General features: G+C 71.9%; 43 protein-coding genes and 1 pseudogene (1 of these 44 only partly in view). 24 read left to right on the forward strand and 20 right to left on the reverse strand.

All coding sequences use genetic code 11. From position 1 onward, the window contains the following. Positions 1-1,893: the 5' portion of a nitrate reductase subunit alpha gene (locus tag ACZ4FV_RS13295; RefSeq protein ID WP_465322650.1), read on the reverse strand. Its footprint begins 2,016 nt before the window's first position; the window shows 1,893 of its 3,909 coding nt (coding positions 1-1,893); the start codon lies at positions 1,891-1,893; the stop codon falls past the left edge of the window. A gap of 136 nt (positions 1,894-2,029) precedes the next feature. Here ACZ4FV_RS13295 and ACZ4FV_RS13300 point away from each other — a divergent pair, with 136 nt between their 5' ends. Continuing rightward, positions 2,030-3,289 carry an MFS transporter gene (locus tag ACZ4FV_RS13300; protein ID WP_395860633.1) on the forward strand — a complete coding sequence of 420 codons (1,260 nt, stop codon included), beginning with the start codon at positions 2,030-2,032 and terminating at the stop codon, positions 3,287-3,289. A 63-nt stretch (positions 3,290-3,352) separates the two neighbouring features. Here ACZ4FV_RS13300 and ACZ4FV_RS13305 read toward each other — a convergent pair whose 3' ends face one another. Then, entirely contained in the window at positions 3,353-4,300 is a 948-nt protein-coding gene (locus ACZ4FV_RS13305) for an EamA family transporter (RefSeq protein WP_395860631.1), read from the reverse strand. Between the two features lie 69 nt (positions 4,301-4,369). Here ACZ4FV_RS13305 and ACZ4FV_RS13310 point away from each other — a divergent pair, with 69 nt between their 5' ends. The 3 genes from ACZ4FV_RS13310 (at position 4,370) to ACZ4FV_RS13320 (ending at position 8,254) form a co-directional block, all read left to right on the forward strand. Next, complete coding sequence (locus ACZ4FV_RS13310; RefSeq protein ID WP_395860629.1) at positions 4,370-5,317, forward strand: LysR family transcriptional regulator; 948 nt, start codon at positions 4,370-4,372, stop codon at positions 5,315-5,317. Positions 5,318-5,528: 211 nt separating this feature from the next. Continuing rightward, positions 5,529-6,743 (forward strand): serine hydrolase domain-containing protein, encoded by a 1,215-nt coding sequence (locus ACZ4FV_RS13315; RefSeq protein WP_395860627.1) that lies wholly within the window; start codon positions 5,529-5,531, stop codon positions 6,741-6,743. A 245-nt stretch (positions 6,744-6,988) separates the two neighbouring features. Beyond that, positions 6,989-8,254, forward strand: coding sequence for an APC family permease (locus tag ACZ4FV_RS13320; protein ID WP_465322651.1), 1,266 nt, complete (start codon positions 6,989-6,991; stop codon positions 8,252-8,254). A gap of 37 nt (positions 8,255-8,291) precedes the next feature. Here the strand turns inward: ACZ4FV_RS13320 and ACZ4FV_RS13325 are convergent, their stop codons facing one another. Then, positions 8,292-8,636: an Rv3488 family transcriptional regulator gene (locus ACZ4FV_RS13325; protein WP_465322652.1), complete on the reverse strand. Its 345-nt coding sequence runs from the start codon at positions 8,634-8,636 to the stop codon at positions 8,292-8,294. Positions 8,637-9,016: 380 nt separating this feature from the next. Between ACZ4FV_RS13325 and ACZ4FV_RS13330 the strand changes: the two genes are divergently transcribed. The 4 genes from ACZ4FV_RS13330 to ACZ4FV_RS13345 all read left to right on the forward strand — a co-directional run bounded on the left by ACZ4FV_RS13330 (position 9,017) and on the right by ACZ4FV_RS13345 (position 12,799). Next, on the forward strand, positions 9,017-9,418 hold the full coding sequence (locus ACZ4FV_RS13330) for an SSI family serine proteinase inhibitor (RefSeq protein ID WP_395860621.1): 402 nt from the start codon (positions 9,017-9,019) through the stop codon (positions 9,416-9,418). 294 nt (positions 9,419-9,712) lie between these two features. Beyond that, entirely contained in the window at positions 9,713-10,141 is a 429-nt protein-coding gene (locus ACZ4FV_RS13335) for a hypothetical protein (protein ID WP_395860619.1), read from the forward strand. A gap of 313 nt (positions 10,142-10,454) precedes the next feature. After that, complete coding sequence (locus ACZ4FV_RS13340; RefSeq protein WP_465322653.1) at positions 10,455-11,462, forward strand: NAD(P)/FAD-dependent oxidoreductase; 1,008 nt, start codon at positions 10,455-10,457, stop codon at positions 11,460-11,462. 287 nt (positions 11,463-11,749) lie between these two features. Then, a complete protein-coding gene (locus ACZ4FV_RS13345; protein WP_395860615.1) occupies positions 11,750-12,799 on the forward strand; it encodes a phosphotransferase enzyme family protein in 1,050 nt (349 codons plus the stop codon). 99 nt (positions 12,800-12,898) lie between these two features. Here ACZ4FV_RS13345 and ACZ4FV_RS13350 read toward each other — a convergent pair whose 3' ends face one another. Continuing rightward, complete coding sequence (locus ACZ4FV_RS13350) at positions 12,899-14,095, reverse strand: FAD-dependent oxidoreductase (protein ID WP_465322654.1); 1,197 nt, start codon at positions 14,093-14,095, stop codon at positions 12,899-12,901. A gap of 59 nt (positions 14,096-14,154) precedes the next feature. Here ACZ4FV_RS13350 and ACZ4FV_RS13355 point away from each other — a divergent pair, with 59 nt between their 5' ends. Next, positions 14,155-14,853: a TetR/AcrR family transcriptional regulator gene (locus ACZ4FV_RS13355; protein ID WP_395860611.1), complete on the forward strand. Its 699-nt coding sequence runs from the start codon at positions 14,155-14,157 to the stop codon at positions 14,851-14,853. Positions 14,854-14,886: 33 nt separating this feature from the next. Here ACZ4FV_RS13355 and ACZ4FV_RS13360 read toward each other — a convergent pair whose 3' ends face one another. Further along, positions 14,887-15,528 (reverse strand): TetR/AcrR family transcriptional regulator, encoded by a 642-nt coding sequence (locus ACZ4FV_RS13360; protein ID WP_465322655.1) that lies wholly within the window; start codon positions 15,526-15,528, stop codon positions 14,887-14,889. Positions 15,529-15,598: 70 nt separating this feature from the next. Between ACZ4FV_RS13360 and ACZ4FV_RS13365 the strand changes: the two genes are divergently transcribed. Further along, a complete protein-coding gene (locus ACZ4FV_RS13365; RefSeq protein ID WP_395860607.1) occupies positions 15,599-16,399 on the forward strand; it encodes a TauD/TfdA dioxygenase family protein in 801 nt (266 codons plus the stop codon). Between the two features lie 236 nt (positions 16,400-16,635). Here the strand turns inward: ACZ4FV_RS13365 and ACZ4FV_RS13370 are convergent, their stop codons facing one another. From ACZ4FV_RS13370 to ACZ4FV_RS13380, 3 genes are all read right to left on the reverse strand, one after another. Further along, positions 16,636-16,884: a hypothetical protein gene (locus ACZ4FV_RS13370; protein WP_395860605.1), complete on the reverse strand. Its 249-nt coding sequence runs from the start codon at positions 16,882-16,884 to the stop codon at positions 16,636-16,638. 368 nt (positions 16,885-17,252) lie between these two features. Then, positions 17,253-18,275: a hypothetical protein gene (locus tag ACZ4FV_RS13375; protein ID WP_465322656.1), complete on the reverse strand. Its 1,023-nt coding sequence runs from the start codon at positions 18,273-18,275 to the stop codon at positions 17,253-17,255. A 123-nt stretch (positions 18,276-18,398) separates the two neighbouring features. Then, positions 18,399-18,836: a Fur family transcriptional regulator gene (locus tag ACZ4FV_RS13380; RefSeq protein ID WP_395860601.1), complete on the reverse strand. Its 438-nt coding sequence runs from the start codon at positions 18,834-18,836 to the stop codon at positions 18,399-18,401. Positions 18,837-19,415: 579 nt separating this feature from the next. Between ACZ4FV_RS13380 and katG the strand changes: the two genes are divergently transcribed. Continuing rightward, positions 19,416-21,647, forward strand: a complete 2,232-nt coding sequence (gene katG / locus ACZ4FV_RS13385) for a catalase/peroxidase HPI (RefSeq protein WP_395860599.1) — start codon at positions 19,416-19,418, stop codon at positions 21,645-21,647. A gap of 98 nt (positions 21,648-21,745) precedes the next feature. Here the strand turns inward: katG and ACZ4FV_RS13390 are convergent, their stop codons facing one another. Further along, positions 21,746-23,509, reverse strand: a complete 1,764-nt coding sequence (locus tag ACZ4FV_RS13390) for an arabinofuranosyltransferase AftB family protein (protein ID WP_402233711.1) — start codon at positions 23,507-23,509, stop codon at positions 21,746-21,748. A 1,008-nt stretch (positions 23,510-24,517) separates the two neighbouring features. Here ACZ4FV_RS13390 and ACZ4FV_RS13395 point away from each other — a divergent pair. From ACZ4FV_RS13395 to ACZ4FV_RS13410, 4 genes are all read left to right on the forward strand, one after another. Continuing rightward, positions 24,518-27,220: an immune inhibitor A domain-containing protein gene (locus tag ACZ4FV_RS13395; RefSeq protein ID WP_395860595.1), complete on the forward strand. Its 2,703-nt coding sequence runs from the start codon at positions 24,518-24,520 to the stop codon at positions 27,218-27,220. Between the two features lie 147 nt (positions 27,221-27,367). Beyond that, positions 27,368-28,318, forward strand: coding sequence for a LysR family transcriptional regulator (locus tag ACZ4FV_RS13400; protein ID WP_402233707.1), 951 nt, complete (start codon positions 27,368-27,370; stop codon positions 28,316-28,318). A 51-nt stretch (positions 28,319-28,369) separates the two neighbouring features. Continuing rightward, positions 28,370-28,666: a DUF6506 family protein gene (locus ACZ4FV_RS13405; protein ID WP_395860591.1), complete on the forward strand. Its 297-nt coding sequence runs from the start codon at positions 28,370-28,372 to the stop codon at positions 28,664-28,666. Between the two features lie 105 nt (positions 28,667-28,771). Further along, on the forward strand, positions 28,772-31,558 hold the full coding sequence (locus tag ACZ4FV_RS13410) for a SpoIIE family protein phosphatase (RefSeq protein WP_465322657.1): 2,787 nt from the start codon (positions 28,772-28,774) through the stop codon (positions 31,556-31,558). Positions 31,559-31,639: 81 nt separating this feature from the next. Here the strand turns inward: ACZ4FV_RS13410 and ACZ4FV_RS13415 are convergent, their stop codons facing one another. Both ACZ4FV_RS13415 and ACZ4FV_RS13420 read right to left on the reverse strand, forming a co-directional pair. Continuing rightward, positions 31,640-33,229 (reverse strand): amidase, encoded by a 1,590-nt coding sequence (locus ACZ4FV_RS13415; RefSeq protein WP_402233704.1) that lies wholly within the window; start codon positions 33,227-33,229, stop codon positions 31,640-31,642. 147 nt (positions 33,230-33,376) lie between these two features. Continuing rightward, positions 33,377-34,810: a PucR family transcriptional regulator gene (locus ACZ4FV_RS13420; protein WP_402233702.1), complete on the reverse strand. Its 1,434-nt coding sequence runs from the start codon at positions 34,808-34,810 to the stop codon at positions 33,377-33,379. Positions 34,811-34,898: 88 nt separating this feature from the next. Here ACZ4FV_RS13420 and ACZ4FV_RS13425 point away from each other — a divergent pair, with 88 nt between their 5' ends. The 6 genes from ACZ4FV_RS13425 (at position 34,899) to ACZ4FV_RS13450 (ending at position 43,534) form a co-directional block, all read left to right on the forward strand. Further along, entirely contained in the window at positions 34,899-35,936 is a 1,038-nt protein-coding gene (locus tag ACZ4FV_RS13425; protein WP_395860583.1) for a DUF917 domain-containing protein, read from the forward strand. Beyond that, positions 35,933-37,285 (forward strand): hydantoinase/oxoprolinase N-terminal domain-containing protein, encoded by a 1,353-nt coding sequence (locus ACZ4FV_RS13430; protein WP_395860581.1) that lies wholly within the window; start codon positions 35,933-35,935, stop codon positions 37,283-37,285. Before ACZ4FV_RS13425 ends, ACZ4FV_RS13430 begins: the two co-directional genes overlap by 4 nt. 201 nt (positions 37,286-37,486) lie before the next feature. Then, a complete protein-coding gene (locus tag ACZ4FV_RS13435) occupies positions 37,487-38,932 on the forward strand; it encodes a purine-cytosine permease family protein (RefSeq protein WP_402233698.1) in 1,446 nt (481 codons plus the stop codon). A gap of 40 nt (positions 38,933-38,972) precedes the next feature. Beyond that, complete coding sequence (locus ACZ4FV_RS13440) at positions 38,973-40,901, forward strand: hydantoinase/oxoprolinase N-terminal domain-containing protein (protein ID WP_465322658.1); 1,929 nt, start codon at positions 38,973-38,975, stop codon at positions 40,899-40,901. Then, positions 40,894-41,952 (forward strand): DUF917 domain-containing protein, encoded by a 1,059-nt coding sequence (locus ACZ4FV_RS13445; RefSeq protein ID WP_395860575.1) that lies wholly within the window; start codon positions 40,894-40,896, stop codon positions 41,950-41,952. Before ACZ4FV_RS13440 ends, ACZ4FV_RS13445 begins: the two co-directional genes overlap by 8 nt. 229 nt (positions 41,953-42,181) lie before the next feature. Then, positions 42,182-43,534 carry a hypothetical protein gene (locus tag ACZ4FV_RS13450; protein WP_465322659.1) on the forward strand — a complete coding sequence of 451 codons (1,353 nt, stop codon included), beginning with the start codon at positions 42,182-42,184 and terminating at the stop codon, positions 43,532-43,534. 135 nt (positions 43,535-43,669) lie between these two features. Here ACZ4FV_RS13450 and ACZ4FV_RS13455 read toward each other — a convergent pair whose 3' ends face one another. Continuing rightward, complete coding sequence (locus ACZ4FV_RS13455; protein ID WP_465322660.1) at positions 43,670-44,308, reverse strand: isochorismatase family protein; 639 nt, start codon at positions 44,306-44,308, stop codon at positions 43,670-43,672. A gap of 161 nt (positions 44,309-44,469) precedes the next feature. Further along, entirely contained in the window at positions 44,470-45,462 is a 993-nt protein-coding gene (locus ACZ4FV_RS13460; protein ID WP_465322661.1) for a GlxA family transcriptional regulator, read from the reverse strand. Between the two features lie 438 nt (positions 45,463-45,900). On the opposite strand from ACZ4FV_RS13460, the gene ACZ4FV_RS13465 reads away from it, so the two are divergent. After that, positions 45,901-46,746, forward strand: coding sequence for an SAM-dependent methyltransferase (locus tag ACZ4FV_RS13465; RefSeq protein ID WP_395860567.1), 846 nt, complete (start codon positions 45,901-45,903; stop codon positions 46,744-46,746). A gap of 720 nt (positions 46,747-47,466) precedes the next feature. Here ACZ4FV_RS13465 and ACZ4FV_RS13470 read toward each other — a convergent pair. After that, positions 47,467-49,572, reverse strand: coding sequence for an NACHT domain-containing protein (locus ACZ4FV_RS13470; RefSeq protein ID WP_402233689.1), 2,106 nt, complete (start codon positions 49,570-49,572; stop codon positions 47,467-47,469). 312 nt (positions 49,573-49,884) lie between these two features. Further along, positions 49,885-51,408 carry a chitinase gene (locus tag ACZ4FV_RS13475; RefSeq protein ID WP_402233687.1) on the reverse strand — a complete coding sequence of 508 codons (1,524 nt, stop codon included), beginning with the start codon at positions 51,406-51,408 and terminating at the stop codon, positions 49,885-49,887. Between the two features lie 320 nt (positions 51,409-51,728). On the opposite strand from ACZ4FV_RS13475, the gene ACZ4FV_RS13480 reads away from it, so the two are divergent. Next, positions 51,729-52,043: a VOC family protein gene (locus ACZ4FV_RS13480; RefSeq protein WP_395860561.1), complete on the forward strand. Its 315-nt coding sequence runs from the start codon at positions 51,729-51,731 to the stop codon at positions 52,041-52,043. A gap of 331 nt (positions 52,044-52,374) precedes the next feature. Here the strand turns inward: ACZ4FV_RS13480 and ACZ4FV_RS13485 are convergent, their stop codons facing one another. The 5 genes and pseudogenes from ACZ4FV_RS13485 to ACZ4FV_RS13505 all read right to left on the reverse strand — a co-directional run. Next, complete coding sequence (locus ACZ4FV_RS13485; protein ID WP_395860559.1) at positions 52,375-53,250, reverse strand: MHYT domain-containing protein; 876 nt, start codon at positions 53,248-53,250, stop codon at positions 52,375-52,377. 561 nt (positions 53,251-53,811) lie between these two features. After that, positions 53,812-54,597 carry a hypothetical protein gene (locus ACZ4FV_RS13490; RefSeq protein ID WP_402233685.1) on the reverse strand — a complete coding sequence of 262 codons (786 nt, stop codon included), beginning with the start codon at positions 54,595-54,597 and terminating at the stop codon, positions 53,812-53,814. A gap of 22 nt (positions 54,598-54,619) precedes the next feature. Beyond that, positions 54,620-55,093, reverse strand: a complete 474-nt coding sequence (locus ACZ4FV_RS13495) for a hypothetical protein (protein ID WP_402233684.1) — start codon at positions 55,091-55,093, stop codon at positions 54,620-54,622. Between the two features lie 133 nt (positions 55,094-55,226). Then, positions 55,227-55,409: a hypothetical protein gene (locus tag ACZ4FV_RS13500; RefSeq protein WP_465322684.1), complete on the reverse strand. Its 183-nt coding sequence runs from the start codon at positions 55,407-55,409 to the stop codon at positions 55,227-55,229. Positions 55,410-55,506: 97 nt separating this feature from the next. Beyond that, positions 55,507-55,860: pseudogene (locus ACZ4FV_RS13505) on the reverse strand (hypothetical protein); the annotation flags it as partial. Between the two features lie 122 nt (positions 55,861-55,982). Between ACZ4FV_RS13505 and ACZ4FV_RS13510 the strand changes: the two are divergent. Then, positions 55,983-57,257: a polysaccharide lyase domain-containing protein gene (locus ACZ4FV_RS13510; RefSeq protein ID WP_402233682.1), complete on the forward strand. Its 1,275-nt coding sequence runs from the start codon at positions 55,983-55,985 to the stop codon at positions 57,255-57,257. Positions 57,258-57,671 lie beyond the last annotated feature (414 nt).

Here is a 57,671-nt window from a genome sequence, read left to right on the forward strand (position 1 = left end):
CAGCAGGGCCAGGAAGGTGCGGTAGATCGTCTCGGAGTGGAACCAGTGGTTGGTGCCGGCGCCCATCAGGATCATGCAGCGGCCCTTGGACCGCTCGGCGGTGTCGGCGAATTCGCGGGCGATCTTGACCGTGCGCGCCGCCGGCACCGAGGTGAGCGTCTCCTGCCACGCGGGTGTGCCCGGTTGGGTCGCGTCGCCGTAGCCGGTGGGCCAGGTGCCCGGCAGGCCCTCGCGAGGCACTCCGTACTGGGCGAGGAGCAGGTCGAACACCGTGGTGACCAGGGGGCCGTCGGGGGTGAGTCGACGGGCCGGTACACCCCGGCGCAGCACCTCGCCGCGCCCTTGGCCGTGGGCGCCGCCCTCGGTGTCGAAGCGGGGCAGCAGCACCTCGACGCCGTGTGCGCGCGGATCCCGGTGCAGGGTCAGTCGCGGGCGGACGCCGGCCAGGTCGAGGTTCCAGTGGCCCTTCCCGGATTCGGTCCAGCGGAAGCCGATCGAGCCGCCGGGGACGACGGGTTCGCCGGTGCGCTCGTCCAGGAGCACGGTCTTCCAGTCCGCGCCCTCGTCCGCCGGGCCGGTCGGCCCGTGCGGGTGTGCGCCCGCCGCGATCGGGTCGGCGAGATCGGCGGCGCGCAGGAACTTGGCGGGGGTGTACGCGCCGGGCTCGTCGGCGCGTTCGGTCAGGGTGACCAGGAACGGCAGGTCGGTGAACTGTTTGACGTAGCCGTCGAAGAAGTCGACCGTCCGGTCGACGAAACACTCCTTGAGGATCACGTGGCCCATCGCCATGGCCAGCGCGGCGTCGGTGCCCGGGTGCGGGTGCAGCCATTCGTCGGCGAACTTCGCGTTGTCCGCGTAGTCCGGCGCGACCACCACCACCTTCTGCCCGCGATAGCGCGCCTCCGCCATCCAGTGCGCGTCGGGCGTACGGGTGACGGGCACGTTGGAGCCCCACATGAACAGGTACGCCGCGTCCCACCAGTCGCCCGACTCGGGCACGTCGGTCTGGTCGCCGAACACCTGCGGCGAGGCCACCGGCAGGTCGGCGTACCAGTCGTAGAAGGACAACATCGGCGCGCCGATCAGGCTCATGAAGCGCGCGCCGGCCGCGTGCGAGACCATCGACATCGCCGGGATCGGCGAGAACCCGGCGACCCGGTCGGGGCCGTGGGTCTTGATGGTGTGCACGTGCGCGGCGGCGACCATCTCGACCGCCTCGTCCCACGTCGCCCGGACCAGACCGCCCCGGCCCCGGGCGCGTTGGTAGCGCCGGCGGCGTTCGGGGTCGCCGACCACGTCGGCCCAGGCCAGGACCGGGTCGCCGAGGCGCTGTAGGGCCTCGCGGTACATCCGGAGGAGCACCCCGCGCACGTAGGGGAAGCGCACCCGGGTGGGGGAGTAGGTGTACCAGGAGAACGCGGCACCGCGCGGGCAGCCGCGCGGTTCGTATTCGGGCCGGTCGGGACCGACCGAGGGATAGTCGGTGGCCTGGGTCTCCCAGGTGATCACGCCGTCCTTGACGTACACCTTCCAGCGACACGAGCCGGTGCAGTTGACGCCGTGGGTGGAGTCGACGACCTTGTCGTGGCTCCATCGCTCGCGGTAGAAGACGTCGCCCTGTCTGCCGCCCCGGCGGTATTGGGTGCGCAGGTCCGGCGAGACCACCGCGTTGCGCCGGAAGAACCGGCCGGTGCGCAGGAGCAGGTCGCTCGCGGGACCGTCCAGGCCGGGTGCCGGGGGCGGGTCGAAGGGCGGCGGGCCGATCGGGAGCGGGTCTGCGGGTGAGGCGTCCGAGGATGACGGGTCTGCGGACGATCGGTCTGCGGGCGGGGGCGAACCGTTGTCCATGACGACCCTTCGAGGCGACTGCTCCGCGTCCTGAATGCGAGTCAATGTCCTATATATAACGGTTCGGTCATCGGATTCGGGTGCATAGCTCACCGTGTCCGGCCACCTGGGCGCAGAACACGCGAAGGGACCATCACACGTGGAGCAGACTCGGCCTGCGGCTCGGGCGAGGGGTGCCCGGGTGCCGCGCGCCGCCTGGGTCAACCTCGCGGTCGCCACCTTCGGCATCCTGATCAACTTCTGGGCCTGGGGCCTGATCAGCCCGCTCGGCCCCACCTACAAGGAAGACCTCGGGCTCAGTTCGTTCCAGCAGTCGTTCCTGGTCGCCGTGCCGGTCCTGGTCGGCGCGCTCGGGCGGATCCCGGCCGGCGCGCTGACCGACCGCTACGGCGCGCGGATGATGGTGCCGGCGATCAGCTTCCTGACCGTGCTGCCGGTGCTTGCCCTGAGCGTGTTCGACTCGTTCGCGATGCTGCTCGTGGTCGGGTTCGTGCTCGGTGTCGGCGGCAGCTTCTTCGCGGTCGGCGTGCCCTACGTCAACGCGTGGTTCCCGCCGGACAAGCGCGGTACCGCGATCGGCGTCTTCGGCATCGGCACCGGCGGCACCGCGATCGCCGCGTTCTTCACGCCCCGGCTGCTGCGCTGGGTGGACGACCCGAACTTCCAGTTCTACCTGGTCGCGTGCGTCCTGATCGGGTACGGCCTGATCGCCGCCCTGGTGGTGCGGGACGCCCCCGGGCGCACCGTGCCCGACCGGTTGTTCGGTCCGCGCTTCACCGCCGCGCTCAAGCAGCCCTCGACGCTGCCGATGGCGCTGCTGTACGCGGTGTCCTTCGGCGGGTTCGTCGCGTTCGGCGTGTACCTGCCCACCTACCTGCGCGAGGTGTACGCGGTGAGCCAGGACTCGGCGTCCACCCGCGCGGCCGGCTTCACCGTGATCGCGGTGTTGTGTCGGCCGATCGGCGGCGCGCTGTCCGACCGGATCGGGCCGGCGAAGGTGCTGATCGGGTCGTACGCGGTGCTCGGCGTGGCGGCCGTGTGGCAGGCGTTCAGCCCGGACCTGATGCCGCAGGGCACGATCGCGTTCCTGGTAATGGCCGGCATGCTCGGCGCGGGCAGCGGCGCGGTGTTCGCGCTGGTCGCCAACCTGACGCCGAAGGACAAGGTCGGCACGGTCACCGGTCTGGTCGGTGCGGCGGGCGGTCTCGGCGGCTTCGTGCCACCGCTGATCATGGGCTCGGTCTACAGCGGGACCGGCTCGTACGCGATCGGCCTGATGCTGCTGTCCGACGCGGCCTTCGCGGCCATGGTGTACTGCGCGGCGCGGCTCCTGGGGCACGATCGTCGACCTGCCGAATCGGCGGAGTCGGCGGAGTCGGCGGAGCCGGGGAAGTCGGCGGAGTGGCGAGCGGGCACGGGGGCCGGGGCCGAGACCCGTTAGGTCCCGGATCCGGCTCGGCGCGCACGGATCGCCGACCGTGCGCCGGCCGGTGGTTCGGCCCGCTCAGCACGCTTCCCGGGCGACGGGGCGCGGACGCGGCGGGTCGGCGTGCGGGTCCCGGGGTTCGGGGCTTGTGCGGGCGCCCGTGCGGGTTGCGCCGATGCCGGCGATCACCACGAAGACGACGCCGGCCGCGGGTACCGGACCGGGTATCTGGTCGAGCACCAGCAGGCCCATCAGGAGCGCGATGGCCGGCTCCAGGCTCATCAGCGTGCCGAAGGCGGACGTGGTGAGCCGGCGCAACGCGAGGAATTCGAGGGTGAACGGCAGTACGGCGCTCATCGCGGCCAGCCCCAGCATGGCCGCGAGCAGGGGCCAGGTCAGGCCACCGAACCCGGTGGGAGCGGCGACGAGGACGGCGAGGAGGCCGGCCACGGACATCGAGACGGCCAGCCCGTTCAGGCCGGTGACCCGATCGCCGATGTGTTGGGTCAGCAGGATGTACGCCGCCCAACAGACCGCGGCGGCCAACGCGAAGCCCACACCGGCGAGATCGGTGCCCGCGTGCCAGGGTTCGGTCAGCAGGAGCACGCCCGCGCCGGCCATGGCCGTCCAGTGCCTGCGTCCACCGCCCGATCCGTACAGGGAGACGGCCAGCGGCCCGAGGAACTCCAGGGCACTCGCGGTGCCGAGTGGCAGGCGCGCCACGGCGAGCATGAAGAAGAGCATCATGCCGCCGCTCACCGCACCGAGCATGACGCACGCCCCCAGGTCCCGGCCGGCGAAGTCGCGGCGGCGCGGGCGCACGAGGACCAGCAGGAGCACGCCGGCCCACGCCAGGCGCAGCCCGGCGGTTCCCAGCGCGCCGAGCCGGTCGATCAGCGGTACCGAGAGCGCCAGCCCGAGCTGGACGGTGGACATGGAGACCACGGCCATCAGGGCTCCGGTCGCCGGGTCCGGCAGGCGCGGCCGGGCGATCGCGAGTCGGGTGCGTGATTGCGGCGTGCTCATGGGATCAAGTAGATGACCTCGGCATTGTTCGTGTCCACGTGCCGATTCGAAACATATCGTTCGTCAATCGTGGACAATGGGGAGGTGGAGACCCGACGGCTGCAGATATTGGTGGAATTGGCCCGGCTGGGATCCATGCGCGCGGTCGCGGACATGTTGGAAACCACCACCTCGACGGTCTCGCAGCAGATCGCCGCGCTGGCCCGAGACATGGGTGCCGCCCTGATCGAGCCGCAGGGGCGCCGGGTCCGGCTCACTCCGGCGGGGCGTCGGCTGGCGGAACACGCCGTGACCATCCTCGCCGCGGTGGAGGCGGCGCGGCACGACCTCTCGCCCGGCGCGGAGCCCAACGGCACCGTGCGCGTCGCCGGGTTCGCCACCGCCATCCGGACCCGTCTGCTGCCCGTGGTCATCGACCTCGCCGTCGCCCATCCGCGGGTCCGGGTCCTGATCCGCGAGCACGAACCCGCCGAGGCGCTGGAACTCCTGGCGGAGGACGGTACGGACCTTGCGCTCACCTACGACTACAACCTGGCGCCGGCCGCCGAGGACCCGAGCGTGCGGACCACCGCGCTGTGGACCGCCCGATGGGGGCTGGGCGTTCCCGCGCACGCCGACGCCGGCGAGGGGACGACAGCGGAGGTGTTCGCCCGCTTCGACGCCCACTCCTGGATCGTCAACTCCCGCAACACCGCGGACGAGACCGTCATCCGTACGCTCGCCTCGACTGCGGGGTTCACCCCGCACATCACGCACCAGGCCGACAGCCTCGACCTGGTGCAGGGCATGATCGTCGCCGGTCTCGGCGTGGGCCTGCTGCCCATGCACACCGAGCCGTTGCCCGGGGTGCGGCTGGTCCCGCTCGCCGTCCCGGAGGTGGAACAGCGCGTCTTCGCGGTAGCCCGCCACGGCCGGCTGAACTGGCCCCCGCTCGCCCTGGTGACCGATCTCCTCCTGCGGCGGACCGGCGAGGCCGCTGCCGGGGGACCGGGTGAGGTGTCCTCCGGGGGTGCGTGACGCGCCTTCCGGTGGGATGCGACGCCTCTTCCGGCGGCGTGTGACGCCCTCTTCCGGTGGACCGCGTGACGTCCGCGCGCCGGCGGCGGGGGCCGGTGCGGCCGTACGGGTGGAATCGCCGGGGCGTGTTCGGGGGCGCGGGGGCCGGGGCCGGGGCGGATGGTGATCTTGGCCGACAAAGTCCCCGCACTCCCGGAAGAGACGTCCCGCCATGCGTCGTGCCCCCGCCTGCCGACTCGCCACCGCCCTGTTCGCCCTCACCGCACTGGTCCCGCTCACCCTGACCGCGCCCGCGGCACAGGCCTCGCGGCCGACGGCCGTCGTGGTCGCCGCGGACCCGCACAACGACGACCGTCCCCCGCACCACGGACTCGACCCCGCGCTCGTGGCCCGCCTCGACGAGGCGATCGAGCGCACCCGCCAGGAGGCCGGCGTGCCCGGCGTGACCGTGGGGTTGTGGCTGCCCGGACGCGGCAACTACGTCCGGTCCACCGGCGTGGCCGACAAGGAGACCGGTGCGCCGATGACGCCCGACCTCAACATGCGGATCGGCAGCGAGACCAAGACCTTCACCATCACCGCCCTGCTGGAACTGGTCGACGACGGACTGATCGGGCTGGACGACCCGATCTCCGACTACATCGACGGCGTCCCCGACGGCGAACACATCACCATCCGGCAGATGGCGGAGATGCGCAGCGGCCTGTTCTCGTACACCTTCGACGAGGAGTTCGTGACCACCCTGCTGGGCGACCCGACCCGCCCGTGGACCCCGCAGGAACTGCTGGCGTACGCCTTCCGGCACCCGAACGTCTTCGCTCCGGGTACACAGTTCCAGTACTCCAACACCAACACCGTCCTGCTCGGTCTCGTTGTGGAGAAGCTCGGCGGGATGCCGCTCGCCGAGTTCATCCACCGACGCGTCACCGGCCCGGCCAAGCTGCGCCACACCCTGTTCCCGGAGGGCGCCGAGTTCCCGTCGCCGCACGCGCACGGGTACACCGACCAGACGCTGTCCGGCGAGGTCGTCGACGCGACCGACTGGAACCCGAGTTGGGGCTGGGCGGCGGGCGCGATGATCTCCGACCTGCACGATCTGCGCCGCTGGGCCAAGGTGGTCGCCACCGGCACGCTGCTCTCCCCGGCTACCCAGGCGGAGCGGGAGAAGTTCATCCCGGTACCGAACTTCGACGACGCCGGGTACGGCCTGGGCCTGTTCCGGACCCACGGCTGGGTCGGGCACAACGGCTCGCTGCCGGGCTACGAGAGCGTGACGATGTACCTGCCGGAGCAGGACGCCACCATGGTGATCCTGCTCAACACCGACATCCTGCACGACGGTTCCGAGCCGAGCACGCTCTTCGCCAAGGCGATCACGTCCATCATCACTCCGGACCACGTCTACGATCTGCCGCCTCAGGGCTGATCGCAGCACGGTGCGACGCACCGCACCGCGCCACAGCACACCGCACCGCACCGCACCGTTTTGTTCGCACGGCAGCGTGTGCCGCGAGTCGCCCGGGTCTCCGGGGGGCTCGTGGCCGCGCTGCCGGCCGCGTTTCGACGTCGCACCGCTGTTCGGGCTTTGTCGGCGGCGCGATGGGTCGGTCCTATATCGTGATCCGATATCGGGGTCCGTAATGGATGTGAAGCGCGGTCGGGGAGCGAGCGATGGGGATGTCGGCGGCGTCTGCCGAGGCGGGGGAGCTGAAGCGCCATCTGGGCGTTTTCGACGCCGTGGTGATCGGGCTCGGGTCGATGATCGGCGCCGGCATCTTCGCGGCGCTCGCGCCGGCCGCGGGCGCGGCGGGCTCGGGTCTGCTGCCGGCTCTGGCGCTGGCCGCGGTGGTGGCCTACTGCAACGCCACCTCCTCGGCCCGGCTGGCGGCCCGCTACCCGCAGTCCGGCGGCACGTACGTGTACGGACGCGAGCGCCTCGGCGACTTCTGGGGCTACCTGGCCGGGTGGGGCTTCGTGGTCGGCAAGACCGCCTCGTGCGCGGCCATGGCGCTGACCGTCGGCTCCTACGCGTGGCCGGGCCAGGCGCACGCGGTCGCCGTGGCCGCGGTGGTGGCGCTGACCGCGGTCAACTATGTCGGGGTACAGAAGGCCGCGTGGCTGACCCGGGGGATCGTCGCGGTCGTGCTCGCGGTGCTCGCCGCCGTGGTCGCCGCCTGCCTCACCGGCGGTACCGGCGACGGCGCGCACCTGCGGATCGGCGCGGACGCCACGTTCGGCGGAGTGCTCCAGGCGGCCGGTCTGCTGTTCTTCGCGTTCGCCGGGTACGCGCGCATCGCCACCCTCGGCGAGGAGGTCCGCGACCCGAAGCGGACCATCCCCCGGGCGATCCCGACCGCGCTGGGCATCACCCTGGTGGTGTACGCGGCCGTCGCCGCGGCAGTGCTCGCGGTGCTGGGACCCGAGCGCCTCGCGCACACCGCCGACCCGCTCGCCGAGGCCGTACGCGCCGCCGGCGTCCCCGAACTCGCGCCGCTGGTGCGCGTCGGGGCGGTCGTCGCGGCGCTCGGCTCGTTGCTGGCGCTGATCCTGGGCGTCTCCCGCACCACGCTGGCGATGGCCCGCGACCGGCATCTGCCGCACGTCCTGGCCGCCGTACATCCGCGATTCGAGGTTCCGCACCGCGCCGAGCTCGCGGTCGGCGCGGTGGTGGCCGTACTGGCCGGCACGACGGACGTGCGCGGCGCGATCGGGTTCTCCTCGTTCGGCGTGCTGGCCTACTACGCGATCGCCAACGCCAGTGCCTGGACGCTCACTCCGACCGAGGGCCGCCCGCCGCGGGCCGTGCCGATCCTCGGCACGGCCGGTTGCCTGGTGCTGGCCTTCTCGCTCCCCGTGGCCTCGGTGGTGTGGGGGGCCGCGGTGCTCGCGGCGGGCGCCGCCGGCTACGGCCTGCGCAGGAGGTTCGCCGGCGCCTGACGGATCGTCGGGTCGTCGTGGGGGAACCGGCCGCCGGCTACCGGCGGGGCCGGTCCGCTTCGGGCAACACCTCGCGGGCCAGTTCCGCCAGCGCCCGGCGGTCCTCGGCCAGCGCGGCCAAGCCCGCGTCGGTCGCCCGATACACGCGGCGGGTGCGGCCCTCGACCACCCGCTGCTCGGAGGTCAGCAGCCCGTCCGCCTCCATGCGGTGCAGCGTCGGGTAGAGCGTGCCCGGGCTGATCCGGTAGCCGTGACCGGCCAGTTCCTCGGCCATCCACGCACCGTGGATCTCGTCCTCGGCCGCGTGGTGGAGGATGTGCAGTCGCACCGCACCTCGTTGGAACTCCCGCACCCGTCGACCACCCCTCCCCGGGTCACCCACCAGGTGACGAATCCGATATCGAACTCCGATACTACGGGCGGTCGGTCACGGTGCGCGTCGGGTCGTTCGCGTCGCCGGCGGCCCGGTTTCGGGAGGGCCGGGTGGGAGTGGCGGCGACTTCGCGCGGGTCGGGGCGCGGTGACGGGCTTCCGGTTGCGCGGGAACGGTGAAACCCGATTACTCGACGTGTGCGATCGACTACGTTGAGGACATGGGTGGATCCGGAGCCACTCCGCAGCGAGTCCGGAGCGAGTCCGGAGCCGCGCGGCTCGGCCGCGACGGTCGAGGCGAGCCGGTCGAATCCGACCCTTCGGTGAGTCGTTCTTGTTCCTTTTCGACCCATGCGCGCGATGCCGCGCGCCCTATCCCGGGAGCAGCCCGTGTTGATCCGCCGTCTTGTCGTCGCCGTCGCCGTTGTCGTCGCGGTGCAATGCCCGATTCCCTCCGCCGTCGCGCGCACGGTGGACCACTTGACCGTGACGGTTGCCGACAACCCCGAGGGGGTGATCACGTACACCCTGGCATGTCACCCCGCGGGCGGCAGCCATCCCGAGTCGCGGGCGGCCTGCGATCGACTGGACGCCACGACCACCGGCGGACGCGACCCGTTCGCGCCGGTCCCCGCCGGCGCGCACTGCACGATGATCTATGGCGGACCCGCCACCGCGCGCATCACCGGCACCTGGGCGGGCCGTTCGATCGACGCCGGCTTCAAGCGTGTCGACGGTTGCGAGATCTCCCGCTGGGACAACCTCGTCCCGGTCCTGCCCCGGGCTCGCTGATCCCCCGCAGGCGCGCCCCCGGTTGATCCCCCGCGCCTGTCCCAGGCATGCGATGCCCGAACGAACTCCGTGACCGCGTACGAGTGGTGCGCGCAGGCGACGCCCGCGCGGCGGGCGTCAGGGCTTCGGGGAATGCGGCATTAGTGGCAATGTCACCGCCCGTTCGGCGCGCTCCGGGCGCGCCGGCGGCCGGGGCGTGGTGGAGTCGACGGCGAGCCGGGTCGTGGGCGCGAGGACGAACGCGCCCACGATTCGGACGAAGCGTCGGCGTGACAGGCCCGGACAGGAGCGGTGATGACTCCCGACATCCACATCGAGGACCAGGAGGACCGGGGCAGGCGGTGTCCGTTGGGCGCGTGCTCGTCGCACGCGTGCGGTGGACCCACCGACGAGAGCGGCGTGCCGATGCTCGGCCGGGTGCCCGGGATCGCCGAGGTCGACGACAGCCCGCCCGGGTGCGGCGTGCATCTGGGGGAGGCCTTGGTGACGCGGGACCCGGAGTTGTGGGTCGGCCTGGTGTTCGAGACGCCCACCGGTGACACCGATCCGGACCGTGAGGCGCGGGCGGCGGTGACGGAATTCGCCGAACACGTCGCCTTGGACGTCCTGGATCAGCGCGCCGAGGCGGTCGAGGACCCGGACGAGGTGGTGTTGCGGCCGGTGGACGCGGACGAACTCGCGCGGGCCGTGGAGTACGCCCTGGCCGCGGTCGGCGTCGCGTAGGACGCGTCGCCGGCATGGCGGGCGGGTCCGGGTCGGACCGGGCCTGCCGGCGCTCCACTCCGGAGCGTCGTGGGCCCGGTCCTCGCCCTGGTTCACCGGCCGCTTCCCCGCATCCGGTGGGCACGCCCGCCCAACGAGCCGGCGACCGCGCGGTGACGGGTGGAGGTGGCTCGCGGCCGTGCCCGTTCGTACCCGCGCGTGACCACGACCGGCCGGAAGCGCATGCCCGCGCCCGATGTGCCGTTGCCGAATCGGCAACGAAGTTTGCTGATACGTGGGTCGCGGGCGCACGCTCGGGGTGGAGGTGATCGCCTTGAGCGATACGACGAACGATGTGCGCGCCACCTGGACCGGCGACGACGATGTGTACGACGTGGTGATCGTGGGTGCGGGTGCGGCGGGGCTGAGTGCGGCCCTCGTGCTGGGTCGGTCCCGTCGCCGGGTCGCGGTGGTCGGCGCGGGCGAGCCGCGCAACGCTCCCGCGGCGCACATGCACGGATTCCTGTCCCGGGACGGCATGGCGCCGGGCGAGTTGTTGGCGGTGGGTCGGGCCGAGGTCGCCGGCTACGGGGTGGACCTGTTCGAGAACCGGGTGGATCGCATCGACCCCGGTTTCGTGGTCGGGCTGGACGGCGGCGTGGTGTTGAGGACCCGCCGGGTGGTGGTGGCCACCGGGCTGCGGGACGAGCTCCCCGATCTCCCCGGCGTACGGGAACGCTGGGGCAGGGACGTGCTGTTCTGCCCGTACTGCCACGGGTACGAGGTACGTGACGCGCCCATCGGTGTGCTGGGTACCCATCCCGGGGCGGTGCAGCACGCGCTGCTGATCCGGCAGTGGTCGCACGATGTCGTCCTCTTCACGCACACCCTGGACCTCGGCGCGCCGGAGCGCGAACGGCTGGCCGCGCGCGGCGTCACCGTCGCCGATGGTGTGATCAAGCGCCTGGTGGTGGCGGAGGACCGGGTGTGCGGCGTCGAGTCGGTCGACGGCCGGGTCTTCCCCCGCCGCGCGGTCTTCGTGGTCCCGCGGATGGTGCCGCACGACACGCTGCTCACCGAACTGGGCTGCGCACGGGACGAGAACGGCCGGGTGAGCACGGACGACGCGGGCCGGACCAGTGTGTTCGGAGTGTGGGCGGTCGGCAACGTCTCCGACCCGAAGGCGCTTGTGATCACCGCCGCGGGGCAGGGCGCCGCAGCCGCGTTCGCCCTCAATCTCGACCTGGTCGCCGAGGACGTCGAGCGCGCCATGGCGGACCACACCCCCGCCGAGCACGGAGACCACTCACATCCGGCTCCCCAGCCCGCCCTGTCCGACTGAACATCGGGCGACGGCGCCGGCGCCGGCGGAGTCCGCGACACCGGCGTCTCGGGGGAAGGGGCCTTCGCGGGGCGGTGGTGGCGGGGTCGAAAGACCGGCAAGGGCAATGTTCCTTCCGGAGCGGCGACCGGGTGCCGGGCAGGAGCCGACGCGCCGGAGGGGGCTCGGACGCCGCGGGCATGGGGGAGCAGGGCGAGCGCCGACCGTGAACCGCGTCGTCGGGTCGGTGGCGTCCGTCGCCGAGGGCGGCGCGGGCCGCGGTATGCCGGGCGTGATCCAATATGGCGGTGACGACGCACGATGGCACACCCGGACGTTTCGAGGATGTCGTGGCGGATCGGCTCGTGCGGGGGTACGGCCTCGATGTGGCCGTCGTGGAGCGTGTCCCGTTCGGAGCGGAGACCGACAACTTCTCGGTCCGACTGTCGGACGGCGTTCGGGTCTTCGCCAAGGTCTACCGGGACGGCGACGACCTCGATCGGCACGCGGTGCGCCTGGAATCCACGCACTTCGCCCGTACTCAGGGCGTACCCACTCCGGCCATCGTCCCCGACCGCGCCGGACGCACGCTCTCCCGAGAGCCCGGACCCGCCCTGTCCGTCTGGGAGTTCGTCGCCGCGACGACGTCCACGCGACCCTGGTCCCCGCGGCTCGCCGAGGACCTCGGTCTGACGCTGGGGCGCCTGCATCGCGCCTTCGCCCGGCACCCCGGGGCCTCCCGACTCGTCCCGGTCCGACCACTGTGGTGGGACCGGGACCCCGCACGCGCGCTCGACACCGCGGACGCGCTGCTGCGCCGTATCGGCGAGCCCCACACGGAGGCCGACGCCGCGCGACGCGACCAGGTCGCGGTACGCCGCGCGGACCTGGCGGCGCACGCCCCCGGGTTGACCGCGGGACTGCCCCCGGTGTCGATGCAGCCGGTGCACTACGACTTCACCCGTCCGAACGTGCTCGTCGGCCCCGACGACACGGTCGCCGCCGTCATCGACCTGCACGACTGCATCGCCCCACCGGCGTGGGAACTGGGCCGGATCGCGTTCGACCCGCTCACCGTGGCCACCACCGACGACTGGCCCGGCACGGCGCTGACCCTGGTCGCCGCCTACCGCTCGGAGAATCCCGACCTGCCCGCCGACCAGGTCCTCGCGTGCGCGCGGATGGCCCTGCTCCAGGCCATGCAGTCGTTCTACGGCGTCCGGGAGCACTACGAACGACCCGATCCCGTGCACCAGACGGACCTCGACGGCTACTGGCACCGCCGCTGGCAGATGACCCGCCGCCTCCTCGACACCCTGCCCGACATCGAGACCGCCCTCCGGACATCCGTGCGCTGAACGCGACCGTCGTGCACGGCGTGTTCGTCGTGTCCGGCGGCACCACACCGGCGTCGTCGGCGGCGGACACGCTCCATCGGGCGATTTGAACGGCGCGGGTCAGGCGGTGGGTTGGGGGAGGTTGCCGCAGTCGTGGGTGTAGAGCCAGGAGGTGGCTCGGCCGTGGAAGAGGGGGAACGCCACCGGCATCACCAGGTCGCGGATGCGTCGGGCGAGCGGGCCGGCGGTCTTGGCGTCGCGGTTGGCGGAGGCCGACTTGACCATCTTGGCGACGCGGTGCGAGCGGGCGGCGTCGTATGCCGAGAGCGCGGCGGCCGGCGAGGGGTGCGCGGCCAGGGACTGGGCCAGGACCAGAGCGTCCTCCAGGGCCATCGACGCGCCCTGGCCCGCCCCGACGGGGTGTGCGGCGTCGCCGAGCAGTGCGATGCGGTCGTTGTGGCGCAGCGGGATCGCGTCGAGCCGGTGCATCAGGGTGGGACGGTGCAGTTCGGCGGTCGCGGCGAGGATCGCGGTCGGGACGCGTTCGTGCCGGTAGAGCCCGGCCAGGCGGCCCAGCCACTCCTCGTCGGTGAGTGCGAGTTCGGGCGCGGTGGGGCAGGAGACCTGCGCCGCCCACCAGACGCGGCCGTCGGGGGCGGTGAGGTGGATGAAGGCGCCGTTGCGGGCGAATGTCATGTTGAAGGCGCCGGGTTCGAGGTCGATGCCGCGAGTGGTGCCCGGGGTGACGTCGCGGGGGATGCCATCGGCGATGCCCGAGATGCTGTAGAGGCCGGCGTACTCGGGGGTGGGCGCGCGCGGGTCGAGCAGCGAGCGGGTGGTCGACCGGAGGCCGTCCGCACCGACAAGCAGTGACGCCTGCGCCGTACGGCCGCCGGCGAAGACCGCCCGTACGCCGCGCTCGCCGGCGACCGCGTCCACCAGGCACTCGCCGGTGACGACGGTCGCCCCGGCGGCCACGGCCTCCGCGCGCAGCGCCTCGACCAGCGCGCCGCGCATCAGGGTCACGCTGTGCAGGTCGTCGTCGGCGAGCCGACCGCGCGGGACGTCGCCCAGCAGCTTGCCCGAACTCGACCACATGCGCTGGCGTGGCACGGCGAAGCCGGCTCGCTGCACCTGCTCCAGTACGCCGAGGGAGCGCAACACCCGCAGGCCGTTGCCCGCCAGGCTCAGGAACGAGCCCACCCGGCCCGCCGGTTCGGCGTACGCCTCGTACACGGTGACGTCCAGTCCCAGCCGGCGCAGGGCTATCGCGCTCGCGGCCCCGGCCACCCCGCCGCCGATCACGATCACGTTCATGCCAACTCCTTGAATTCGGATTCAGTGAATCTCAATTCATCGAACTGGGGTTCACTATGATGACGGGCAGGCCAGACGTCAAGCCCGGGAAGGAGCGCCAGTCGATGGGCGTGCGCAAGGAGAAGGCGGCCGAGACCGAGGCGGCGCTGAAGGACGCGGCACGGCGGCTGTTCGCCGAGCGCGGCTATCTCGACACGAAGATCACCGACATCACGCGTGAGGCCGGACGCGCCACCGGTTCCTTCTACGCCCACTTCGCGGACAAGAACGCCCTGCTCCAGGCCCTGATGCGGGACCTGAACACGCAGGCCGACACCGAGATCGGCGTGGCGGACCATCCGGCCGATCACGATCTGACCGACCCCGAGCAGTTGCGTGAGCATCTGGCCGTCACCTGGCGGGTGATCCGCGACCATCTGCCGGTGGTGGTGGCTCTGATGCAGACGAGCTTCGCCGGCCCGCCCGGCGAGGGTCGCGCGTGGGCGAGCCTGGCCCAGGAGACCGGCATCCTGCGCGAGCACCTGGAATGGCTCCGCGGGCGCGGTCATCGGCTCCCGGGCGACCCGGAGGTGGTGGCCGCGGCCATGGGCGCGATGGTCTCGATGCTCGGGTTCGCGGTGATCACCGCGGGCGAGGACGGACCGCGGGCCGGCGACGGGGAGATCGTCGACACCCTCACCGCACTGCTCCTGCACGGCCTGGCGGGACCCGCGTCCGACGCGAGTCGACCCGCCGCCGATCGTCCCGGACTCCGGTGACCGGGTGGGCGCGCGGGTCGCGGCGCGCGTGGTTCAGGAGCCGGGAGCGGCGGCGCGGGTCAGTACGCCGATCGCGGCGGACTCGAGATCCGCCAGCGATTCGTCGAGTGGGAGCGGGAGTTCGCCGGCTTCCGCGAGGCCGCGTTCGGCGTCGGCGAGCGCGGCGGTGACCAGGAGTTGCATCAGGCGCAGGCGGGCGGCGTGGTGTGCGGCCGGCACGCCGGGGGCGCTTGCCGCCAGGCCGGCCGTCAGGCGCGCGACGACCTCGCGGATGCCGCCGGTGACATCGGCGCCCAGGGGCGGGGTGAGCGGGGTGCCCTCCAGCGTGAAGCGGTGCACGAACCGCGCGTAGTGGCTGTCCCGGGAGTCGGCGCGCAAGCGCTCGGCGAGGGGTCGCAGATAGATGTCCACGAGGGCGTCGAGGTCGTCGCGCCGGTCCTCGGGCAGGTTCGCGAGCAGTTCGAGGCGGCGGTCGTTGAGCGGGGCCAGGCGATCCTCGTACAGCGCCCGCACCAGTGCGTCGCGGCTGCCGAAGTGATATTGGACCGCGGAGTTGTTGCGCTGGCCGGCCGCCGCGCCGATCTCGCGCAGCGAGACGGCGGCGACGCCGCGCTCGGCGAACAGGCGCTCGGCCGCGTCCAGGATGCGCGCTCGGGTCTCGGTCTTGACATCCACGCGAGCAGTGTAAGACATTGCGTCTCAACCGATTAAGTCAGAGTGTCTCACGATCATGGCAGGTGTGCCCGTGTTCGACATACGCCCCCTCACCCCCACCATCGGCGCCGAGGTCCATGGCCTGGACCTGCGCCGCGATCTCGACGAGTCGTGCCACGTCGCGCTGGCGGACGCGCTCCACGAGCACCAGGTGCTGTTCTTTCGCGATCAGCGGATCACCGCCCACCGGCAGCGCGATGTCGCGGCCGGATTCGGCACCCTGCAACACTTCCCGTTCGGCGAACCCGCCGCGCCCGACCTGCCCGAGGTGATGGTGCTCGCCACCGGCGGCGAGGGGCCCAAGATCTCCAACGCCGACATCTGGCACAGCGACGCCACCTTCCTGGCCCGGCCTCCGCTGGGCACGATGCTGCGCGCGGTGTCGCTGCCGCCGAGCGGGGGCGACACGCTGTGGGCGGACATGGAGAGCGCGTACCTGTCGCTGTCCGCGCCGATGCGCGCGATGCTCGACGGGCTGACCGCCGAACACGACTTCGCCAAGTCCCGGTCGCATCGCGGCGGCGACAAGGACGCGCTTCCGCCGGTCGTGCACCCGGTCGTGCGCACCCACCCGGTCACCGGCCGGCGCTGTCTCTACCTGAACCGCATCTTCACCACCCGGATCCTCGAACTCGAGGAAAGGGAGAACGAGTTGCTGCTGCCTTTCCTGTTCGACCAGGCGACCCGGCCGGAGCATCAGGTCCGGTTCACCTGGCGGTCGGGCGACATCGCGCTCTGGGACAACCGCAGTACGCAGCACTACGCCACCTACGACTATCAAGGGCCGCGGGTCATGCACCGCATCGTCATCGAGGGCGACGAACCCCGCTGAGCCGCGCACACCGCCGAGTCACGCCGAGTCGCGAGGTGCGCCGAGCCCCGAGCCCCGAGCCGCGAAGCCCGCCGGCCGTGAGCCGCGACCTGGTGCCGGACAGCCGACGGCGCCGCCCCGGATGGGAGGGCGGCGCCGTCGGCGGTGCGGTGAAGGCGGTCAGGACAGGACGAGTTGGGTCACCGACGGACCCGGCAGGGTGATCGACAGGCGGCCGTCGACGATCTGTCGGGGCGTCAGCGGAGTCGGCTTGGCGTAACTGGTGGGCGAACCGTGAGGTACGAGTGGTAGCCATATCCGGTCACGTCCGCGCTGAACGTGTCGGCCGGCACCGGTCGTTGGACGGCGGCCAGGTCGACGGACACGTTGTCGTCGGCGGCCTGCGCGGTCCCGGTGGACAGCGTGCCGGCGGTCAGGGCGAGTACCGCCCCCGCGGCGATGGCTATCGGAATCCTGCGGCGTCGCTTGTCGCGGTGGATCGACACGGAGCATCCTTCGGCGGTCGGAACCGGGCATCGATGTCGCCGGACGCGGGCCGGTGGTCCGCCTTTTGGGCCCGGCCGGAGCCTCGCGCCGACGTCGCCCAATCTATGGCGGATCCCGGTTCCGCAGATGTTCACGCGGGCCGCGCGCGAGCACTCGGGGCCGCCAATCGCTGGGCCTCGACGGCCGATTCGGCCGGCCCGGTCGTGCGCGGCGGCGCCGATCGTGAAGTACGAGCCATTTCGGCCCCGTTCGCGCAGACGGGCGCCGGGATCGACCTCGGCCCGCGAGCGTCGCCCCGCCCGAATCGGCCGGCACGGTTGCGCGCCGAGTCACGCTCCGGCACCGACCCCGACCGGCGAGGCCCGTTTCATTCGCCGCGGCCCGCACGGTTTCGTTCGAGGTCGCGAAGCCGGGCCCGGGCGGTGTTCGCGGCGGACTTCTCGGTGCGTGCCAGTTCGTCGGCGTCCTCGTGCGCGCGTCGTGCGTCCCGGGCCTGTCGATCGAGCCGGCCGACCGTGTCCCGCGCCTCGGCGAGGCGGCGTTCGAGGTCCTCGGCGTCGGCGAGTGCCTCCCGATGCCGGTCGCGGGCGGCGTCGGCCCGCTGTTCGAGCACCCGCGCGGCTTCGCGGGCTTCCCCGGCCGCGGTGTCGGCGGCCTCCAGATCGGCGCGGGCGCGGGTGAGTCGGGCCTCGTGACGCTCGCGTTCCGCGGCGCGGCGCGTGGCCTCGCGGGCGCCGGCGGTGTCGTCGTCCTTCTCGTGCCGGGCCCGTCCATTGCCGCTCGCGCGTGCGGGAGTGCTCGTGCTCTTTGTACTCGTGCTCTTCGTACTCGTGCTCTTCCGTGCGGGTGTGGCCCCGGGCGGCGTGGACGTGGCGAGCGGGCCGAAGTCCCCGGTGGGCTCCAGCGCGCCGGCGAGCGTGCCGGCCGCCAGTGCCCGGGCCGCGGCGGGGTCGGCGAGCGCGGCGGCGAGGGTGTCCTGGAGTGCACGGCGGGTCGAATCGGCGACGGCGGGATGTCCGCGCGTGGCGGCCAGGGCCTGCGCCTGCCGCTGGAGGGCGTCGATCACCTGATGGCGTCGACGGGAGAGTTCGCGCAACTCGGGGCCCTGGAGGTGCTCCTGGGCCTGCCGCATGGCCGCGCCGAGTTCGAGGAACGCCTCGATCTCCGCGCGCTGTTCGCGGACGAGCAGATTCGCCAACCAGGCGGCCTGCACGGGACGCCGCAGCTTGCCGATCCGGTCGGCGACGGCACGGTTCCCGGCCTTGCGGGCCCGGGCGGCGTACGCGTCACGCGCGGCGGTGAACTCGTCGGGCGAGAGCCCGTACAGCTCCCGGGCCACCGCGTCCTCGTCGACGGCTTCGGGCTCGGCGTCGGACCGCTTCGTACTCACGGCGTCCCTATTGCCGTTTCCGGTGCCCGTTCATCCCTGCCGGATCCCCGATGGCCGATCCGGGCAGCGGCTCGGGCGGTCGTGGTGGACCGCCCCGGGTCGAGAAGGAACGCCGGTCGGTACCTACGCGCCGGAGTCCGCGCCGGTCCTCCCGGCGCACGACGGGCACAGTCCGCGGTAGGTGACCTCGACCTGGGACACCGTGAAGCCGAATCGCTGGTCCGCCGGCAGATCGGCCAGCGGGCTGCCGGTGGGGTGGACGTCGCGGACGGTTCCGCAGGAGGAGCACACCAGGTGCTGGTGCGGGTGATGCGCGTTGGGGTCGTAGCGCTTGGCCCGGCCGTCGGTGGAGACCTCGATGACCTCACCGAGGGAGACCAACTCGCCCAGGGCGTTGTAGACGGTCGCCCGGGAGATCTCGGGCAGCCGCTGCGCCGCGCGGGCGTGCACTTCGTCGGCGGTGAGATGCACGTGGTCGCCGTCGAGGACCTCCGCAACGACACGCCGCTGGGAGGTCAACCGCCAGCCGCGCTCTCTCAGTCGCTCCAGCAGGTCGCTCATATGGGTTCACCTATTCGGTTCGGTGGGGTAGCCCGAAGTTTACCGGTGGACGTACGGACGTCCGGATTCCGGTTGGGTATGGGTCTGGCGTACATCTTGACTTGGACTCTGTCCATCGTAGGATCGGTTCCGGCGGTAGCCAAGGGGTAGGAAGACTCCAGGACAAGGGGTACGAAACCGTATGACGGCAGGAGACACGGACATGACGGGACCACTGCCGAGCAGCCGCGCGGTGCCGGCCTGCGGGTGAGGATCGATCATGTCGCGCTGCTCCGGACCGTCGGGGATGGTGACCGCCTCGATATCGGGGCGGGCGAGCGTCGTCACGATGCGTGACGGAAGTCCGTATCCGCCTTCATCGCGTCGTCCGCGCCGAGGCTTCCTGCCGGGCCTGCCAGATCCGGCGGCCCTGCCGGCCCCGCCCGACCCGTTCGACCGCGCCCCACGAGCACGGGTCCCGGTCGACGGAGTGGACGGGGCGAGATCGACCGTCGCGAGACTTGTACCCCGACCGCTCCACCGCCCACCCCCGCCCACAGCTCCTGAGCACCGCGATCAGCCTGGTCCGGAAGGGATCCCATGTCTGAGAACCATGATGCAATCGTCGTAGACGCGAAGACGGAGGGCGGAGGTGGTTGCCCGGTCGCGCACGAGCGGGCCCCGCACCCGACGCAGGGTGGCGGAAACCGCCAGTGGTGGCCGGAGCGGCTCAACCTGAAGATCCTCGCCAAGAACCCGGCCGTGGCCAACCCGTTCGGCGAGGAGTTCGACTACGCCGCGGCGTTCAACAGCCTCGACCTCGCCGCCGTGAAGCAGGACATCGCGCAGGTGCTCACGACCTCGCAGGACTGGTGGCCGGCCGACTTCGGCAACTACGGCCCGCTGATGATCCGGATGGCGTGGCACAGCGCCGGCACCTACCGGATCAGCGACGGCCGCGGCGGTGCCGGGGCCGGTCAGCAGCGCTTCGCGCCGCTCAACAGTTGGCCGGACAACGCGAGCCTGGACAAGGCCCGCCGACTGCTGTGGCCGGTCAAGCAGAAGTACGGCCGGAGCCTGTCGTGGGCCGACCTGATGGTCCTCACCGGCAACGTCGCCCTGGAGTCGATGGGCTTCGAGACCTTCGGCTTCGGCGGTGGTCGGGTCGACGTGTGGGAGCCCGACGAGGACGTCTACTGGGGCCCGGAGACCACCTGGCTCGGCGACGAGCGATACACCGGTGACCGGGACCTGGAGAACCCCCTCGGCGCGGTGCAGATGGGCCTGATCTACGTCAACCCCGAGGGTCCGAACGGCACCCCGGACCCGCTGGCCGCGGCCCGCGACATCCGTGAGACGTTCCGCCGGATGGCGATGAACGACGAGGAGACGGTCGCCCTGATCGCGGGCGGTCACACCTTCGGCAAGACCCACGGCGCGGGTCCGGCGGACAGCGTCGGCCCCGACCCCGAGGCGTCGCCGCTGGAGCAGCAGGGCCTCGGTTGGAAGAGCAGCTTCGGTACCGGCGCGGGTGGCGACGCGATCACCAGCGGCCTCGAGGGCATCTGGACCAACACCCCCACGACGTGGGACAACAGCTTCTTCGAGATCCTGTTCGGCCACGAGTGGGAGCTGTTCAAGAGCCCGGCCGGCGCGCACCAGTGGCGGCCGAAGGACGGCGGCGGCGCCGGCACCGTCCCCGACGCGCACGACCCGTCCAAGAGCCACGCGCCGACCATGCTGACGACCGACCTCTCGCTCCGGATCGACCCGGCGTACGAGCAGATCTCGCGGCGCTTCCTGGAGAACCCCGCCGAGTTCGCGGACGCCTTCGCGCGGGCGTGGTTCAAGCTGACGCACCGCGACATGGGTCCGGTCGTGCGCTACCTCGGTCCCGAGGTCCCCAGCGAGACGCTGCTGTGGCAGGACCCGCTTCCGGCGGTCACGCACGAGCTCGTCGACGCCCAGGACATCGCGTCGCTCAAGAGCCGGGTCCTCGAGTCGGGCCTGTCGGTGTCCCAGCTCGTGTCCGCGGCGTGGGCGTCCGCCTCGTCCTTCCGCGGCAGTGACAAGCGGGGCGGCGCCAATGGTGCGCGGGTGCGCCTCCAGCCGCAGATCGGGTGGGAGGCCAACGACCCGGACGAGCTGGCCACGGTGCTGCGCGCGCTGGAAGGCATCCAGGAGGCGTTCAACGCCGATCGCACCGACGGCAAGCGGATCTCGCTCGCCGACCTGATCGTGCTCGCCGGTGCCGCGGCCGTCGAGCGGGCCGCCAAGGACGCCGGGTTCGACGTCGAGGTGCCCTTCACGGCGGGCCGGGTGGACGCGGCGCAGGAGCAGACCGACGTGGAGTCGTTCAGCGCGCTGGAGCCCACCGCCGACGGCTTCCGCAACTACCTCGGCAAGGGCAACCGGCTGCCGGCCGAGTACCTGCTGATCGACCGGGCGAACCTGCTCACCCTGAGCGCCCCCGAGACGACGGTCCTCGTCGGTGGCCTGCGCGTGCTGGGCGCGAACCACCAGCAGTCGTCGGTGGGCGTGTTCACCGCGACTCCCGGTTCGTTGACCAACGACTTCTTCGTCAACCTGCTCGACCTGGGCACGACGTGGAAGGCGACATCCGAGGACGCGAGCACGTTCGAGGGTCGCGACGCGACCACGGGCGAGCTCAAGTGGACCGGCAGCCGGGTCGACCTCCTGTTCGGGTCGAACTCCGAGTTGCGCGCGCTGGCCGAGGTCTACGCGAGCGACGACGCGAAGGAGAAGTTCGTCCACGACTTCGTCGCGGCGTGGGTCAAGGTGTCGAACCTGGACCGGTTCGACATCGCGTGATCAGCACGTCCGGGTCGGCCCGTGTGGGCCGACCCGGACGTGTCGGCTTCGGCTTGGAGCAACGAGCGGGTTCCGCTCGGCGGATCGCCCGGACCGGGTCAGGGGGTGTTGCGCCCGCAGAACTTCCTCTCGGCCTCGAACGGATCGGCCGGGATGGTGAGGTGGGTGCGTCGCCAGGAGCCCTTCAGGTTGTCCAGGAAACGGCCCGCGGTCATCGGCGCGCGCGTGGACGCGGCGAGTTCGGCGAGTTCGCCGCAGCCCAGTGCGTGCCGCGCGGCCGTGACCTGTGCGGAGGTGACCGGCTCCGGCCGGGCGAAGTTGCCGGCGGGATTCACCGGCGCCGCCGGGTCCGCGTACGCCGCCAGGAGCCACGCGTTGCTCAGCGGTTTCGAATGCCCGGGCTTGGTCACCGGAAGCTCGAACCGCGCCCCGATCGGATTCACCAGGCCCCAGTAGTCCACCAGCCGCACGTCCGCGGGTGACAAGGCGCCGGCGGTGCCGAGGTAGACACCGATGACCGCGACCCGCGCCGGGATGTCCTCGCGCAGCGGCACCGTGATGATGTCGCCTTCCAGGCGCGGCCCGTAGTAGATCAACGACCGTCGGCCGGAAGCGAGTTCGGCCTCCACGGCGGCCTTGGTCAGCGGGTGGGTGCGCAGGAAGTCGCGGGCCGAGGCGGGGTGCGACGAGCCGGTGAAGCTCGCGTAGTAGGCGCGCTCGTCGCCGACCATCGACGTGGGCGAGGGGCTGTAGCGCAGGAGGATCCCGCTGATCGGCGACCATACGGCCAGAGCGAGGGCGGGCGCCGCCAGGGCCCTGGACAGCGGCAGTACGGCGACCGGCAGGAGCAGCAGGAACAGGATCGGTACGAGCATGCGCGCGTGCATGTAGTCGCCGCCCACCTTGACCACGTAGCCGAACAGGATCGCGGCGGCGGCCGGTGGCGCCAGGACGACGATCGTGTCGCCGCGTCGCTCGTGGAGGCCGCGCAGCGCGTACCCGGCGCCGATCACGATCGCCGACAGCGGGGCCCACAGCAGGTAGGGACCGGTGAAGTCGGTGACGTATGCCCAGCCGCGCTCCCACAACGACCCGTCGGCGCCCTTGGTGAGCGCCGGCATCGGGAAGACGATGCCGTAGTAGCCCATCCGGAAGATCTGGTAGGCCGTCGGTAGGGCGGCCGCGACGCCCGCGAGGGCGAACGTCCCGCGGATCGTGGGTCGTCGGATGAACCACAGCGCGAGCAGGAACACGACGGTGACGGCCGCCGCCTCCGGGCGGACCAGTGGGCCGAGGCCGATGATTGCCGCCGTGGCGAGCGCGCGGCGACGGGATCCGCCGGCGCGCAGCCGTACCAGCAGCCACCACGAGCCGGCCGTCCAGCACATGTTCAGACCGGTCTCCAGGCCGGACGTCGCGTACTCCCACATCGGCCGCAGACCGAGCGGGACCAGGATCCCGAACGGGACCAGCAGGCTCTCGGCGCGGCCGGCCCCGGTGTGCAGCCGCCGCGCGCCGTCCACGGCGAACAGCACGGCGGCGCAGGTCAGGAACAGCCCGAGCATCCACGACAGGGCCGTGGTATCGCCGCGGCGCAGGACGAAGCCGAACAGCGCGAGCAGCCACTGCCACAACGTGCTCGTCGAGGCCTCGGCGCGCTCGCCGGGGCTGGAGACGGGACCGTTGCCGGCCAGGATCTCGCGGACCACGCGGGTGAAGATCAGCGCGTCGTCGCACACCCAGCGTGCGTGATAGCCGAGGACGCCGATCGCCAGCGCCGTGACCGGGGCGAGGGCGCGGTTCCAGCGCGGCCGAATCCCGGGCGCCTCGGCGGCGGGCGTCTCGGGTTCGTGCCGCGCCACGCCTTCGGGTCCGCGCGCTCCTCTCGGGTTTCGGCTCCCTTCGGGTCTCGCGGTGGACGCGGGCTCGGTATCGGCGACTGGGGTCATTCGGGCTCACCTGTAAATCTCGGGTCGGGTCGCGGGAACGGCGTTGCCTGGTCCGGGGCATGGCGAAATGGCGGCTCGGCCGCCGACGCCGGATGAGGTGCATGGGGAGTGTGACGGCATGCCGGCAGAGCCCTTGGCTCGGCGGCGGGCGCGCGTTTGTGGGTGGGGCCGGGTTGTCCCGGGAGGCGCGACGCCTGCGCGACGCGGCCTCGCTTGGAAAACGCGATGAACCCGGCGGGCCGTTACACCCGCGCCGGCAACGCACCCCGACAACATCCGAACGACCGGATCGAGAACCGCCCGTACGCGGCGCACGGGACGGGTACGGATCTCACGGCCGCGATGTCGGACGACGCACCCAAGGTGCCCTCAAGCGACGAGCCGGGGGATGAGGAATGGGCTTCTTCGACGGGGCTCGAATCCCATGGGGCGCGGGTTTTCGGGTGTCGGCATCCCGAGCCACGATGCCCGCCGGGCCGCCCGCGCGGGACCTACGAAAGATGTGTGTTCGGGTGCGAAGGATGGGTGCGGGAGATACGAAAGTCGACTGCCCGTCGGGGTCAACCGGAACCGATCAAGCCAAGTCCCTATCCCTACTCGACCCGCCCCGCCGGGCGTTTAGTAAAGAGATCGTAAAGAAACCTTGGTGTCCCCTGTCTCTGCCGTCACTAGCGCCTCTAGTGTCCGGGACGCCCGGCCCCAACTCCCGCCGCCGCCGTGACCCGACGGTCGACGGGAGGCAGGCGTCGGGTTCTGCCGAATCAGCTCGACGTCGTGGGCGCGTACGGCACCACAGCACCCTGATCGGCGTCGCTTCGCGTCCGGGATCACCTTCCGGGCGGAAGGGGGACCATCTTGAGTCGAGCGATACCCGGACGCGGTGGCACACCACCGCGAGCCATCCGGCGTTTGCGTGGCCCGGTGACGTTATTGTCCGTCTCGCTCCTCGCGGTCACGGGACTGACCGCAGCGCCGGGCATCACGTCGTCCGCGGCGGCCGCACGTGTGGACAACACCAAGGCTGTGTGGAATCCCGGTCCCGAGGACCAGTACTTCAATCCCGTCGAGGCCGAGGACGGCCAGGGCGGCGGGATCGACGCCGAGCAGGGCGGTGCCGACAAGGCCCGCAAGGCCAAGGAAGGACCCGGCCGCAAGGAGCGCGAGGGCAACCCACGCGCGGCAGCGCAACTGCGCCTGCTGGAGGCCGAGTCCCAGCGCACGGGCAAGAGCCCGGAGCAACTCAGAGCCGAGAAGGCCGGCTTGGCACCGGGCTCGAAGCAGGATGCCAAGCTGCTGACGGTTCTCGTCGAGTTCAACGAGAACGCCAACGACGACTTCTCCGGGTTCAACCGCCGGGCGAGTGTCACCGACCCCTCCTGTGTGCTCGAACCTCCGGGCACGATCAAGAACGGGCCGCTGCACAACAAGATCCCCGACCCGGCGCTCACCGGGCGGGACAACAACTCGCAGTGGGTCAAGGACTTCAGCCCGGAGCACTTCAACAAGATGCTCTACACCAAGCAGGGCATCACCGATCGTATGCGGTTGGACCTGACCGGTCCCGACGGCAAGCCCGGCATCGACATCTCCGGCTACACGATGAAGAACATGTACGAGGAGATGTCGGGCGGCAAGTACACCGTGTCCGGTACCGCCACCCCGTGGATCAAGGTCGCGCACTCCGAGGCGTGGTACGGCGCCGGCCGCTGCGGGCAGCGTGAGCAGGACATGGGCGGGCACCCGGACAACCCCGCGGGCGCGAACCGGTTGGCGATCGACGCGGTGGACGAACTCGCGCGCAGCCAGCCGAACTTCCCGTGGGCCGACTACGACAAGGAGGACACCGGAGACGCGGACGGCGACGGGAACCTCCTCGAACCGGACGGCGTGGTCGACCACTTGGTCCTCGTGCACTCGGGCAAGGACAAGTCCACCGGCGGCGGCGCCGAGGGCACGTACGCCATCTGGGCGCACTCCAGCGCCGTGGCGGGCGGATACACGGTTCCGGGCACGCAACTGAAGGTCGCCAACTACATCGTGCAGCCGGAGGACTCCGGCGTGGGCGTGTTCGCCCACGAGTACGGCCACGACCTCGGTCTGCCGGACCTGTACGACAACTTCAGCGGTGGTCAGTCGGACGTCAACTTCTGGGACCTGATGGCCAACGGATCGCACTCCGGGCCGCTGTTCCAGTCGATGCCCGCGCACATGAGCGCGTGGTCCAAGTACTCGCTGGGCTGGCTGACACCCGAGGTCCTGAAGGTGGGCGACAAGCCCGCGCTGGTCACGCTCGGACAGGCGGCCCAGACACCCAAGGGCACCAAACAGGCGGTCCGGGTCAATCTCCCGGACAAGGTGATCAGGTTCAGCACGCCGCACAGTGGTCAGAAGGCGTGGTACTCGAACAACGACCAGGACTGGGCGGACGTCAAGCTGGTTCGCGACGTCGCGGTCCCGGCGGGCTCCGACGTGAAGTTCCGCTGGTGGACCGACTATGTCCTGGAGGAGGACTGGGACTTCGGCTTCGTCGAGGTGTCCACCGACGGCGGCACCACCTGGACGCAGCTCCAGGTGCGTGACGAGGCCGGCACGCTCGTGTCGACCCCGCCGGACTACCCGGACCCCAACGGCAACCTCCGAGCCTTCGGCAAGAGCACCGGGTTGACCGGCGACAGCCACGGCTGGCGCCACGACCAGGTGGACCTGACGCCGTACGCGGGGCGGAACATCAAGCTGCGCATCGGCGTCGACACGGACGCGGCGACGCAGGAGAAGGGTTGGGTCGCCGACGACTTCTCGCTCACCAACGGCACCACCACCGTGTGGTCCGACGATGTCGAGCAGGGTGCCAACGGCTGGACTCCGCAAGGTGGTTCGTCCGGCGGCGGCACCAGGGGCGCGGGCTGGATCGTCACCGACGGCACGTTCAGCCGCGAGCAGTACTACCTGCTCGAGTGGCGCAACATGTCCGGCTTCGACCAGGGCCTGAAGTACACCTACACGTTCGGTGAGAACGGCAAGCGCGAGAAGCTCGCGTACAACGCGCCGGGCCTGCTGGTGTGGCTGCGGGACAGCTCGTACGAGAACAACGGCGTGCTGTTCAACATCGACAAGGCCCCGTCGTGGGGCGCCAAGGGCGAGTTGCTCCTGGTCGACGCGCACCCGGAGCCCTACCGCTTCCCGGACGCGCCGTCGAACCAGGCGGCCAACCTGGAACCCCGAGTGCAGTCGGCCAACGCGGCGTTCAGTTTCAAGGACACGCCCGGATTCCGGGCCTGCCGCACGGCCGGCGACCACTGCGCGCAATTCGCCAAGACGGAACCGGTGCGGTTCTTCTCCGACACGCTCGGCTACGCGCCGGGCGCGGAGGCCAACGGCACCGGCTTCGCGCCCAAGGACCGCAACGGTTCGACCGTGGTTCCGGCGCGGGCTCCGTACTCGACCAAGGTCACCAAGACGGACGGCTCGCCGGACTTCGCCAACTACGGCAAGCCGTTCTTCTCCTCGGTGCTCGGCTCCGGCAACCCCGGGTGGGAGAAGGCATACGGCGTGACCGTGTTCCCGGTCCTCCCGTTGTCCGGTGACAAGGGCGCCGTCGTCTGGATCGCACCCGCCCGCAAGTAGCCACAAGTCCGCACGTGTGCGACATCGGCCCCCACGACGCGCTTCCGGTCGTGGGGGCCGACCCATCGGGGGCGATCCGCGCACGGCCCGGGGGCGCGGACGGGGCGGCCCGGGTGCGACCGGCTGCGCGGGGATAACATCCGCCGGATGGAGTTGCGTCAGTTGCGGTACTTTCTCGCGGTCCACGAGGAGCGGCACCTCACCCGGGCCGCGTACGCGCTGGGCATCCGGCCGACGTCGTTGAGCCAGCAGATCATCGCTCTCGAGCGCGTGCTCGGGGCGCCGCTGTTCGTGCGTACCCCGGGCGGCATGACGCCGACCGAGGCGGCCGACCGACTGGTGGCGGACGCGCGGGCCGCGGTGGAGGCGGCACGGCGGGCGAAGGAGTCGGTACACGGGCGGCGCGTGATGCGCGCCGCACTCACGCCGGGGGCGCCGCCCTGGGTCGCGCCCGCGTTGTGGCGGGCGGCCGGGGAGTCCGCGCCCGAGATCGCCGACCGACAGACGGGCGAACAACTGGTGCGGCTGCGCGCCGGCTCGTTGGACGTGGGGGTAGTGGTACTGCCGGAGGACCTGCACGACCTCGCGTGCGTGGAGGTCGGCGACGCGGAGTTGGGAGTCCTGGTCGCCGGCGGGCATCGCCTCGCGCGGCGGAGCACGGTGGACTGGGCCGACCTGTCCGGGAGCGCGCTGTTGTGGTTCGCGCGGTCGTCGGCGCCCGGCTACCACGACGCGACGCGTGCGGCCTGGACGCGTGCGGGGTGGCAGCCGAGAGTGATCCGCGAAGGTCCACCGCGGCGCGCGTTGTTCACCGCCGAGCTGGCCGGCGGCGACGACATGGTGGCACTGCGGCCCGCGTGGGACGCGCACGACGCAGACGGCCTGGTGTGGCTGCCGTTCGCGACGGACGCGCCGCGCATCCGGCACGCGCTGGTCTGGAACGCCGACGATTCGTACGCGGCGCGGTATGCCGCGACCGCCGCCGACCTGGTGCGTGAGGCGCGACCTCAGGCCCGTGCGGGTGCGCCTCGTGGACGGCGGGCGGTCGAAGGCGGTGTGCTGGGATCGACCGGGCCCGCCGCGTCGAGGATCCGATAGGTCGACGACGCCGGGGGCCGACAGCGAGGAGTCGAACAGGAGGCGTCCGCCATGGCGCTGACGGCATGGGGATTCATCTACACCGCTTCGGGCGCCGATCCCGACCGCGAGACCGTCGTCGTGACACCCGACTGCCGTTCCGTGTTCGTCGGTGTGGACCGGCCCGAGCAGGCGATCCGGGTGGCTCGGCGCCTGGTCGCGGAAGGTGCCCAACTGATCGAGCTGTGCGGAGGATTCGGGCCGGTGTGGGCCGCCAGGGTGATCGAGGCCGTCGAAGGCGCGGTCCCGGTGGGGGCGGTGGCGTACGGCGCGGAGGCGGTGGACCAGGTGCACGCGATCTTCGCGTGAGGCGCCGACTGGGCGCGTTCGCCTCGCGGCGCGCCGCGCGTGGTGGTCTCGTCCCATGGGTCCCACGAGTGGTCCCGAGACGCCCCAGTGGGTACAACGGTAGACATGGCCGATGATTCCGGCCGATTTCGGGGTGCATCGGTTCAGTCACCGTCCGGCAGGCGCCGGCGAAGCGTTGCCGGGCAGGTGTTCGTCCTGCAAGTCGCCGTGGTGTTTCTGCTCGTCGCCGGCGCCGTGCTCGCGCTGGTGGTGCAGTCCCGACACGACAGCGACCGCGAGGCCCGCAACCGGGCGGTCGCCGTCGCGCAGACGTTCGCCCACTCGCCCGGGGTGATCGCCGCGTTGCGTTCACCCGACCCGTCCGCGGTGCTGCAACCGCTGACCGAGGCGGGGCGGATGGCCGCCGGTGTGGACTTCATCGTGGTGACCGACACCCAGGGGATCCGCTACACGCACCCCAGGCCGGAACTGATCGGTCTGCCCGTCGTCGCCAACATCGAGCCCGCGCTGGCCGGGCACATGCTCGTGGAGAGCGTGAACGGCCCGCTCGGCCGCGAGGTGCAGGCGGTGGTCCCGGTCACCGCCCCCGACGGCACGGTCGAGGGTGTGGTCATCGCCGGGCTGCGGGTCAAGAACGTGACCGGCGTGGTCGACCGGCAACTGCCGATCATCCTGGCCACCGGTGCCGCCGCGCTCGCCCTGGCCACCGGCGGGACCGCACTGGTGACCCGGCGGCTGCGGCGCCAGACACGGGGCCTGGGCCCGGCCGAGATGACCCGCATGTACGAACACCACCACTCGGTACTCCACGCGGTTCGCGAGGGCGTGCTCATCGTCGGCGCCGACACCCGGCTGGTGCTGGCGAACGACGAGGCCAGACGACTGCTCGACCTCCCGCCCGACGCCGAGGGCCGGCGGATCGCCGACCTGCCCGGCCTCGAACCGGGCACGGCCGCGCTGCTGATCTCCGGTCGTGTGGTCTCGGACGAGGTCCATCCCGCCGGGGATCGATTGCTGGCGGTCAACCAGCGGCCCACGGATCGTCACGGCGGTCCGCGCGGGACGGTCGCGACCCTGCGCGACACGACCGAGTTGATGACGCTCTCCGGCAGGGCCGAGGTGGCGGGCAGGCGGCTGAAACTGCTGTACGACGCCGGGGTGGCGATCGGCACCACCCTGAACATGGTGCGCACCGCCGAGGAACTCGCCGACGTCGCGGTCCCGCGTTTCGCCGACTTCGTCACCGTCGACCTGGCCGCCCCGGTCCTGGACGGAGGGGAGCCGACCGGTAGCGGCGCCAACATGCGCCGCAGCGCCGTCGCCGGCATCCGCGACGATCACCCCCTGTACCCGCTCGGCACCCTGATCGACTTCGTCCCCTCGACCCCGCAGGCCCGCGGACTCGACAGCGGCCGGTCGGAGATCGTGGCCGATCTCGCGACCGCGGACGACTGGCACGCCCAGGACCGGGAGCGCGCGGGAGCGATCGTCGAATACGGGATCCACTCCCTGATCACGGTCCCGGTCCAGGCGCGCGGCTCGGTGCTGGGCGTGGCCAACTTCTGGCGGAGGGAAAAGCCCGAGCCGTTCGACCGGGAGGACCTGTTCCTCGCCGAGGAACTGGTCGCGCGCGCCGCGGTCAGCATCGACAACGCACGCCGCTACGCCCGCGAACACACTCTGGCGACGGCGCTGCAACGCAGTCTGCTGCCGCGTGCCCTGCCCGCGCAGAGCGCGCTGGAGGTGGCCCACCGCTATCTGCCCGCGCAGTCCGGGGTGAGCGGCGACTGGTTCGACGTGATCCCGCTCTCCGGTGCCCGGGTGGCCCTGGTCGTCGGTGACGTCGTCGGCCACGGGCTGCACGCCGCGGCCACCATGGGCCGGCTGCGTACCGCGGTGCACAACTTCTCCACGCTCGACCTGCCGCCCGACGAACTCCTCAGCCACCTGGACGACCTGGTCGGCCGGATCGACCAGGACGAGGCGGACCCGGACGTCGGGGCCGGCATCATCGGCGCCACCTGCCTGTACGCGATCTACGACCCGGTGTCGCGGCGCTGCGCGATGGCCCGGGCCGGGCATCCGTTGCCCGCGCTGGTGCACCCGGACGGCATCGTGGAGTTCCCCGACCTGCCCGCCGGGCCGCCGCTGGGACTGGGCGGCATGCCGTTCGAGACCATCGAGATGGAGGTTGCCGAGGGCAGTTCGCTCGTCCTGTACACGGACGGGTTGATCGAGGACCGCACCCGCGACCTGGACGTCGGGATGGGGCTGCTGCGCCAGGCCCTGGCCCACCCCGGCCGCACCCCGGAGCAGAGCTGCGCGGCGGTCCTGGACGCGCTGCTCCCCGAACACCCCAAGGACGACATCGCCCTGCTCGTCGCCCGCACCCGCACCCTGGACGGCGCCCGGGTGGCCGAATGGGAGGTGCCGTCGGATCCCGCCGCGGTGGCCGGGATGCGCGAGGTGGTCTCCGCGAAACTGGAGGAGTGGGGGCTGGGCGATCAGCTCTTCGGCACCGAGTTGATCCTCAGCGAGCTGATCACCAACGCCATCCGCTACGGGTCCGAGCCGATCCGGGTACGGCTGTTGCGCGACCGGAGCCTGATCTGCGAGGTGGCCGACGGCAGCAGCACCGCCCCTCACCTGCGGTACGCGGCCACCATGGACGAGGGCGGCCGGGGTCTGTTCCTGGTCGCCCAGATCGCCGCGCGCTGGGGTACGCGGTACATCCCAGAGGGCAAGATCATCTGGGCGGAACAGCCCCTGCCCGACCCCGCCGAAGCACACGCCGCCCCGGCGCCCGCGGATACCGATCCCGCGGACACCAATCCCACGGACACCGATCCCGCGGACTTCGGGACGGCCCCGGCGAACGAACGGACTTCGTGATGACGCGGCGACCCGCCACCGGGAGGTGTGCCCGCTCGGGAAACACCTCGCGGTGGCGGACTTCCCGCGGGCGACCGCCGGTCAGGTGCCGGGTTCCACGGTCGGGAGGTAGCGCGGCGCCCGCCAGGCGTCGAGTCGGTGTTCGACCGCCGCCCCCAGGGACAGCAGCTCGCCGTCGCGGTGGTCGCCGGACATCAGCAGCAGACCCACGGGCAACCGGTTCACCAGGCCGGCCGGCACCGACAACGACGGGTACCCGGCCACGGCCGCGGGGGTGGAGGACGGGATCACGTCGTTGTCGCCGCGCGCACAGTCGGTCGTCCAGGCGGGCGGGTTCGTCGGGGAGGCGATCGCGTCCAGGCGATGGGCGGCCATGGTCTCGTCGATGGACCTACGCGAGAGATCCTTCAACTCGGCGCGTGCGGCCCGGTATTGCGGGTCGGTGGTGGGCGGCGCGAGCAGGGCCTGCTCGAACAACTCCTGACCCGCGAAGCAGGTCTGCTCCGCCGGGTGGGTGCGGTTGAACTCGATCAGTTCGGCGAGGTCGCGCGGTCCCCGGCGGGTGGCGAGGTAGGCGTCGATGTCGCGGTGGAACTCGCTCAACAGTGCGGGAAACTCCAGTTCGGCGAGTCGCTCCTGGTAGGGGAGTCGCACCTCGACGACCTCGGCGCCCGCCTTGCGCAGGCTGTCGGCCGTACGCGTCATCAGGGCGTCGACCTCCGGCCCGAGCGAGGGCAGCCGCCACAGTCCGATGCGCTTGCCGCGCAGCGCGCCGGGGCGTGTCGACGCCCGCGCGACATCGAGGGAGGCGGTGAGCTCCGGGGCGCCGCCGCTGATCACGGCGAGGGTGAGCGCGGCATCGGTGACGTTGCGCGCCATCGGTCCCGCGGTGTCCTGCTCGGCGGAGATGGGCACCACGCCGGCCTGGCTGACCAGTCCCAGGCTGGGCTTGTGGCCGACGACACCGTTCGCCCCGGCCGGACACACGATCGAGCCGTCCGTCTCGGTCCCGATCGCCACCTGCGCCAAGGACGCGGCGAGCGCGGCTCCGGAACCGGACGATGAACCACACGGGTTGCGGTCCAACACATACGGATTCCTGGTCTGACCGCCCACCGCCGACCAGCCCGAAGTGGGCTTGGCCGCACGGAAGTTGGCCCATTCGGACAGGTTCGTCTTGCCCAGGATGACCGCGCCCGCGTCGCGCAGGCGGGTGACCAGGGCGGCGTCGGCGTCCGGCGGGCTCCCGGCCAGTGCCAGTGACCCGCCCGTCGTGGGCAGGTCACGGGTGTTGACGTTGTCCTTGAGCAGGACGGGAATGCCGTCGAGCGGGCCGCGGGTCTCACCGCGTCGATGCCGGGCGTCGCTGGCCGCCGCCTGGCGCAGGGCGGTCGGATCGGTGCGCAATACCGCGTGGATTTTCGGGTCGACGGTCTCGATCCGCCACAGATAGGCGCCGGTCAGTGCCGACGAGGTCAACGAACCGCGCGCCATGCGCGCCTGTAACTCGGGGATCGTCACCGTGTCCAGATCGACGCCCAGCCTCGGCGGCGAGCCCGCGGCGGCCGGCGAACCGCCGGCGTCGGCGGCCTCCGCGGGTGAACTCGGCGCGGTCACAAGGCATCCCGCGACGAGGGCGGCGATCAGCGTGGCAACGCTTCTCTTTGTCATGGGAGTCATCGCACTACACGGCGGCATCCGGCACAAGGTCACCGGGACGCCCGGACACCGGGTTGCCGGGGACGCCATCCGGCACGGCGCGCGACGCACCGGGTGGGTCGGCGGGGTGTGGTCGCCTCGTCCGTCGGGTGTTCGTACTCACATCAGGTGGGCGCGGCAGGCCAGTTGTACCGCGAGGCGTTGTTGGGGATCCTCCAGGTCCGCGCCGATCAGTTCGCCCACCTTGCGGACGCGTTTGGTGACCGCGTTGCGGTGCAGGTGCAGTTCGTCGGCGGCCCGGGCGGGCGAGCCCTGATGGTCGAGGTAGGCCTGTAGCGTACGCAGCAGCGGCGCGGCGCGCTGTGGGCCCAACGCCAGCACTGGGGCCAGGAGTTCGTGCACCGCCTCGCGGGCCGCCTCGGAGGAGTACCAGTCCAGCAACATCCGGTCCAGACCCGCCGCGTCGTGCGCGGCGATCGGGCCGGACCCGCCGCCGCCCGAGCGCAACAGGGCGGTACGGGCCTCGCGGGCGGACCTGCGCAGGCCCAGCACGCCGCGATGGGCCGCGCCCACCCCGCAGCGCAGGTCCGCGCCCGGGTTGCGCTCGCGCAGCACCACCAGGAGCCGGCCGGCGTCGGCGAGCGTCGCGCGCATGCCGTCGCGGCCCGGGTCGGTGGGCTGTGATCGAGTCAGCACCAGCGCCTCGTCGACGCGCGCGGCGTTCCAGGTGACCGGGCCCAGCGAACGCAACAGGCGCAGCGCGAGCGGCCCGGCGGCCTCCAGGAGGCGGTATCGGTCGGTGCCGGCCAGGGCGATCGGCTCCACCCGCAGGGCCAGGTGCCAACTGTCGACCGGCAGCCCCAGGGCCCGGCCGCGGCTGCCCAGGCGCAGTGCCTGGGCCTCGGGCACGGCCAGCAACTCGGCCAGGAGCTGGCCGCGCGAGCGCACCGGGACATCGTCGGCCGGGCCGGCCGCCGCCGCCAGCGCGCCCAGGGCGAGCACCGCACGCACGGCGCGGCCCGCCGCATCGGGTCGGTCCGGTGCGCTGAGCCAGACGTCGCCGTCGGGCCCGAGCGCCGACGCGCCGAACTCGCCCGGCTCCGGCGCACGCAGACCCACCGGCACCCCCAGAACCCGGGACGCGGCTCGGGCCACCCGCTCCGGGTCGCCCGCCACGGACGGCAACTCCCGGGCCGCCGCGTCCACCCGGGCCAGGGCGTCGGCCGCACCACCGCGGACCACTCGATCCACCGCCAGCACCAGCGCGGCCAGGTCGCCGTCGGTGTGCAGGATCGCGACCCGGCCCCGGTCGGCCAGCGCGCGGGCGGTGGCCGGGACGGGCGAGTCGGGCGTGATGGCGGTCAGCACCAGGCCCGCCGCGCCGGCCGCCGCGAGATCGCGCACCGCCACGTCGAGCCGATAGCCGCTGAGCGGTGTGGTCAGCACGACCAGGCAACCGGCGGGCGCGTGCGCCAGGCGATCCGCGCGCGTCTCCAGCCGCACGTCGGTCAGCGGGACGGCGTCGGTCGGTCCGGCCACGACGACGATCCCGTCGGTGTCGGGGCCGGAAAGCAGGTCGGCGAGTGTGGTCACGGCGCCCAGTGTGCCGGCAGCACATGTTTCGCTCGATCGGGTGCGTGTGGCACACATCCGACATGCCGTCCGTTCGTACCTTTGACCCATGGAACTCGACGCCGGACTGCTTCCGGACTTCGCGCGCGGCTGCGCCGTCCTGGGTTCGGGCGGCGGCGGGGCCACGTCGGTCACCCTCGCGGGCGCCCGGCAGGCGATCGTCGAGCACGGCCCGGTCCGGATCCTGCACCCGCGGGACCTGCCCGAGGACGCCAGGGTGATGACGGTCGGCACCGTCGGCTCGTCCCCGGTGATGGCCGAGCGGGTCGGCGGCGTCGCCGAGGCACGGCGGATGTTGGACCGGGTCGAGAAGGTCCGGGGCGGACCGCCGGCCGCGCTCATGTCGAGCGAGATCGGCGGCTCCAACGGCTGCGTAGCGGTCGCCTGGGCCGCACGCCTGGGCTTGCCGCTGCTGGACGCGGACAGCATGGGCCGGGCCTTTCCCCGGATGGACCAGAACGTGCTCGAACTCGCCGGGATCCGGGCCACACCCGCCGTGCTCGCCGACGAACGGGGCCGCACCGTGGTCGTCGACCACGCCGACGGCCCCTGGCTGGAGCGGGTGGTCCGGGCCGCGCTGGACGCGTTCGGCGGTCAGGCCGCCTGCTCGGACTACCCCCTGACGGCCGGTCAAGCCGCCCGGCACGCCGTGCCGGGCTCGATCCGCCGGGCGCTGGCCGTGGGCGCGGACCTGGCCTCCGGCGTACCCGGCGACCCCGCGCCGCCGACCCGCCGAGTGGTCACCGGCAAGATCGCCGCGATCGAGCGGGTCTCGCACGCGGCCACCGGAATCCTGGTCGAGGGCCTGGGCCGGGACCAGGGCCGGCTGCTGCGGGTCGAGGCGCAGTCGGAATATCTGGCCGTCCTGGAGAACGGCCGGCCGGTCGTGGTGACGCCGGACATCATCGCGCTGGTGGAGACCAGGACGGGCGAGGCCCTGCAGGTCGAGGTGCTGCGCTACGGGCTTCGCGTGTCGATCCTCGCGTTGGACTGCGCCCCCGCCTGGCTGACCGAGGCCGGCCTGCGCCTCGGCGGCCCGGCGGCCTTCGGGCTGGACCTGCCCGATCCCGAGGGGAGCGTGCGATGAGCGCCCTTGGCACGATCGGTGTGGACGTGGGCCCGACCCACACCGACGGGGCACTGCCGGCCGGCGACGCCCCGGCGATCACGGTCAAGGTGCCCTCGGCGGAGCATGCGGTGGACAGCGTCCGGATCGCCGTGGCCGCGCTCCTGCGGGACGCCCCGCGCCCGACGAGGGTGACCCACGTGGCCATCGCGCTGCGCAGCGCCGCGCACGCGGTCACCCGCCGCGAGGGGCTGACCCGGGTCGGCGTCCTGCGCATCGGCGGGCCCGTCTCGGACGCGGTGCCGCCGCTGGCCGACTGGCCCGCCGACCTGCGCGCGGCCGTGCACGCGGGCAGCGCGATGGTCGAGGGCGGCGCCGGCCTGACCCGCGCCGACACCACCTTGCTCGACCGGGACGCGGTGGCCCGGTTCGCGGCCGGCCTCGCGGGCCGCGCCGACGCGTTCGCGGTCTCCGGGGTGTTCTCGCCGATCGACGACACCCAGGAACACGAGGCCGCCGAGATCATCCGCCGTGAGGCGGGCCCCGACGTGTTCGTCGGCCTGTCCGCGGGATTGGGCGGGTTGGGCCTGATCGAGCGCGAGAACAGCACGGTCCTGGACGCCGCGCTGTCACGGCACACCGCGGCCCTCGCCGACGCGTTGACCTCCTCGCTCGGCGCCCTGGGTCTGGCGTCCGCGCCGATCCTGGTCACCCGCGGCGACGGCACCCTGACCGCGCTGGACTACCTGCGGCTGCACCCGAGCCTGGCGTTGGGCAGCGGACCGGCCGGCACGCTGCGCGGCGCCGGGCTGCTGACCGGGCTGACCGATGCGGTGGTCGCCGACGTCGGGGCGCGGCGGATCAGAGTGGGCCTGCTGGTCGGCGGCTTCCCGCAGGAGAGCAGGCCCGGGGAGGTCATCGGCGGCGTTCCGGTGAGCTTCCCGATGCCCGACCTGATCCGGGTCCCGGCCGAAGACCGCGACGCGTTCGAGGAGGCGGTGGACCGGATGCAGCCCGGCGCGGCCCGACTGCCGCTGATCGTGGTCGGCGGCGGCTCGGCCGCGCCCGCCGCGGCGACGGCCCCGGCCGCGCACGTCGTACGGCCCGAACACGGCCCGGTGGCCGGGGCGTTCGGGGCCGCACTCAGCCCGGTCGGCGGCGCCTACGAGCAACTGGTGCGAGCCGGGGAGGCGGCCGAGGCGGACGCGGTGGAAGACGTCCGCGAAGGCGCGCGCCGCAGTGCCGTGCGGGCGGGCGCCGATCCGCGCCGGGTCGTCGTACTCCCGGTCGAACGGGTCCCCGTGCCCTACCTTCCCGGTCCCGCGTTCAGCCTGCGGGCCCGAGCGGTGGGACCTCCCGCGCCGCTGTGAGCGGCCCGCTCAACATACGCGCGGAGCACCACCCGTCCCGGTGAGCCGCGGCACGACACCACGCACACCCGCCCAGCCCAGGGCGGGTCTTCCAACCCCCGCCGAGCTCCACGACGCCCGGCACCGCACCTCGCCGCCCGGCGACACGTCCCCTTCCGGTCCCAGGAATTCGTGCCGGTCCCCAGGAATCCGAGGAAACGCATGACCACAGACAGCAGAACGACCGACGCGGGCACACCCTCGCCCAAGGCCGTCGACGCGGGTGCGCCCGACGCGTCGGGCCCGGACGAGGACTACCCGCTCGAGCGTGTGCCGCAGTCCGCGCGCTACTCGTGGTTCAACGTCGCGATCCAGCGCTTCGGCCAACTCTCCGACCTGACCCAGTTCCTGCTCGGCGCGACGCTGGGCGCCGGGCTGAGCTTCTGGGGCGCGTTCTGGGCCTTCACGCTCGGCTCGGTGATCCTGGAGGTGGTGTGCATCTTCGTCGGCATCGCCGGGATGCGCGAGGGCCTGACCACCTCGGTGCTGGCCCGCTGGACCGGGTTCGGCCGATACGGGTCGATCCTGATCGGCCTGGTGATCGCGGTCAGCCTGTTCGGCTGGTTCGGCGTGCAGACCGCGGTGTTCGCCGCAGGGCTGCACTCGCTGGTCCCGGGCGTGCCGTTGTGGGGCTGGTGCCTGATCACCGGTCTGGGTGTCACGATCCTGGTGCTGCGCGGGTTCCGCGCGATGGGCTGGACGGCCTTCGTCACCGTGCCGGCGTTCCTGGGCCTGGCGGGCTGGGCGATGACCGTGGAGATCTCCCGGCACAGCATGGGCGATCTGGTCGCCTCCCCGCCGTTCGGCGAGCACATATCGATCGCGACCGGCGCGACGATCGTGGCCGGCTCGTACATCATCGGTGCGGTCACCACACCGGACATGACCCGGTTCAACCGCTCCACCGCAGACGTCGTCAAGCAGACCCTGGTCGGCATCTCGCTGGGCGAGTACGTGCTGGGCCTCGCCGGTGTGCTGCTGGCGTACGCGGTCAAGTCTTCCGACGTGATCGCCATCATCACCGCCTCCTCCGGCGTCGCGGGCGTGCTGATCCTGGTGTCGGCCACCGTGAAGATCAACAACTGGAACCTGTACTCCGCCGCCCTGGGCCTGATCAGCGCCGTCGAGTCGACGATCGGGATACGCCTGAACCGCACCGTCGTGACGATCGCCATCGGCGTCCTCGGCAGCCTCGCGGCCGCCGCCGGCATCCTGGACCGGTTCACCGACTTCCTGACCGTGCTCGGCGTGGTGACCCCGCCGATCGCCGGAATCATGGTCGCCGAGTACTTCGTCACCAAGCGCTGGCGTGCGCAACTGGACGCCTCCCGCGCGATCGGCCGACTCCCGGAGACCGAACCCTCGTGGGTGCCCGCCACGATCGTCTTGTGGACCGCCGCCTCGGTGTTCGGTTGGTTGTGCGAGCACTACCAGTGGGCGGGAGTGCCGGCGCTGAACTCGCTGCTGGCCGCCGGGCTCGGATACATCGTGGCCGGTCGGCTGAACCTGGTGCAGCCGCACCGCGAACTGCCGGTCGAGCAACCGGCCCACCCGGCCGCGGCCCGCGAGATCGCGGCCGCCGGCGAAGCCGCCGCAACTCCGGCCTGAACACCCCCACACCGCCCGTTTCGGCAAGAGGAACCACCACATGCGCATCGGAATCGACGTCGGGGGCACCAACACCGACGCCGCCCTGCTGAGCGACGACAACCATGTCGTCGCCGGCACCAAGTCACCCACCACCGCCGACGTCACGTCGGGGGTGGCCGCGGCCGTCGCCGCACTGCTGGCCGCGCCCGGCGCCGACGGGCGGCCCACCGATCCGGCCGCGGTGGACGCGGTGATGATCGGCACCACGCATTTCCTGAACGCGCTGATCGAGGGCGAACGGCTGGCGCGGGTCGCGGCCGTCCGGCTCGGCCTGCCCGCCACCGAGGCGCTGCCGCCGATGGTCGACTGGCCCGAACGGCTGCGCGAGGTGGTCGGCGGCGGCACGTACCTGTGCCACGGCGGGCGCGAGTTCGACGGTCGGATGATCTCGCCGCTGGATCCCGACGAGTTGCGCCGGGTCGCGGCGGACATCCGCGCCCGGGGGCTGACCACGATCGCGATCAGCTCGGTGTTCTCGCCGGCGGCGGCCGAGGACGAGGTCCGGGCGGCGGAGATCCTCACCGGCGAACTCGGCGACGTACACGTGTCCCTCTCGCACGAGATCGGCCGAGTCGGCCTGTTGGCGCGCGAGAACGCGACGATCGTCAACGCCTCGCTGCGGGATCTGGCCGAACACATCGTGGACGCGTTCGGCGCGGCGCTGGTCGGGGCCGGGATCGGCGCGCCCTTCTTCATATCGCAAAACGACGGCACGCTGATGGACGTCGCACACGCGCGGCGCTATCCGGTCGCCACCTTCGCCTCCGGGCCGACCAACTCGATGCGCGGCGCGGCGTTCCTGTCCGGACTCACCGACTGTGCGGTCGTGGACGTGGGTGGGACCACGGCCGACGTGGGCATCCTGGTCGGCGGCTTCCCGCGGGAGGCGGCGGGCGAATCCGAGGCGGCCGGGGTGCGGACCAACTTCCGCATCCCGGACGTGCTTTCGCTCGGCATCGGCGGTGGCTCGCTGGTCGCCGCCGACGGCGAGGTCGGGCCGCGCAGCGTGGGCTACCGGTTGACCGACGAGGCCCTGGTGTTCGGCGGCGACACGTTGACCGCCACCGACCTGGCCGTGGCCGCCGGTGCCGCCGACATCGGCGACGCGAGCGCGGTGGCCGGTGTGGAGCGCGCGTTCGCCGAGCGCGCGCTCGCCCGGATCGCCGAACGGCTGGCCGAGACGGTGGACCGCATGCGCACCTCCGCCGCGCCGCTGCCCGTGGTCGCGGTCGGCGGCGGCAGCGTGCTGGTCCCGGGCGGTCTGCCCGGCTTCCCGGACGTGCGGCGACCGGCCCACTTCGATGTGGCCAACGCGGTCGGCGCGGCCATCGCGCAGGTCGGCGGCGAGGTCGACCGGGTCTTCCGGGTCCCGGAGGGCAAGCGTGACCAGGTGCTGGCGACGGCCCGGGAGGAGGCGGTGCGCCGGGCCGAGGAGTCCGGCGCGCGGCCGGGGACGGTACGCGTCGTCGACGTCGAGGAGGTGCCGTTGGCCTATCTGCCGGGCGGGGCGACGCGCATTCGGGTGAAGGCGGTGGGGGATCTCGACCTTGGGCGGCCGGTCTCGGCGTACCGCGTGTCGGGTGCGGGGGACGGCGGTGCGGTGGGCGATGGCGCGCTGGGCGATGGCGTGTCGAACGTGGGCGCGTCGAACGTGGGCGTGGAGAAGCATGGCACGTCGGACGCCGGTGCCGAGAAGCACGGTGCGTCGCAGGACGGCGCGGAGAAGCATGGCGCGTCGGCTGCCGGCGCGCGGAACGATGGTGCGTCGAACGAGGGCGCCGAGAAGCACGGTGCGTCGAACGAGGGCGCCGAGAAGCACGGTGCGTCGAACGACGGCGCGCAGGACGACGACGCGCAGGACGACGACGCGCAGGACCACGACGCGCAGGACCACGACGCGCAGAACGGAGTTCGTACGCATGCGTGAGATCGGCATCGAGCAGTTGGCGGATATTGCGCGTGGCGCGGGCATTCTTGGTACGGGCGGCGGCGGGGACCCGTACGTGGGCATGCTGTTGGCTCGCGAGGCGGTGCGGCGATACGGCCCGGTGACCGTGCTCGACATCGACGAGGTGCCGGCGGACGCGACCGTCGTGCCGATCTCGTCGATGGGCGCGCCGACGGTGTTGTTGGAGAAACTCCCTTCCGGCCGCGAGGAGATCAACGCGCTGCGCGCGTTGGAGGCGGTGTTGGGCCGTCGGGCCACCCACCTGGTGCCGATCGAGATCGGTGGCGTGAACTCGATGATCCCGTTGGCCGCCGCGGCACACACCGGGCTGCCGATCGTGGACGGCGACGCGATGGGACGGGCCTTCCCGGAGGCGCAGATGGTGTTGCCCGGCCTGATCGGGGTGCCCAATTCACCGATGGCGCTGGCCGACGACAAGGGCAATACGGTCGTCGTCCAGGCGGTGGACAACACCGAGGCCGAGCGGATCGCCCGAGCCGTGTGCGTCGAGCGCGGTTGCCAGATCTCGTGCGCGGACACCGTCCTGCGCGGCGACCAACTGCGCGACGGCCTGGTCCCGGCGACGCTGACCCTGGCCGAGAACCTGGGCCGCGAGGTCCGCCGGGCGCGCGCCGAACACCGGGATCCGGTCGAGGCCGCCCGCGAACTTCTGGGCGGCGTACACCTTTCGGCCGGAAAGGTGGTCGATGTCGAACGCCGCACCGAGGGCGGGTTCGCACGCGGTCGGGCGCGCCTGGAGGGAGCCGGCTCGGTACTGGAACTGGACTTCCAGAACGAACACCTGCTCGCGCGCCGCGACGGCCGGGTGGTCGCCACCACCCCGGACCTGATCTGCGTCCTGGACACCGAGACGGGAGAACCGGTGACCACCGAATCGTTGCGCTACGGACTGCGCGTCACGGTGCTGGCCGCCCCGTGCGACCCGCGCTGGCTGACCCCGGCGGGCCTGGCCCTGACCGGCCCGCGCTATTTCGGGTACGACCTGGACCACCATCCGTTGACCGATTGAGCGCGCGTGAGCCCGACGGGCGGGCCTGCGGGCCGGCCCGCCCGCCGGGCTAGCCGCCGTGGAGCCGGCACGACCGCGTCGACCGCTGCCTGCGCATGCGCGGGGAGCGGGGCAGGTCGCAATCGCTCGATCGTAGGATGCCTGCATGCCTTCTTTGGTCGATTGGCTACGCGCGGGGCCCAGGCCGGTCGGGATCGCGCCCGGGGATCCCCTGTTCGAGGCCGTCGTAGTGGCGGGCGATGTGCGCGAGTCGGCGCGGCTGACGCAGGTGGGCATCAAGGACGCCTCGGGGCGCGATGTGCGCGTCGACTACACGCACTACGACCCGATGACGGCCAAGGAAACCGCGATCGCAGCGATTCACTGGGCCCGGATGTATCCGGACAGCGAGGCGCTCGCCTTCATAGGAATGAGGGAACTGGGCCCGAACGGTGAGGAATTTCCCCCGGCTGTCATATTTGCCACGGAGCAGGGCGGAGGGGATTTCAAGTTCAGTGATTTCTACTATGGGAGTGACTACCGCTTCCGATTCACCGATCTGCACGGGGCGTTGGTTGGGTCATCGGGCTACTTCGGGCCAGAGGGCCGAGCCAACCTGTTGACGGGGGTGGCGCGGGAATTCGAATCCCATATACCGGACATCTCCCGATGGGGCACGATCCCCGCCATCCTCCACGAACTCGGGCACATCCGGGAGATGGATGCCATGAGGCGGGGCCGATACGCGCTCCCGAACATCGGACCGGGCGACCGCGAGCAGTCCGGCAGGCTGCACTGGCAAGCCCCGCTGTTCTCTTCTCTCCGCGGCCCGGTCGGCTTGGACACGCCACAGGGCCGATGGGCGACGGGTGGGAGGGGCCGGGCGATGTCGCCTGCGGTCGCCGGGGCACAAAGCCAGGACGCCCACATCTCGCCGGAGATGTCTTGGGCACTCAATGATCGGTTCCGCAACCACGGGTTTCGATCGTATTCCGCGGGCACCAAGCACGAGGCATATCCGGACGCGCTGATGACGCTCATGATGCAGGGTGAGGCCGCCGGTTGGCAGGTCCGATCCATCGCCCGTGCGCAGCCCGGGTCGAATGTGGACACGCTCCTCGCGGGCGCACCCGGACTGCGTGCCGCCGCCGTCGAACTGCGCGAACGGTCGGATCCGGCAACCGCCGCACCGTTGCGGGAACAGGTGCGGTTGTCGGCGCGGACGGTCGGTGCGGAGGTGGCGCATCGGGCCCGGGGTACCGTCGCGAGACTGGACCGCACATCGCCGGCGGTGGCGCGGAGCGACGCGGAATCGGTGACTGTGGAGCGTGTCGACCGGGCACTTCCTCGCCGGCGTGACACACTCGATCCGGCGCCGGTGCTGCCGCAACTGCCACGCGGGAGACAGCTTTCCTCGGCCACGTCCGACCCGAGTACCGACGCCCGCCTTGCCGTGACGAGGCACGGATTCGGCGCCGCTGCGAACACGAAGGCGCAGGCGACGAGCGCGGCTCCGACGCGCCTTCCCGACACGGGTCACGGTGCGCGTACGACCGGCGTCGGACGTGTCGAAAGCGACCCGTCCGGACGCGGGCTTGCCTGACTCGACCGCGTTGCCCCGGTGTTCGGCCGGGTCTGTCCGGGAGCCGTTCGCCGGCTGGCCCTTGGCGCCGACTCCGACCGGGACGGCCGGGTGTCGGCCCCGACGTGGGGCGGGGCCGACGGGGGGTGGGCCGGATCAGGCGGGGAGGGTGTCGACGGTGGGGACGACGGTGCCGAACAGGTCGGTGATGGTGGTCAGGGCGGCGGTCTGGAGGGCGGCCGCGGGCAGGATCGTGCCGTCCGGGGTGGTGAGCGCACGGGTGGCCGTGGCCTCGGCGACGACGGTGGGGCGGTAGCCGAGGTTGAAGGCGCCCTCGGCGGTGTAGTTCACGCACATGTGGGTCATGAAGCCGGCGATGACCAGGTCCTTGCCGCCGCCCGGCGCGGCGCCCAGGTCGGTCAGGGTCTTCTCCAGCGCGGTGAGGTGGAAGGAGTTGGGGAACTCCTTGACCACGACCGCCTCGCCGTTCGCCGGCGCGACCTCGTCGCTGATGGCGCCGATGTGGGCGCGGATGTCGTACGGAGTGTTCTCGCCGCCGTCGTTGAGGACGTGGACGACCGGGGTGCCGGCGGCGCGGGCGCGCTCCAGCAGGCGGGCGCCGGCGGCGAGGGCCTCCTCGGCACCGTCCAGGGCCATCACACCGGTGCGGTAGGTGTTCTGGAAGTCGACCAGGATGAGGATGGAATCGCTCAGGTTGGGCGGCCGGTTGTCCAGACCGATGACGTCGCGCAGGGTCGTGGAGGGCTGCTGCGTGGAGGGCTGGTTCGTGCTCATCGAGCGACCTTTCATGGGGAATCGGGCATGGCGAAGTTGTCCGCCTTGGCGGCATGCCGGGCGGACGGGGGTGGATGGATGGTTGTTCGAGGGGGGTCCGGTGGTCCGGCCGTCGGGTCGTCCTGTCGTCCCGCGGCCGGGCGCTTCGGGCGCTGGGGCCGTCAGGAGGTCCGGGTGCGGAAGCGTCGGCGGTAGGCGGCGGGGGTGGTGGCGAGTTGCCGTTTGACCGCCCGGTGCAGGGTCTCCGCCGAGCCGAGTCCGGACGCGGCGGCGACCCGGTCGAGCGGGTCGTCCGTGGTCTCCAGCAGGCGTCGGGCCACCTCGATCCGGGCGGCTTCGACGTAAGCGGCGGGGCCGGCGCCGGTCTCCTTCCTGAAGACGCGGGCGAAGTGCCGCTCGCTCAGACACATCCGGTCCGCGAGGACCTGTACGGACAGGTCCTCGTCGAGGTGCTCGGCGATCCACAACCGCAGCTCGTCGATGTCCCGGCGGGCGGAGGCGGGCCGGCTGAGCGGTACGGAGAACTGGCTCTGCCCGCCCTGCCGCTTGAGGTACATCACCAACTGCCGTGCCACCGCCAGCGCGACCTCCTCGCCCAGGTCCTCCGTCACCAGGGCGAGCGCGAGGTCCAGACAGGCGCTGATCCCGGCGCCCGTCCACAATCGGCCGCAGTCGTCGCGTACGAAGATCGGATCCGGATCCACCACGACCGCCGGATGGTCGGCGGCGAGCTGTGCGGCGGTCGACCAGTGTGTGGTCGCCGTCCTCCCGTCCAGCAATCCGGCCGCCGCCAACACATGCGCGCCCACGCACACCGACGCCACCCGCAGGGCATGCGGGGCGGTCTCCTTCACCCAGGCCACGACATCGGGGTCGATCCGGGCCACGGGGCCGTCGGCGGTCACGTCGACCGCACCGGGCACCAGCAGGGTGTCCACGTCCTCACCGACCTCGTCGAAGGCCAGATCGGCCAGCAGCCGCACACCCGCCGACGTCCGCACCGGGCCGGCGGCCGGCCCGGCGAGGCGGACCCGGTAGTGATCGCCGCTCTCGGTCTCCTCGTTGGCCAGCGCGAAGACCTCGGCCGGTCCGGTGACGTCGAGGAGATCGACATCGGGGAAGACCGCGATGACGACACGGTGTGTGAGGGGCATGACCCCATCCTCACGGGGACGACCGATGACCGCAATGACGGGCAACTGTCACATTCGGACGTGCGGACATCGGACCTGCGGACCTGCGGACCTGTCGGTCGCCCGGGCAGCGCGTGGGGTCGGGCCAGGTGTCGTCGATGCGGCCTCCGGTGGCGGGGGCGGGCCGGCGGTTGACGGGCCGGTCGGGTGCGGTTCCGCTGCCGGGCGGGTCGCCGGCACTCTTCCCGAAGTCTTCGCGACGGCCCGTGCGGCTTCCGCACCTCCCCCGTCGAGGCCCAATCCTTAATCGACCCGGTACGTATGTGTGTGCTCCGCGTGCCGAGGGGAGCCCCGCGTCGGGGCTGCGGAGGCGCCGTTAGCATGCACAACAGGGCTTGCCTGGGGGGCAGTTGGGGCCGGTCCCGAGGTCGGCCCGAAGACGGACGAAAGAGGCGAGGAATGTCGGACGCGGAGTGGATGTCCCAGGAACCGCAGGACGACGAGTGGCCGGTGGTCGATTTACGGCTGGACGTCCCGCATTCGGCCCGGGTCTACGACTACCTCATCGGCGGCAAGACCAACTTCGAGGCGGACCGGGTCGCCGCCAAGGCGTCGGTGCAGGCGTGGCCGGCGCTGCCGATCTCGATGCGCACCACCCGTACGTTCATGCAGCGCGCGGTGCGGCGGCTCACCGAGGAGTACGGGGTCCGCCAGTTCCTGGACATCGGCACGGGCATCCCCACGTCGCCGAACGTGCACGAGATCGCGCAGGGCATCGCTCCCGAGGCGCGGGTCGCGTACGTCGACAACGACCCGATCGTGCTGACCCACGCGCGGGCCCTGATGTCGAGCACCGTGCAGGGCAGGACCTGCTACGTCGACGCCGATCTGCGCGACGTCGACTCGATCATCGGCGCCCCGCAACTGCGCGAGGTGCTGGACCTGACGAAGCCGGTGGCCCTGTCCCTGATCGCGATAGTGCACTTCGTCCTCGACGAGGACGACCCGCGAGGACTCGTGCGGCGGCTCATGGACGAACTGGTGCCGGGCAGCTTCCTGGCTCTCACGGTGTTCACCGGCGACACCGACCCGGTGGGCGTCGGCGGCGTCGAACGCGAGTACAACGCGCGGGGCATCCCCCTCCAGGTCCGGGACAAGGCGGAAACCCTCGCCTTCTTCGACGGCTACGACCTCCTCGACCCCGGCGTCACCCTGGTGCACCACTGGCGCCCCGACCCGGACGCCCCACCTGTACGCGACGAGGACATCGCCATGTACGCCGGAGTGGCCGTCAAACGCTCCTGACCGTTGTCGTGCGGGCACGTTGGAGAGTCGACTCCTCCGGCAGGGGCAGGGCCCGGCCGGAGGCGGCAGCCGCCACGCGCCGTCCGTGCCACGAGGGCCGGTGTGCCTCGGGGTGTCGCGGCCGCACGGCCGGCGTAGCGAGGCTCGGGTACCGAACGCGGCGACCACGTGCATCCACCGGTTCGACATCGCCTCTCGGTAGCTCTCGGGCGCGAGCATCGTGCCGGGCGGTGCCGGGCGGTGCCGGATGGGCCGGATACACACCCAGGTTCGTTCCGAACTCGACGAGCGTCGGGTGCTCCGGCAAGAGGGCGTGCCGCACGCCGCGATCCGTGACGACGACGCCGTTCGGATCGCCGGTGACGACGCCGAGGGTCAACGTCAAGGTGGGTGGCGGGAAGTGGCCCGGGTGGGGCCGTGGTCCAGCGCGGTGGCCGGGAGCCGTCAACGATGCAACTCGGCTTGGGAGGAAGGGGGACAGCCGTCCCGGATCCTTGCACGCGACGCGCACGATCTCGCGGGGAGGCTCGCCGTCTCGACCGTCGGCCCGCATCACCAGGCACTGGTCAAAGAACGATAATATGAGTAACAGGCCCAGGCTGTGCTCAGCATCGGCGCCGGTGCCCGGGACCGGGACCGGGACCGGCCACAGCGGCGAAGCCGCCGGCGGCGGAATCGGCACGTTGCGACGGGTCGCACGGGTCGGATCGGGTGCTTTGGCTATGGGTGGGGGACGGGGTTGCGGGCGAGCCAGTCCTGGAGTTCGCGGTGGCGGAATTGGTAGGCGGTGCCGGCGGTGCGCAGGAGTCCGGCGGTGGTGGCCCAGTGCAGGAATCGGCCCAGGCGCCAGGGCAGGGCGCGGGGGCCGGTGCGGACGCACAGCAGGAACAGCGCGTATCGCTGCGTGGCGGCGGTGGCCATGAGCATGATCGCGAGGAAGGCCACCAGTCCCAGCGCCGACCCGAACCGGATCCCGTCGCCGAGGCCGGAGCCGAGTCCTTCCGCGAATCCCAGGGCGAGCCCGACCGTCGCTCCGACTGCGAGGCCCGCCACGAGCGTGCCCGCGAGTTCGTCGCGCACGAGATCGCGGGGGTCTGCGACGGCGGCCCGACCGTCGTCATCGCGCCCGCGCACGATCAGGCTCGCGACGCCGAGCGTGAGCGGCCACGCGAGCGTGAGCACGACGGAGGGATCGGTGTCGAAATCCCGGTCCAGGGCGCCGATGATCATCACGGCGAGGACGCCGGCGGCGCCGAGGGCGAGCAGGGTCAGGAGTTCGCGGCGGCCCTCGCGGGTGGTCAGCCGCCCCGGTACCAGGTGCGTGGGCCCGGGCCAGGCCGCGCCCCAGCGCAGGCCGAGCATGCCGGAGACCGACGCTCCGAAGAGGACGGCGACTGAGTTGGCGATCCAGGAGGATTCGTACAGCAGGGGGCTGGATTCACGAGCCATCACCGCCGCCGCCACCAGGCCCACGCACACCACCAGGACGGTGTGGATCAGCCGGGCGCGTCGAAGTCCCGCCAGCGGCCACAGTTCGTGCGGAACCAGATCGGTCCCCGACAGTGTCCTGCCGTTCAGCATCCGGGGGGTGGCGCTGTTGGCGGCGAGGTGGCGGGCCAGGACGGCGAGCCAGATGTGGACCCGGTCGGGGGAATACGCCGTGTCGCCGTCGTCGCCGGGGTGGTCTGCGGTGGCGCGGAGGTAGAACCCGTTGAGGTGGTCGCGCATGTCCTCGTCCCGGGCCAGAGCCGGTGACAGGAGGTTTCGTGGTTGGTGGCGGTAGGCCGCGCTGCCGGGGTCGCGTTGTTCGTGGACGGTGACCGCCATCGTCAGTCGCCACGGGGTGGACAGCCCGCGGGCGAGGGAGCCGGACGGCGCGGTGTCGAGGGCGTGGATCACCTCGCGCCACCGCCGGGGGTCCTCGACCCGGGCGAGGATGAACTCGCGGCCCTGGATGGGGGTGACGGGTGTGATCTCGACGCGGGCGGCGTCCTTGGTCCAGGTCTCCAGCGCCTCGTAGGGGCCGCTGCGGCAGGTGAGCACGATTTTGGCCCGGGCCCGGCCGAGTGCGTACGCGTTCAGGATCTCCAGGGCGCGCCGCGCTCGCGGCCCCCCGCGCGCGCTCCCGCCGGGACCCGGGCCGGGTGTGCCGCGGGGTTCGGTGTCGGTGCTGTCCATCTCGTCCAGCCCGTCCAGGACGGGCAGGATCATGCCCGCCTCGACCAACGCCCGCGCGGTGGCGGGGGTGAGCCGGTACACGCGTTCGAGGTGATCGCGCACCCACTCCTCGATCGCCGCACCGCCTGCCGCCGCACCGACTCCCGCTGAGGTGTCGGGGAGTCGGCTCCACGAGGCCAGGGACATCCGGACGGGGACCGGGTCCTTGGGGTCGCGGTTCTCCAGGAGGGCGAGCAGGAGTTCCAGGGCCAGGACCGTCTTGCCGGATCCGGGTGCCCCGGTAATCACCAGGCGGCGCGGGCGAAGTCGGCGGTAGTAGTCGACCACGGTGGCCAGCCGCCCGTCGGGATCCGCGCCGTCGGCGTTGTGCGCGGGGGCGGGGCGAAGGACGAAGCGGAGGTCGATGGGCGTGTGTTCGCCGCCCAACAGCCTTGCCCGTTCCGGGGTTTCGGCGCGGGTGACCGCGTCGGCCAGGCGGGCGGCCTGCACCGCGGTATCGGTGACCTGGAGCCGCAGCGCGGTCCGTGACATGCGCGCGGACCAGATGGCAACGCCCAGTCCGGGCAGGGCGATCGAGGCACTCAACCAGTCGACGTCACCGCGCTCGACGCCATGCGATCCCCACACGGCGAGCCAGAGCACCCCCATCGCGCACACGATCCCCCAAACCCACCCGGCCGCGCGTCCCCCACGGTGTCCCATGAATGCTCATCATGGCGACCAAAGGCGCGCCGCATCGGGTTTTCGCGGGATTACGACCCGCCGGTCGCTCGGTGGCGACGCGCGGTTGGGGACCGGCGCGTCGGCGAGCGTACGACGGCTTCGGGTCGCGGTGGCGCCGGGTGACGCCCGGCGGGAAGTCCCGCCGGGCGTCACCGTGTTCGGCTCGGGCCGCGTCTGGGGCCGCCGTCCCGGGCGCCTGTCGCGGGTGCGCCCCTCGGATGCCCGTGGCGGCCCGGTTCAGCAGGCCCCGAGGTCCTGCCAGACGCCCCACTGGCCGGTGGTGCCGGGCGTCTCGCCCGTCGTCCACCACTTGGCCTTCCAGGTGTGACCCTGGTGTGAGACCTGCTGCCCACCGGTGTAGATCGTGCCCGACGCCCATGGGGCCGCCGTGCACTGGTGGCCGTTCCCGCCGGTGACGGTCACGGTGTAGGTCGTCGTGTGGCTGCCGGAGGTGCCGGTCGCGGTGACGGTCAGGGTGTACGTACCCGACACCGCCGCCGAGGTGGTGGCCACGTTGAGCGTCGAGGAGTTGCCCACCATCACCGAGGTGGGGTTGAGCGAGGCGGTGACACCGGCCGGGGCGCCGTTGACGGTGAGGTTCACCGTCTGGGAGGCGCCGGCCGTCACCGCGGTCGCGATCGTGGAGGTGGTCGAGGCCCCGGCGACGACGGTCCCGGACGCGGGGGTCGCCTTCACCGAGAAGTCGTTGGTCGGGTTCGTGGTGCCGCTGGTGAAGGGCTCGAAGATGTGGCTGAAGTCCCAGGTGTTCTGGGCGATGCCGGAGCAGTTGTCCGCCGCCGGCTGGTTGGGGCAGTTGCCGTTGTCGCGCTGGAGGGCCCAGAACGAGAGGGTGTTGATGCCCTTGGCGACGGCCCAGCTGTAGACCTGTCGAGCGTTGGCGAGGGTGAACGTCTCGGCAGGCCCGAAGTCGTCGACGCCGATCATTTCGGTGACGCCGATCATGCCCCACAACTGGGCGGGGGTCTTGGTCGGGTAGAGCTGCGCGAGCGTGTTGTACAGGCCCTGTGCCGCGGTCTCGGTGTCGTTGGCCATGTTGTGCGTGGCGTTGTCGTAGTAGTCGAACGTCATGAGGTTGACGACGTCCACCTTGGTGCCGTTGGCGACGGCGTTCCTGAGCAGGGCCACGCCGTTGGCCGCCAGGCCGCGGGTGGTGGTGGGCAGCGTGTAGGAGATCTCGATCTTGCGCCCGTTGGCCGCGGCCCAGTCCTGGACTTGCTTGATGGCCTTGTTCCGCCGGTCGATGCCCGCCGTGTTGTCGAGCGCGTCGATCTCGATGTCCATGTCGAGCCGGGTGACGTCGTAGGTCGTGATGACCTTCTGGTACGCGGCGGCGATCTGGTTGACGTCGCTACAACTGTCGGCGATCTCGGTGCCGGTGGTGTCGGCCGTGTAGCCGCCGAACGAGGGGATGACGTCCCCGCCGTTGGCCTGAATGGTCCTGATGTCGGCGCCGAATGTCGAGGAGGCGATCGGCATGCCGGTGTCGCCGTTCCAGTACGGGGTGCAGGATCCCGCGGTCGCGGTCTGGAGGAACGCCATGGTCAGGTGCTTGGCACCGGACTGGGCGGCCAGCGCGGCGGGACTCTCACCGGTCCACGCCTCGAAGTAGGGGGCGAAGACGTGGGCCGGCAGGGGGGTTGCGGCCTGGGCGGGCCCACCTCCGAGCACGGTCAGGCTCACCGCCGCGGCGGCGGTGACGGTCGCGGCTACCGCCGCGCGGAATGTGCGTAAGAGTCGCATGTGCGTCCAGTCTGTATGCGGGGGACGTACCGCCGATTCGCGTGGCAAGGCGGCATGGGGTATGAGACAGCCCGGCGCTCGCAGAAGTCAATGGTCTGGACCAAAATTGGACTAGACCATTAATGTCGGAGGAAACCCTTTACCTCCAAAGGGAGTTGCTCGCCGGTCGATCCGCCGACCGGCCGGGCACCTGCGCGGCAGGTGCCGCGCAGGGCAGGGTGGGCGCAGGCCGGACGGGCCGGGCCCGTGGTGGTACTCGCCCGACCCGTACAGTCGTTGCCGCGTTGTACCCCAACCCGCCCCGCCCGGCCAGGAGTCCCATGAGCGACCCGGACAACATCCGCGCGACACTGCTGGTGCTCTACTCGAACCGAATCGACGAGTGCCGAAGCTTCTACACCGATCTCGGCCTGCGTTTCGTCGCGGAGCAGCACGGCGGGGGTCCTCGCCACTACGCGGCGACTCTCGCGGACGGCACGGTCTTCGAGATCTACCCGGCCCGTCCCGGCCGCGAGACCGGCGCCCTTCGGCTGGGTCTCGCCGTCACCGGTGCCGCCGCGACGCCTGCGCTCGCCCCCGGCCATCATCTGCTCTCCGACCCGGACGGCCGGACCGTCGACATCCGCGCGACCTGATCAATTGCTTTCCGGCGATGCGGCGTTCGGCGGAGTTCGTCGGTGTGCGTCGGTGTTCGTCGAATTGCGGTCGGTCGAACTTCGCGAGAACGATTCGCCGTATCGGAATTGCACACGCCGGCTCTTTTCGGCGCGCGTGACTTCGTCCACGCGCGGTGAGTGAAGACCGCGTGGTAGTCGCTGACCACTTCCGACTACATCGTTCTTTGGTGACTCGGAGGATTCGGTCGATCACCGGCGCCGATTTCCCGAGGCGTCGAAAACGCGACCGCCCCGGAGGCTCGAGGGCGCTCCGGGGCGGGACCCGCGACTCGATTCACCCGCGTCCGGGTCAGGGAGCCCGGAAGTAGTCGGGCTCGGCGCGCCTGGGTTCGCCGGGTTGCTGCGGCCCGCCGCGGGCCGGGTCGGTGAAGGCGACGCCGTCCGTCCGGCGCTGTGCGAGGCGTTCCAGGCGGGCGCCGAGTTCGGCCTCCTCGCGCAGTTCGCCGGTCGAGGAGGACAACGCGACGATGAACAAGGTGATCACGGTGAACAGGCTCACCCCGACCACGAGGGGAGCCAGGAACTGGGATGCCTCCACGCCGTGGAGGGCCGACGTGTGCGTATTCGACTCCAGGGACATCGCCGACATGCCGGTGTAGTGCATGCCGCTCACCGCGATGCCCATGATCAGCGACGCGCCCGTGACGGCCACGGCTCCCTTGACGTTGAGCGCGGCCCACAACGCGGCGGTCGAGGCGACCAGGGCGATCAGCACCGACAGCGCCACTCGGAAGGTGTCGTAGCCGATGTCGTCGTTGATGCTCATCGCGGACATCCCGACGTAGTGCATGATCGCGACGCCGGAGCCGGTGACGATCCCGCCGACGACCAGGCCGGTCGTCTGGGACCCGCGCCTGCCGATGATGGCCATCCCGACGCCGACCACCGCGATCGCCAGCAGGAGACTGACGACGGTGCGGGTCGCGTCGTACCGAATGGGTGTGTCGGTGACCGCGAATCCGAGCATTCCCACGAAATGCATGCCCCAGATCCCGGTACCGCCGATGGAAACGGACGCCAGGGCGAACCAGCGAACGCGCGGGGCGCCGGTGACCGCTCGGGCGCGGATCGCACACAAAAGCCCGAGTGCCGACCCGATGCAGGACATCAGATAGGCGACCGCCGGTGTGAGCAATCCGTTGGAGAAATGATCGATACTGCCCACGCTGGGTTACGCTCCGGATCGTTCCGAGTGCGATCGACTTGATCGGCCGCGCCAGCGTAGAACGATGTCGAAAGAAATATACACGCGGGTCGGTGAATTCTCGGTAACGCCCGTCGGCGCGCAATTTCGGCCGCACGCTGAGTGCACGACCGCATTACGGGGAGCGCCGAAGGCGCCCGATCGTCTCCCACTTCGGCCGGGGCGGTGTCGCGATCAGCGCCGCACGGCCAGGACGCGGGTGCGGAAGTCGTCCATGGACACGACCTTGTCCGGGTGGCTTGCCGGTCCGGGGAGGTCGGGCGGCCGAGTGGACGACCGGGCCTGGTTGTTCGCCGTAGCGGCGAGGTGGAGTCGGCATCGGTGCCTCCGTCGGTCATGGCGCACGCCCTTTCCGTGGTCCGCTCGGTCTCGCGTGCTCATCGCCGTGCCGGGGCCTGGAGGCTCCACGCGCGCCCGTCCGGGTCGCGGACGGTCATCTCCCTGGTCCCGAAGTGGATGCGGGCCCGAGGGTGACCCGAGATGTCGGATTCAGGGGGGTTCGGGTTCGGTTCGCGGGGCGGGTCAGGGGCGTGGCGGCGTGGGAGCCGCGACCCCGTTGTCGAGTTCGAGGGACAGGCGTGCAGCGGTCTCGTGTACGGACTCTTCGGTGCGACCCAGGATGCTCAGGTCGGCGCACTCCCACGAGTCGTGCCGGGAGAGCCAGACGACGACGGCGTCCCGAGCGCCGAAGAAGTGGAACGTGTTCCCCACCTCGTCCCACGGCAACGGGCCGAGCGCGGGCAACGTCGCCCGGATGTGCCGGCCCCGATCCTCCGTCGTCCCGTACGCGGCCACGTCACCGGTGAACGCGTACCGCGGCAGGACGCGCACGAGGGCCATCTGCACGAGCCACTCGGTCATCGACCGACTCGACATCGCCCACTCGTGGCCCTGTTCCTCGGACTCCTCCCGCTCCTCGCCCTGCTCTTCGGACTCCTCCCACTCCTCCCACTCCTCCCCGGGGCCCACCCACACGGGCGGATCCGGCAGGTGCGCGTCGGCCGCCCGGAAGGCCCACGCGCAACAACCCTCGTACTCCGTCATGAAGATCGAGTGTTCCCCGAGCCGCCGCGTCGGCCAGTCCAGGTACGTCTCGTACAGTCCGCGGTCGAGGAGATAGGAGTTGCGGACCGAGCCGAGCCATTCGGCGAGGGCTTCCGGAACGTCGTCCGATATCGGTGGTTCGGGTTGCCAGGGATCGGTCAGCGCCTCGACGTGGCCGAACTCGCGGAGCAGATCGGAAACCAGGGTGCGGCGCCGCGGCCAAGGGGCGGACAGGCGTTCGGCGAATCCTTCGTAGTCGATCATGCCGCGCAACCCTATTCGAGGGCTATGCCGTGGATATGGTGCCTTCGGGGATCTCGGCGGTCTTCGCCTTGTCGCCGGCGGGCAGCAGGTGCTCGTAGCCGGCGCTGCGCCAGACCAGCCTCTTGAACTGTTCCGGCGCAAGGACGCCCCGCCACGGTGTGTCGCCGGGGCAGAACACCGCTTCGCACGCGGGGCAGTAGTGCGCCGGCTTCCACATCAGGTCGGCCCGCGCCTCGCCGGCCGACTCGGAGTGCTTGTCGTACCGATCGGTGCGGACCACCGCGATGGTCCCGACGAACAGCAGCACCGCCACCACCACCGCGCCGCCGATCGTGTACGGGGGCTTGTCGTTGGCCACGCCCGTGTACGCGAAGCCGATCGCCATGGCGACCATGACCATGCCCTCGGCGAAATGCAGGCAACCGTCGCCGGAGGTGTTCGGCCCCTTCGCCGGCCGATCGTGGAGATTCTTCCGCGAGGCCCCCTTGGCCACCATTGCCCGCTCCACCGAACGGGCTTCGGATCCACCGCAGTTCGAACAACGGATGCCGGTTGGTTGTGCTGCTCCTTGGTTCGCCATGCCCATCACGCTAGTCCGGCCCTGGGGGGCCGGTGCCGGGGCAGCCGGGTCACCCGCCGCGTCTCCCGCGTCGGCAGGTTCCGGTGAACACCCGGCCGAGTTGCTCGTCCAGCGCGGCCAGGACCCACGAGAGGGGTGCGCCTTCGGGGTCGATGTGCGTGTGCATGGCCGGCCCTTCGGCGAACGCGACGATGCGCAGCGTCTGTTCGCCGGCGTCCACGTCGACCGCCACCTCGCCGCCCTCGGTGCCGTCGCGGATCGCCCGGGCGACGCGCGCGGACGGCGGCGGCGGTTTCGCGTTGTACGGCGGCAGGGCGCGGGTCGTGCGCGGCCTGGCCGGTGAACGCCAGGCGGACCGGGAACTCGGCGCGGCGGGGCTCGTCGAGCGGCATCAACTCGGTCAACGCGCGCCGAAGCCCCGGATCGGTTGATCGGCATCGGACCGGCCGATCGCGGCGCCTCGCGGGGCGGGCGCGGGCGGCTATCCGGAATGCGCGTCGTCGGCGAATGCCGCGGGGCGGGGCGTGGGCGCCCCGGGGGAGGGGGTGGCGTGGGGTTTCGGGGGGCGGGGCCGCAGGAGTGCCGCTGTCCCGATAACGCGAGGGGGCGGTGGGCGGTTGGACGCGCGGCGGGGCATCACGTAGCTTCTGCGCCTGGGACAACTCGCTTGCCTGGTAAGGCATTTGCGCCCGATCCAGGTGATCCGCGCGCGCCCCGGGCGCCGGCGGGGAGGCCGCCCGACGCCGCTGTGCGGGGGCGATCACACCGACCGCCGGCCGTGGGCGCTCGACCCAGGAGGCAACGCGTGACCATCACCCCCCGCCACCGGCGAACCATGTACCTGTCGGCGGCGCTCGTCGCCATCTCCGTCGCGACACCCCTGACCCCGGCGTCGGCCGCACCCCTGGGCACCACCGCCGGGACGACCTACTACGTGGACGCCACGAACGGAGCCGACAGCCGAGCGGGCACCACCCCCGCGACCGCCTGGCGCACGCTCGACAAGGTCGGGGCCGCCACCCTTCGCGCGGGCGACACCGTCGCCTTCAAGCGTGGCCAGTCCTGGACCGGCACCCTGAAACTGTCCCGCAGCGGCACCGCGACCGCGGCGATCACGGTCGGCGCGTACGGCACCGGCGCCTCGCCCGTCGTGCGCGGCGGCGGCAGCTGTGTGGCGATCACCGGCGCCTACTGGACCGTGCGCGACCTGCGGCTGACCGGGTGCGACTGGGCCGGCGTCGAGATCGAGGGCCACCACAACACGGTGACCGGGATCCGCGCCGACGCCAACGTGGTCGGCGTCTCGATCGCGGACACCGGCCACCACAACACCGTGACCCGCAGCCAATTGGTCGACAACAACAAGATGAGCGTCAACGATCCCGGCGGCGACAACGACTCCGGCGCCTTCGGCGTGCTGCTCAACGGCGACGACAACGTCGTCTCGCACAACACCATCACCGGCAGCTACGCGGCCAGTTACGACTACGGCCAGGACGGGGCCGCCGTCGAGATCTACGACGGGGACCGCAACCGGATCGAGTACAACATCACCCACGACAACGAGACCTTCTCGGAACTGGGCCACGACACGGGCAAGACCGCCGACGGCAACGTCTTCGCGTACAACGTCGTCACCTCCACCCACGAATACGCCACGTTCCTGGTGGTCCGAGGCCCCGGGAGCGGGCTCGGCCCCAATCGTGACACCGTCGCCGTCAACAACTCGGTGAACCTGCCCGGCGCCAAGGCGCAGGGGTGGGTGTGCCACGACGGCTGCGCCTCGAACATCCTCAAGCTGCGCAACAACGTGATCTCGGTCGGCGGTCAGACCGGGTACGAGGACGGCGCGGGCGCGGACGAGAACACCGGGGTCTACAAGGGCGCGCAACACCGATTCACCCTCGGCGCCCGCTCGGTGATCGCCGACCCGCGCTTCACCGGCGGCACCGACCTGCACCCGCTCGCGGGCAGCCCGGCGATCGGGCGCGGGGAGCCGGCCGGCTACTCGGTGGACCTCGACGGCAAGCCGGTCCCGGCCACCGGCGCGACCGCGGGCGCGTACCAGTACCAGCCCTGACGGATCCCAACCGACACCCCGGCGCCGCGCCCATCGTGGCCGCGCCGGGGTGTCCCGCGATGACCGGCGCCGGGATCGACCGGGCCGTCGCCGTCGTCGCCGCCGGTGTCGGTGCGCGGCACGGCGTTCGCGGATCCGGTGTCCGTGATCGGCGCGGCGCGGTGATCAGATCGCGGTGATCCGGCCGCACTCGCGGCACGCGGCGTTGGCACTGGAGCCGTTCGACGAGGAGCCGCCGGACGAGCAGTGCGAACCGCCGCTTCGGGAACGGTGTTTATTTCCGCCACCACCACATCCGGTCGGCAGGCTGCCGAGCGGCACCACCGCCCCGCGTGCTCCGAGCGCCGCGACGAAGCCACCGGGACGGCGGGCTTCCGCCGGGTCGTGGTCAGCGACGAGTCAACGAGACGGGCC

This window comes from Embleya sp. NPDC025285, assembly GCF_055558835.1.

What these genes read in the sequence shown, in the direction of transcription:
- ACZ4FV_RS13305 (WP_395860631.1), bottom strand. Translation starts at nt 4,300, where the DNA reads ATGAGCACGCCGCAATCACGCACCCGACTCGCGATCGCCCGGCCGCGC.
- ACZ4FV_RS13315 (WP_395860627.1), top strand. Translation starts at nt 5,529, where the DNA reads ATGCGTCGTGCCCCCGCCTGCCGACTCGCCACCGCCCTGTTCGCCCTC.
- ACZ4FV_RS13320 (WP_465322651.1), top strand. Translation starts at nt 6,989, where the DNA reads ATGGGGATGTCGGCGGCGTCTGCCGAGGCGGGGGAGCTGAAGCGCCAT.
- ACZ4FV_RS13335 (WP_395860619.1), top strand. Translation starts at nt 9,713, where the DNA reads ATGACTCCCGACATCCACATCGAGGACCAGGAGGACCGGGGCAGGCGG.
- ACZ4FV_RS13350 (WP_465322654.1), bottom strand. Translation starts at nt 14,095, where the DNA reads ATGAACGTGATCGTGATCGGCGGCGGGGTGGCCGGGGCCGCGAGCGCG.
- ACZ4FV_RS13355 (WP_395860611.1), top strand. Translation starts at nt 14,155, where the DNA reads ATGACGGGCAGGCCAGACGTCAAGCCCGGGAAGGAGCGCCAGTCGATG.
- ACZ4FV_RS13380 (WP_395860601.1), bottom strand. Translation starts at nt 18,836, where the DNA reads ATGAGCGACCTGCTGGAGCGACTGAGAGAGCGCGGCTGGCGGTTGACC.
- katG (WP_395860599.1), top strand. Translation starts at nt 19,416, where the DNA reads ATGTCTGAGAACCATGATGCAATCGTCGTAGACGCGAAGACGGAGGGC.
- ACZ4FV_RS13400 (WP_402233707.1), top strand. Translation starts at nt 27,368, where the DNA reads ATGGAGTTGCGTCAGTTGCGGTACTTTCTCGCGGTCCACGAGGAGCGG.
- ACZ4FV_RS13405 (WP_395860591.1), top strand. Translation starts at nt 28,370, where the DNA reads ATGGCGCTGACGGCATGGGGATTCATCTACACCGCTTCGGGCGCCGAT.
- ACZ4FV_RS13410 (WP_465322657.1), top strand. Translation starts at nt 28,772, where the DNA reads ATGGCCGATGATTCCGGCCGATTTCGGGGTGCATCGGTTCAGTCACCG.
- ACZ4FV_RS13415 (WP_402233704.1), bottom strand. Translation starts at nt 33,229, where the DNA reads ATGACAAAGAGAAGCGTTGCCACGCTGATCGCCGCCCTCGTCGCGGGA.
- ACZ4FV_RS13425 (WP_395860583.1), top strand. Translation starts at nt 34,899, where the DNA reads ATGGAACTCGACGCCGGACTGCTTCCGGACTTCGCGCGCGGCTGCGCC.
- ACZ4FV_RS13430 (WP_395860581.1), top strand. Translation starts at nt 35,933, where the DNA reads ATGAGCGCCCTTGGCACGATCGGTGTGGACGTGGGCCCGACCCACACC.
- ACZ4FV_RS13435 (WP_402233698.1), top strand. Translation starts at nt 37,487, where the DNA reads ATGACCACAGACAGCAGAACGACCGACGCGGGCACACCCTCGCCCAAG.
- ACZ4FV_RS13440 (WP_465322658.1), top strand. Translation starts at nt 38,973, where the DNA reads ATGCGCATCGGAATCGACGTCGGGGGCACCAACACCGACGCCGCCCTG.
- ACZ4FV_RS13445 (WP_395860575.1), top strand. Translation starts at nt 40,894, where the DNA reads ATGCGTGAGATCGGCATCGAGCAGTTGGCGGATATTGCGCGTGGCGCG.
- ACZ4FV_RS13455 (WP_465322660.1), bottom strand. Translation starts at nt 44,308, where the DNA reads ATGAGCACGAACCAGCCCTCCACGCAGCAGCCCTCCACGACCCTGCGC.
- ACZ4FV_RS13460 (WP_465322661.1), bottom strand. Translation starts at nt 45,462, where the DNA reads ATGCCCCTCACACACCGTGTCGTCATCGCGGTCTTCCCCGATGTCGAT.
- ACZ4FV_RS13465 (WP_395860567.1), top strand. Translation starts at nt 45,901, where the DNA reads ATGTCGGACGCGGAGTGGATGTCCCAGGAACCGCAGGACGACGAGTGG.
- ACZ4FV_RS13470 (WP_402233689.1), bottom strand. Translation starts at nt 49,572, where the DNA reads ATGGGGGTGCTCTGGCTCGCCGTGTGGGGATCGCATGGCGTCGAGCGC.
- ACZ4FV_RS13475 (WP_402233687.1), bottom strand. Translation starts at nt 51,408, where the DNA reads ATGCGACTCTTACGCACATTCCGCGCGGCGGTAGCCGCGACCGTCACC.
- ACZ4FV_RS13480 (WP_395860561.1), top strand. Translation starts at nt 51,729, where the DNA reads ATGAGCGACCCGGACAACATCCGCGCGACACTGCTGGTGCTCTACTCG.
- ACZ4FV_RS13490 (WP_402233685.1), bottom strand. Translation starts at nt 54,597, where the DNA reads ATGATCGACTACGAAGGATTCGCCGAACGCCTGTCCGCCCCTTGGCCG.
- ACZ4FV_RS13495 (WP_402233684.1), bottom strand. Translation starts at nt 55,093, where the DNA reads ATGGTGGCCAAGGGGGCCTCGCGGAAGAATCTCCACGATCGGCCGGCG.